The sequence below is a fragment of the Streptomyces sp. NPDC001219 genome (genome assembly GCF_053597915.1).
Genome location: NZ_JBSFJF010000059.1, coordinates 1 through 43,330, shown reverse-complemented (window position 1 = coordinate 43,330; position 43,330 = coordinate 1). Strand labels below are relative to the sequence as shown.

Below are 43,330 nucleotides of genomic sequence, written 5' to 3'. Positions count from 1 at the left end.
CGCTACGAGAAGACCGCAACCATCTACCTGGCCGGACTCCACATCGCAGGCATCTTCCTCTGGTCAGCCAGATGATCCAAACGAAACTGCCTAGGTCTGGTCGGTTCCAAGGGCGTTGCGCAGGAAGGCCGTTGCCTGGTCGATGGCTCCGCGGGCGGCTTTGGAGTGACTCAGTGAGTTGAGCATCATGAAGTCGTGGACCGTGCCGTCGTAGCGCACCGTGGTCACCGGAACGCCGGCTGCTCGGAGCTTGGCGGCGTACGCCTCGCCCTCATCGCGCAGCACGTCGGCCTCGTCGACGATCAGCAGGGCGGGCGGCAGGCCGGAGAGCTGCTCGATGGTGGCCTGGTTGGGAGATGCGGTGATCTCCGCGCGCTGGTTCGGGTCGGTCGTGTAGGCGTCCCAGAACCACTCCATCAGCTGGCGGCTCAGGTAGTAGCCGGTGGCGAACTGGTCGTAGGAACCGGTGTCCATGGCCGCGTCCGTGACCGGGTAGTACATCGACTGCTGTACGAACGTGACGTCACCGCGCTCCTTGGCCATGAGGGCGAGTGCGGCGGTCATGTTCCCGCCGACCGATTCCCCGGCCACTGCCATGCGCTGTGCATCCAGCCCCTTGGACGCCCCCTCGTGGGCGATCCACTGCGCGGTGGCGTAGCCCTGCTCGATGGCCACAGGGTAGTGCGCCTCGGGCGACGGGGTGTACTCCACGAAGGCCACTGCCGCACGGGTGCCGACCGCCAACTCGCGCACCAGGCGGTCGTGGGTGCCGGCATTGCCCAGCACCCAGCCACCGCCGTGCATGTACAACACGACGGGCAGCGTCCCGGTGGCGCCCTGCGGCTTGACGATGCGTACCCCTACATCGCCCACCGCTGCCGGAACCGAAACCCACTCCTCGTCGACCGGCAGCTTGTCGACCGGCGCGGCCTGGAGGCCGTCGAGCACCTTGCGCGCTGCGGTCGGCTCCAGCTCGTACAGGAACGGATGTTGTGAGGTTGCGTCGGCGAGTTTCTGTGCCTCGGGCTCAAGAACTATCGCGGCGGTGTGACCAGCCATGGGAATGCTCCCTGGGAATTCCGAGAAACGCATCATAAAGAGCGCGGGGCGCTGGAGAGCGCCGCGCTGCGCTTGGGCTGCGGGGCGGCCGGCAGAGCCTCCGCCCTTGTTCAAGCCCCTGATGGGGATATTTGTCCATTGTAATTGCCCGTCCTCCGCAGACGCATTCCAAGGAGCCGCCTTATCCGTTCACCGGGTGCCCGGCTCGGTGATGGCACGGCCTCCTCGGTGACGGGCTCGCTGAGGAGCGGTCCGACATGGCAGTCAGCCTTGCGAAAGTGGGTTGGCCTACGGGCTGACCTACGGCTTTGCCGGACGGCGTGCTCCCGTGGGGTGTGGCAGTGGCGGCAGGGAGGGCTCTTGCAGCCAGGCGTTGAAGAGTCCGTCGAGGGGGGTGGCCGTGTGCTGCTGGGCGTGCGTGGTGAAGTCGGTGGTGGTCACGGCGCCGTGGCGGTGGTTTGTGGCCCAGTCCTTGAGCATGCGGAAGAACGGGGCCTCGCCGAGGGCGCAGCGCAGTGCGTGGACCGTGAGGCCGCCTCGTTGGTAGAGGCGGTCGTCGAACATCAGGAGTGCCCCCGGGTCGGCCAGTCGCAGGTTCTGTGGTGCGAGGGACAGCAGGCGGTGTGCGGCGGCGGCGTGGTCGGCCGCCGTTCGGCCCCCGGCGTGTTCCGACCACAGCCACTCGGCGTACTTGGCGAAGCCCTCGTTGAGCCAGATGTGCTGCCAGTCGGCGACCGAGACGCTGTTGCCGAACCACTGGTGGGCCAGTTCATGGGCGACCAGGCGTTCCGAGGTGCGGGCGCCGTCGAGGTGGTTGGTGCCGAAAGTGGCGACGCCCTGGGCCTCCACCGGGACGTCCAGCTCCTCGTCGGCGACCACGATCGCGTACTCGCCGAAGGGGTAGGCCCCGAAGACGTCCTGGAAGTACCGCATCATCCGGGTCTGCCGGGCGAAGTCCTCGGTGAACTGCGGGCGCAGATGTGCGGGCAGGTAGGCGGTCTGGGGCACCGGTGGGTGGCGTTCGTCCGCCGGGGCCGGGGTGGTGAGCGGCACGGCGGTGTACCTGCCGAGGGAGACGGTCATCAGGTAGCTGGAGGTGGGGGCCGGCTGCTCGTAGACCCAGGTGGTGCTGCTCGCCCGGGTGGTGCGGGAGAGGAGCCGGCCGCCGACGACCGCGGTGAACGGGGACGGGGCGGTGATCGCCACCCGGTAGGAGGCCTTGTCGGCCGGCCGGTCGTTGCAGGGGTACCAGGACGGTGCGCCGATCGGCTGGCCGGCCACCAGGGCGCCGTCGGTCAGTTCCTCCCAGCCCAGGCCGCCCCATGGGCTGCGGATCGGCTGGGGGTTGCCGGTGTAGCGCACCTCGATGGTGCAGGCCGTGCCGGGGGCGAGTGTTCTCCCCGGGCGGATGCGCAGTTTGCCCGCGCGGTGCACGTAGCGCGCGGTCCGGCCGTCCAGGAGCAGCCGGTGAACCCGCAAGGCAGCCAGGTCGAGGACGATCTCGTTCAGCGGCGCGGGGCCGGTCTGCGTGTGGAGCCGGGCCGAGCCGCTGAGCCGGTTGGACACCGGGCGGTAGTCCAGGTCGAGTTCGTAGCGTTCGACGTGGTAGCGGGCGTCCCCGTGGTCGGGGAAGTACGGGTCCGCGCCGGGGGCCTGGGCCTGCTGGGGGTTCACGGTCGTACTCTCCCTGGCATCGGTGGGCTGATGCTGCGTCGTGGGGCGGTGCCTCATTCTCGGGGGCGCCAGGCCTCGATCGGGTTGCCCAGCCACCGGGTGTCGGCCGGGACGGTTTCCGCGCCCATCGCCAATGACGCCGGTCCGAGCGTGCTGCGCGCCCCGAGGGTGCTGCCGGGCAGGACGATGCCGCCGGGCCCGAGCGTGGCCCCTGTACGGAGCACCACGGTGTCGGTGCGGAGGATGCGGTCGTGGAAGAGGTGGGTCTGCAGCACACAGCCCCGGTTGACGCTCACCCCGTCCTCCAGGGTGACCAGGTCGGCCTCCGGCAGCCAGTACGTTTCGCACCACACGCCGCGGCCGACGGTGGCGCCCAGTCCGCGCAGCCAGAGGTTCAGCAGCGGTGTGCCCGGCACCGCGCCGATCAGCCAGGGCACGGCCAGCACCTCGACGAAGGTGTCGGCGAGCTCCGTACGCCACACGAAGCGGCTCCACAGCGGGTGTTGTGCCCGTCGGAACCGGCCCGCCAGCAGCCACTTCGCCGCGATGGCCACCGCGCAGGCGACGACGCCGGCGGCCAGCAGCACCAGGCCGGACAGCAGCGCAGCCACCGCCGGTGAGCCGTGTACGGCCAGCTGGGCCAGGGCGGCCAGGGTCAGCAGGCCAAGGCCGGTGGAGACCAGTACCGGCACCAGCCGGCAGGCTTCGACCAGTCCCCGGGCGCGGAGCAGCCGGGCCGGCGGGTCGTAGGTGAGGTGGTGGTCCGTGGTGTCGGCGGAGCGCGGCAGGCGCATCGGGGGCATGCCCAGATACGAGCGGCCCTGCTTCGCCTTCTTCGGGGTGGCGGAGAGCACTCCCACCAGGCAGCGGTCGGGGAGGACGCGTCCCGGCGCGGTCATGCCGGAGTTGCCGAGAAAGGCCCGCTCGCCGATCTCGGCCGTGCCGATCCGCAGCCATCCGCCGCCCAGCTCGTACGGTGCGATCAGGGTGTCATCGGCCAGGAAGGCCCGGTCACGCACGGTGGTGAGGCTGGGCAGCGCCAGCACCGTGGAGACCTCGACGCGGCGGCCGATCGTCATCCCCAGGGCGCGCAGCCAGCCGGGGGTGATCAGGCCGGCGTAGAGCGGGAAGAGCGTCTCGCGGGCCCGGTCCATGAGCTGGCTGACGGTCCAGGCCTGCCAGCCGGTCCGGCCGTGCAGCGGATACCAGCCGGGCCGGAGGCCGCGGCTCAGGAGTCGGACGACGACGATCAGCAGGGCGCCGTAGGCCAGCCCGAAGGCGAGGGTGGCGGGCACCAGCGCGAGGAGCGCTCCGCGGAGGGCGTCGCCGGGACCGTCCCCGGTGTGGACGAAGCAGCCCGCCACCGCCAGCGCCGGTATCCCGGCCACGATGTGCAGCAGTCCGATGGCCGGGCCGCTCAGCCCGTAGAGCACCACCCATCCGGCCCGGCGCGGGGGACGCTGCTTGGGCCACCGTCGTTCGGCCTTGCCCAGTTTGACGGCGGGCGCCCCGCCCCAGCTCTGGCCGGTCGGCACCCGGGCGGTGACGGCGGAACCGGGAGCGACCTGCGCGCGCTTGCCCACCCGGGCGCCGGGGAAGAGCGTGCTGCGGACACCGACCACCGCGCCGGAGCCGACCTTCACCGGGCCGACCTCCAGCCGGTCCCCGTCCAGCCAGTGGCCGGACAGATCCACCTCCGCCTCGACGGCACACCCCCGGCCCAGTTTGAGCAGCCCGGTGACCGGCGGCGGCGAGTGCAGATCGACCTCCGGCCCGATCCGCGCGCCGAGTGCGCGGCCGTAGCGGACCAGCCACGCCCCGGACAGATGGACGGCCCCGCTCAGCTCGGCGAGGCGTTCCGCGGTCCACAGCCGCAGATGCACGCTTCCGCCACGGGGGTAGCTGCCCGGCCGCAGTCCCCGCAGCAGCAGCCGCGCCCCACCGGCCGCGATGGCCAGCCTGCCCGGCGGGCTGAAGAGCAGCAGGCCACCGGCCACCACCCACCACCACGAGGCCGTCGGCGCCCACGGATAGCTGCCGCACCACGCCAGGACGTTGCCCAGGGCCAGCAGCCCCACCGTCCAGCGCAGCCCGACCAGGGTGAAGAGCGGCAGCATCAGTAGCAGTTGGACGATCTTGGCCCGGACGGGGACGGGCGTCACCCGGCGCGCTTCGCACCTGCCGGGCACGGAACGTTCCAGCAGCCGGGCCAGCTTGCGCAGGGTGGGCTGCTGGTAGATGTCGCTGACGGCCGTGGCCGGGTAGCGGTCGCGGAGCAGGGTGGCGAGCTGGGCGGCGGCCAGGCTGCCGCCGCCGATCACGAAGAAGTCGTCCCGGGCCTCGACGACCGGCACCCCGAGGATCTCGCGCCATCGCTCGGCCAGCCAGGCCTCGGTGTCGTTGAGCTGAACGGCCTCCATCGGGGCGCCGTGATCAGGTCCTGCCGTACGGGGCAACGGCCAGGGCAGCGCGGCCCGGTCCACCTTGCCGGAGGTACGGATCGGCAGGGCGTCGACGGTGGCGAGCAGCGGCACGAGGGCCGCGGGCAGCCGGGCGCGCAGCCGCTCGACGGCCGCGGTCCGGTCCCAGCCGTCCTCGGTCACCACATAGCCGATCAGCAGCGGGTTGCCGCCGTGCGCGGTCCGGACGGCGGCCGCGGCACCGGTGACGCCGGGCAGCGCCCGGAGGGCCGCGTCCACCTCACCGAGTTCGATCCGCCGGCCGCCGAGTTTGATCTGTTCGTCGTCGCGTCCCAGGAAGACCAGTCCGTCGGGGTCGGCCCGTACGAGGTCGCCGCTGCGGTAGGCGCGCTGCCAGCCGAGTGACTCCAGCGGGCCGTATTTCTCCGCGTCCTTGGCGCGGTCCAGGTAGCGCGCCAGTCCGGCCCCGCCGATGACCAGGTGGCCGCTGCGTCCCATAGTGACCGGCACACCGGCGTCGTCCACCACGGCCAGGTCCCAGCCGTCCAACGGCAGGCCGATCCGGACCGGCCCCTCGCGGGACAGCAGCGCGGCACAGGTGACCACGGTCGCCTCGGTCGGACCGTAGGTGTTCCAGACCTCTCGCCCCTCGGTGACCAGCCGCCGCACCAGCTCGGGCGGACACGGTTCGCCGCCGAAGACGAGCAGCCGCACTTCGTTGAGCGCCTCGGCCGGCCACAGCGCGGCGAGCGTGGGCACCGTGGACACCACGGTGATCTCCTGCTCGGTGAGCCACGGTCCGAGGCCGGCTCCGTCACGCACCCGGGAACGGGGCACGGGTACCAGACAGGCGCCGTACCGCCAGGCGAGCCACATCTCCTCGCACGAGGCGTCGAAGGCGACCGACAGGCCCGCCATCACCCGGTCCCCGGGGCCGATCGGCTCCTCCTGGAGGAAGAGCCCCGCCTCGGCGTCGACAAAAGACGCCGCGTTGCGATGGGTGACGGCGACGCCCTTGGGCCGCCCGGTGGAACCGGAGGTGAAGATGATCCAGGCGTCATCCGCGGGACCCGGGCGCCGCTGAGAGCCGGTGGCGGGGCTGCCCGTCGTGGTGAGCTGCCGCCCGGCTTCCAGGACGGCACTCACCGCCGCCTCACCGAAGACCAGCTTCGCCCGCTCGTCCGGGTCCTCGGCGTCCACCGGCACATAGGCCGCACCCGCGGTGAGGACAGCCAGAATGCAGACGTAGAGGTCGTTGGTGCCGGACGGCAGCCGTATCCCGACGCGGTCGCCCACGCCGATCCCGGCCGACGCCAGCCGGCGCCGTAGTACATCGACCTCAGCGGCGAGCTCCTGGTAGCTCAGCGAGGTCCGTCCGTCGTCCAGAGCCGGCTCGTCGGGATGGATCAGGACGGTGACATCCAGGATGTCCACGAGCGTCCGCGCGGCGGGCCCCGTACGTCCTCCGAACACGGCGGGAGAACCGGCGGCGCGCTCACCGACGGGGTCCTGCTCCCGCACCATGCGCCCCGACACCAGCTCAACCATGCGCTCCTCGCCCTTCGTTCCCCCTTCCACCGCCAGGGGCGGGGCGGCGGGGGACCAGGTGACATGCACGTCGTGCAGCGCGCCTCCGCCCCGGCAGGCACGGACCACGCGCATTGCTCACAGGGGCCACTCGCCTATCCATGTGAATATCCGGCATCCCGCGATACCCGGCGAGGATTATGGGCAAAAGGGTTGTTTTCCGAGGCGGACCGCTGGCCGCCTTCCTCGCGGACCTTGCCACCGCCGCCCCGCTCTGGGACGCGCCACGGCACACATCATTGGCCTCCCCATGGACTCCGCCGCACTCGCCTTGTGTACGTCTCCTGAGGGCCTCGCCAGGTCCTTGGTGCAACTCAGTGTGATCGGGAGGAGGTGACGTTCCGCCGCGCAGCCCGCTTCCAGCAGGGTTCGTCCGTTGCGGCTGAGGCCGGGCGATCTGGTCGGGGGATGCCTCGGGCGCCGCAGCTCCTGGTGAGGGCGCAGGGTTGTCGGCAGGGGGGATCCGCACGGTGCAGCTGCTGCGCCACCCCTCGTACCCGCGCGCTTCGCGCAGGCCGGGGCGGAACAGCCCGGTGCGCAGGCCGGGGATGAAGGAGTCGAGGACGACGTGGAAGGCTCAAGACGAGCAGCGCCTTGAACAGGGAGGGGCCACCACGTCGCCCTCCCGCGCCGGACCGCCACCGCCCTCGCCGTACGCGGCCACGAGCGTTACCGGCGGCGGCGACGAGTCGTTCGGCGGCGTTGTTGACGCGGGCGTGGGCGGTTGCGGAGCGAGGCGGTCGGCGCTGTTGCTCATCGCGTGGGTGGCGTGCGAGGTGGCGCGGGCTTCGCGTCAGTCCCCCCCCGGCCAGCCGCGCCTCCTCAGGCAGCCACATGGCGGCGCAAGCACAACTTCGGGATTGACTCCGACCCGTCGCGCCGGCGTCCGGTGAACCGGTCCCCGAGACGGCGGTCAGCTCAGCGTTTGATGCGGCCACGGACGGCGAGTGCCGCCAGGGCGAGCAGAGTCGGTTCGAGGAGGCGAGAGGTCATTTCGACGTAGGTGCCGGCAGTGGTGAGGTTCTGGCCGGAGGAACGGAAGATGACGGAGTTCACGACGACAAGGGTGGCTCTTTCGGCGGGCGTTCGGCTGGATCTCGATGCGTCCGTAAGTGCCCTGGGCGAGCTGGTAGACGCCCCGGTAGTCACTTTCGCGCTCGGTGAAGACCACATCGAGGTGGCCGGTGATGAGGCGGCCAGTTCACTCGCGGTGTGAGTGCTGGTGCCGTAGGTGTCGTAGTCGGACATGGTGGCTGACCTTATGCCGCGGTCAGCGACGCCTTCTGCGACCTCGCTGATGCGGTCATCACCGCCCGTAGCCTGCTCCGCCGGGCATGGGCGACCCACCGCTGGGGACAACCATCCGCACCGCCGCCCATGAGCACACGCCCAACTGCGGGAGACCGCGCGGGCTTCAAAGCACGCGTATGGCCTGGTTGCTGTCACGTTCGCGCCGGGCCAGTGCATGGAGCACCGCCTGATCGCCGTGCCGGTCGCGGGCCGCTGCGAGAAGGACGTCGACGGCGAGGGCGAGCGTGGCTGGGGGAGTCCGACACTCCTCGCCCACACTCAGCGCCAGGTCCTCGAGGTGCACCGCCAGCTCGACACACCGGGTCTGGAGGTAGCCGTCGAGCAGCATCTCCTCTCCCGGCCGGTGGAGGATGGCGACGCGTCGATCGGCCGGCTCCTTGCCCAGCCGCTGGACCAGCCGCTGCCACGCCGTCCGTGCCTGCTCGGCCACTAAGGTGGGGCCGACCGCGGCCGTCTCCTCGCTCCGCTCACGCACGCCCACATTGAGCGCGGAGTCCGGCACGGTGGTGCCGACGAGGCGCGCGTAGTAGTGCACCGGCGACACCGGCTGCGCGCCGTTCACCTCACCGTCAAGGAACCATTCGACCTGCAGGATGCTGCGCGCCAGGTGACCGGCCAGTCCGCCGACCGACATCCCCGACAACACCGAATCCTCACCCCAACAACGCGCCACCCGTTCCGTGGTCAACAGTTCCACGGCTCGCTCGGCAGCCAGCAGGTACGCCTTGCGTATCTCATCAGTCATGCGAGGCATCTTGCCCGCACCTGGATCACCGCAACCGAGGTATCCACATGGTGGAGTAGCTGCCGAATTTTGGGATGCTGTCACGTGAACGCGCCAGCCAGGTAAGGGAGTTCGGGTGCAGGGCGGGTCGCTGTGCGGTGGTGACCACGGACGGGGCCGCGTTGTCCGAGTTGACCGCGTGGTTCGCGGTGTAGCCCGGGGAGATCTGGGCCATGCGGTCGAGTGGGAACGGGAACCGCAGGAGCGGCAGCAGCTTGTCGAAGGTGATCCGGTCGCTGATGGGGGCGGTGGCAGCAGCCCAGCGGATGGGCCGGATCGACCGGGGACGCTCGGGCAGTAGCGCTGCGAATTGGCCCGGAGTGAGTCGGTCAGCCATGACGGCAGGACGGGCACTGGTCTCCCCGGTGGTCACAGAGCTGCCGCACTGCCTTTGGCGCCCTGGACAGACTCATGCCCCTGCCTTCTGGGGCGAGTGGGACGGCCATATTCGACTGAACGCAGCGCTCGAGCGCGGCACCGGCGCTAGCTTCGGCGCCCCCTGCGCAGGTGTCTCGGAGACTGCGCACGACTTGGTTCGAGTGCCTGGGCTGTGGTCGCATGGTGGGGATGCTCTCCAACGAACCTTCCGCAGACTCCAAGGCGCGGGTACCGGCGAGCCGTGCCGCCCAGGACAGCCCGGCCTCGGACAACCAGGGCTCGTACGAGCCGTCGGCCCAGGGCGGTGAAGAGCCGGACGCCGCCTCGAACCAGGGCAACACCGCTGGCCCCAACTCCGGCACAGACACCGGGAACGCCACTGTCGCTGCTACCGCCGTCACCGACAACGGCACGGACTCGGGCGCCGGCGACGAGAAGGAGCACCCGTGGGCCGGGCGCAAGCCGCGTCGGATCGTGCGGAAGACCGCGAAGGTGGTCGTCGCGCTGGCCGGCGTTCTTGCGGTTCTTGCGCTCGGTGACCGGTGGGCCGTGCTCTACGCGGAGAACCTGGCGGCGCAGCAGGTGCAGAAGGCGCTGAAGCTGCGCGCCGAGCCCGAGGTGCACATCGACAGCTTCCCGTTCGTCGGGCAGGTGCTCGCGGGCAACGTCGACCATGTCGAGGTCAACGTCCCCGATGTCGACGCCGGGCCGGTCTCCGTCGCTCAGGTGAAGGGGACGGTGGACGGCATCCGGATCGTCGGCAGCCTGCCGTCCTCGGTGAAGGGTGCGGTGCTGAGCCGGGTGCGCGGCGACATCCTGCTGGACTTCAAGGATCTGAACCGCGAAGTCGGCGCGTCGCAGATCCACTTGATGCCCGGCCCGGGGAAGAACACGGTGCTGGCCGGCGGCGACCTGCCGGTGGGCGGCAAGCAGGCCCAGGTCCGGGGGCGCGCGCAGTTGCAGCGCACCGGGGACCGCGGCCTGCGGATGACCGTGGAGGACACGCGTGTGGTGGTGCCCGGCCTGCTCACGTACGTGCCAGGCAAGGGCGGTGGCTTGCAGCTGACTGCACCCGTCGCCGACAAGTTGGACGAGGACGAGCTGCAACAGGCCACCGGGAAGCACCTCCTTCCGCAGCAGATGATGAAGGGCCCCGTGCTGGACACGCTCGTGGACCATCCCTCGCTGCTCGAGCCCACCGGCATCGACCCCTCGCTCATCCAGGGCCTGCAGAAGCTCCGGGAGCCGAAGGTCGCGCAGCAGATGGAGTTCTCTGGGCAGTTGCCGGACAACGTGCCGGGCGGCATTCGGCTGCGCGACATCTCCGTGACGAAGAACGGCATTCGGGCGGAGCTGACCGGCAAGGACGTACCGGTGGGCTAGCGGGATCGCGCATGGTTGGCGGTGAGGTGTTGAACTCCTGATTGGCCAGTCACAGAAGTTGCACCAGAACCCGAGATGTGACACCACTTCGGGCTTTGTGATGGGAGGGGCGGTGTGCTTCTCGTGGTGAGGGGGTGCCGATGCCGCCCAAGTCCGAGGATGAGCTGTACGTGGCGATCCGCCGTGATGCCCGGGCCGGCTTGTCGAACCGGGCCTTGCAGCACAAGTACGGAGACGGCTTCCGCGCGGTGAAGACCGCGACCACGTCGGTGTGGCCGGAGTCGCGCAAGAAGGCCGGGAATTGACGTGCCCGCCATTGCGCACGCCCGCTCAGCCTCGCCCGGCACCGACCTCCGGTGACCAGGTCGATCGCGCTGCCTGGCCGAACGTACGGTGGCGAGCCGTTCGAGGCGATGGCTTCTCAGGTGTGCCGAGACCAGATGGCGACGAACGCGATGTAGGTGATGGCGGCGGTGGCCACGAATCAGAAGTAGGGATCGCCGCTTCTTCCGGATGGCCAGGTCGCCGATGAAGGCGCTGAGATTCCCCACGGTGAGCACCACGGCCGTGCCGGCCCAGGCTCGCCTGCGATCCGGGCGAAGCGCTCGTCGGGTTCTTTCTCGGTGAGGCCCTGATAGGTCTCGCTCCTGCGTCCCAGCAGCACTAAGACAAGACTGCAGACCGCCAGGATTCCGAACGTCACCAGGCCGAGAGCGAGGCGGCCGCCGAATGTCGCGGCCACGAGGCAGGCCCCTCCGAGGGCGAGGAAGAAGCCGGGGACGGACCGCCTGGCCGTGTTACTGGCTATCTGCTGGGCTCTCATCGACATGAAACATCTCCTCAACGCTGACCGCGAAGAACTTGGCCATGGACAAGGCGAGCGGCAGAGAAGGTGTGCGGCCCACCTGCACGGAGGTACGGCGCCCGGCCCATCGGTGATCGCGCCACCGTGCAGGAGCGCGGGGCGGTGGCCGCCGATGGGGTGGGCGGTGGCGCCACCCCAGGTGACGGGGGTGAGACGGGTTCGTCCGGGGGCGGGACGGATGCCTCTGCTCAGGGGGATTCGGGGCAGGGCAGGCAGCAGGCGTCCGGTCAGGTCTGTGAGGGGTGGGGCCGGCAGGGTGTGTGCGGCAGTCAGGGCGCGTACGGGTTGTCGGGTAGGCCCAGGGGGCAGCGCTCGTATCCGGGACGGCGGGCGACCGCGTCCACCACTCAGTGTGCACGCCACTCGGCCAGGCCGTTTCGTTGGGATCGTCGGGCTGACCAGATGAAGATGCCTGCGAGGTGGAGCCCTGAGAGGAGCCCTGAGAGGAGCCCTGAGAGGTGGAGGGCGGCCGTCCTGTCGTAGCGGGTGACGGACCAGGCGGTGCGGGAATGGGCCGGACCGGCCCTTGCCGCTCTGGTACGTTCGGCATATGTATCTCCTGTGTGCGTAGGCCGCGGACTCGCGTCGCCTCGACCCAGTTGACCGGTCGCCTCTGACAGGCGGGGCCGACGGGCGGGCGCGCCTCGGTCCGTCCCTGTTCCGGCCTTCGCAGAGGAAGCATCCCCATGTCCACGCCCGACGTGGCGGCGTCGTCGTACGCCGCCGTCCTCCGTCTGCCTCACGCCCGACGCACCTTCGCCGCCGCCATGTTCGGACGGCTCGGGTACGGGGTGGTGTCCCTTTCCCTCGTCCTGTCCCTGACCGCCAGCACCGGTTCGCTCGCGACCGCCGGCCTGCTCGGCACCGAGTTCGCGGCCCTCTCGGTGGTGCTGGCGCCGGCCAGGGCCGGCCTGGTCGACCGGTGGGGCGCGCGCCGTGCACTGCCCGCTCTCGCGCTACCGTTCGCGACGGGGCTGTTCGCGCTGGCCGGCTGCACTCAGGCGGCCGGCACCCCCCGGTGGCTGTTCGCCGTTCTGGTGGCGGCGATTGGCTCGTCGTGCCCGCCGATCGGGCCCACCATGCGGGCCCTGTGGTCGGTGATGACGCCCGACGAGGCCATGCTGCAGCGGGCGTTCAGCCTGGACGGCGTCGCCGAGGAGCTGATCTTCCTCGGCGGGCCGCTGCTGGTCGTGGCCGTTCATCCGGTGCCCGGGCTGGTGCTGTCCGGGATGGTGATCGCCCTCGGTACTCTCGCGATGGTCGCCTCCCCGGCCGCCGCGCTGATCGCCCCGGCGGCGAAGGCCGAGCCGGCGCCGTCGCTGCGGCTGCTGTCGGCCGAGGGCGCGGGCGTCCGCCGGGCGGCCGTCGCCGCGTTCGGCGTCGGCATGTGCCTGGCCGCGGTGGAGCTCTTCGTGATCGCGGCCGCCGGCCGGGCGCACGCCCCGTCGGCGACCGGCTGGATCTTGGCCGGCCAGTCCGCGGGCAGCGCGGTCGGCGGACTGCTGTACGGCCGGATGCGCTGGCGGCTCGATGCGGCGGCCCGGCTGCCGTACCTCCTCCTGGCGCTGGCCGCGCTGGTGGCGGTGACGGCCGCGGCGCCGTCGCTGCCCCTGCTCGGACTGTGCGTGGGCGTGGCCGGCTGCCTCACCGCCCCCGCCCTGTCGACCGTTTACCTGGCGGCCAACGCGCAGGCCCCGAAGGGCACCGCGACCCGTGCCGCCACGTGGGCCAACTCCGCGATCAACGCCGGTTCTTCGGCGGGCGGCGGGCTCGCGGCGCTGCTCGTGGACCGGGCCGCGACGCCGCTGTGCTTCTTGCTGGCGGCAGCGGCCCCGGCACTCGCCGCGCTCGCCGCCCGCGGCCGACCGGGTCCCGGCAGCGGCTTCCGGAGAGCCGTCCGGCGGTCGTGGTAAGCGAGCCCACGGTGGGCGTCGCGCAGACGGGGTGGACGCGGTGAGCGAGGTGGACGCGGCCCTCGCGTTCGGTGCGGGCGGCGTGTCTCCAGCTTGCGGCGTGGAACCGGCCGCGCCGCTCGGCCGCTGCGGAACGAAACGGCCTGAACTGTCTGTTTCGGATCACCTTGCTGACCAGATGCAGATAGCGGCGATGTGGAGTCCGGCGAGGTAGATGGCGGCGGTCTTGTCGTAGCGGGTGGCAAGGCCGCGCCATTGCTTGAGCCTGTTGATGCACCGCTCGACGGTGTTGCGCTGCTTGTGGGCGTTGCGGTCGACGGGTGGGGGCCTGCCGCCGCGGCTGCCGAGACGTTTGCAGTTGGCGGCCTGGTCAGCGGGCTGCGGGATCACCTTCCGGCTCCCGCGTCGTGGCCGGCCCGTCGGCCTGGGCACCCATAAGCGGTCCATGCTGTCCATGGCCGCAGTATCGAAGCCCGGCAGCGTCTGCGGAGCGTATGGGCGAGTTCGGGTGCCTGCGCCCACGGGCCCCGGCACGAGACGGGCACCGGATCTACGGCGAGTAGGGGCAAACCTTACGGTGCCGCCGTGGCTTCTCCCTCGACGGCACATCAGGTTGTCGGTGTGCTCCGATCAGCCAGCCAGCCAGCCAGCCAGCCAGCGGGTGGGTGGGCCGGATGGTGAGGTTGCTGTTCCTGCCGGTGACGGGAAGGGCCAGCAGGCGGCCTGCCGCGCGCAGGCTCTTCCACACCCTGCGCCACGATCTGCTGGCCGCCGGGCACTCCACGGGCGTCGGCGACGAGGGTGGCTTCGCGCCCGCGCTGCGTACGGCTGAGGAGGCGCTCGACTTCGTGATGACCGCTATCGAGCGCACCGGCTACCGCCCCGGCGCGGACATCGGCCTGGTCATGGACCCGGCGTCGTCGGAGTTCTTCCGCGACGGGGTGTACGACTACGCGGGCGAGGGGGTGCGCCGCACCCCCTCCGAGCACGCCGACTACCTGGCCAAGCTCATCGACGCCTATCCGGTCGTCTCCATCGAGGACCCGATGGCGGAGAACGACCTGGACGGCTGGCGCGAGCTGACCGCCCGCGTCGGCGACCGCTGTCAGCTCACCGGCGACGATGTGTTCTGCACCAACGAGACGCTGCTGCGCGAGGGCATCCGCACCGGCGTCGGCAACTCGGTCCTGGTCAAGGTCAACCAGATCGGGACCCTGACCGAGGCGCTGGCCGCGGTGGCCACGGCCCACCAGGCGGGCTGGACGGCTGTCATGTCGCACCGCTCGGGCGAGACGGAGGACACCACTATCGCGGATCTGGCGGTGGCGACGGGCTGCGGTCAGATCAAGACCGGTTCACTCTCCCGCTCCGACCGCACGGCGAAGTACAACCAACTGATCCGAATCGAGGAGGAGTTGGGCGACTCGGCGCGCTTCGCGGGCCACTCCGCACTGCGTCGGGCGTGAACAGCAGACAGAGGCAGAGATAGAGATAGAGACCATGCGGGCCCCGATCGCGATCGAGGGGCCCGCTCGCGTGCCGGGGAGGAACTGGAGATCACTCCAGGGCAAGCACCCCGGTGAGCGCTGCAGGCACGAGCGGGTCTCCAGGAGGTCAGGCCCTCGTCGTAGCCCCGCCGGAATCCGGAATTCTGCGGCGGGGCTACTGGGGCGGCGGACTGCGGCGGCGTGCAGTGTCCGACTTGGGTACCTCTCACGGTCGGACGTTACCTCCCAGCCTTTATCCCTCAGGTGCTGGTGCGGTCGGCGGAGGGTCTCCTTGGGTACACGGGACGGTACGCCGGCGGGGGTGCGTGGCGGATGCGCACGGCTACCCGATAAGGAGTGAGTAGGCGCAGGCAATTGATCTGCGCTCGTTGTCTGAAGGCCGGCGACTTCCGAAACAGGGCCAGTTCAACGGGTAGCTTGGCCCACTCATGACGCTTGGCGCGCTCGGAGGGGTAGGTCCATCGCAGCCCGCCGGGAGCTCCACTCTTTGTGCCCAGGTGGTACGGCCCGCAAATCGATGCGCATACGCGAGCGGGAAATGGCCTGAAGCAAGCTGTGGGCTCCCTGCGTCTCAGGGTCTGTCAGACGCCCCAGGTAGAGTCGCCTGAACGAGATCATTAAGGGTCATGGGGGATGAACGCATGGAAACGGCGGCAGAGTTAAGGTCGGCCTTCTGGCGACGTGCGGCGCGGCGGAAGAGGCGGGGTCTGCTGGCTCTGGTGGTGGCTGCGGGACTATGGGGCTGGCTCGTCTATCTGCTGGCAGTGCCGTATTCAGTTGACGGCACCCAGGAATGCGCGGCGCTGCTCTTCCGCGATCTGTCTCCGTCCGTGCAATGTCTGGAACCCCGTATGTGGTGGCAGATGCTCGGCCTTCTGGGGGCGGCGCTGCCCACGTCCGTCGTGGGGGTTGGTCTGTACGTCGCTGGAACAGTCAGCCAGTCACTCTGTTATCACCTGCAGGAAGTGCAGTACTTGGAGGCCCGGGAGTCGAGCGTGGATTCCACCTGAAGGCGATTGAGGCACCGCTTCTTTGGGGCTTGAGACCTAGGACGATGGTCCGGCGCACTGCCCGATGTGCTTCGTCAGGCGTGCTGGTCAGATGACAGAGTGAATGATCTCGCGAACACGCTGGAGCCGGCCATCCGTATGCGCTTGGCCAAGGAAAAGAACGTCTGGTTGTGCACTGTGCGTCCGGATGGCTCGGCCCATGTCACGCCGGTCTGGTTTGTCCACCAGGGCGACAGGTGGTGGATCGGTGTGGATGGCAGTTCGGTCAAGGTGAGGAATGTTGAGAAGGAGTCGCGTGTCTCCCTGGCATTGGAGGACGGCCGGTTTCCGGTCGTCGCCGAGGGGGACGCATCGCTGATCCGTGACGGGTTTCCTCGCGAGGTCGTGACGGCATTCGAGCGGAAGTACGGGTGGGATGTATCCGCTCCTACTCGTCCGGGAGTTAGGCGTGTGCTCGTGGAAGTGCAGGTGCGTCGTTGGTTGCTGCGCGGCGCGGCTCAGTGACGCCCGCAAGGGCAGCCTCAGGTCATGAGGCGATGGGGTGGCAGTTGAGGGCCGCGGCAGCGATGGTGCTGGCCCCCTCCAGCCTTGTCTGCAATAGCTGCGCCTCTCACGCCGTTCGCTATCGTTCCTGGCTTCCCAGAGGCATTGGCGCTTTGAGCAGCCTGAGCGCGCCGCAGCAGATGAGAAAAACGGTCAGGCAGCACGACAGCCCGAGGTTTTCCATGCGGATGAGGCTGCTGGTGCCGTCGGTGAAGATGCAGTCGACGGCCGGTGGCAGGAAGCTGCGCTCGGTATTCATGATTTCGCCGGAGGGGGCGGAGTGGAGATGGGCCACCTGCCAGCGGAAGCACTCGTTGTCGAGATCGATGGTCGACAGGCTCATGAGTGGGGCGACTCGAGTGGCCCAGATGGTGGCGGCGGCCGCGGGGGCCAGGATCGTGCCCGCTCTGGCCCAACGTGGTGTACGTGAGTTCAGAGACATCGCCCAGGTAACCGTGCCTGCCACCAGGAGGGCCGCGCCGCACCACAGCAGCCAGGTGCCGGCGGCCGTGGGGTGGCTGGGGCCGTATGTCGACGAATCCGTCCAGTAGCACGCGAGGCGTGGGGGGAACGCGTCGACGCGGGCGTGGGTCAGCGGATAGTCGTTGTCCAGCGTCCGCTGTCCGCATATCTCGGTCGGTCGCGTCAGTGCGAAACCGTAGGCGAGTGTGTGGGCATACCCCAGGGCGCCGGTACTCATCCCCACCACCCACCAGCGCCGGTGCCGTGCGGGATGGCGTCGGCGCTTCCAGGTCACGTAGGTGAATGCCCCGGCGGTTAACCAGATGCCCAACACCAGCCACAGCAACAGCCACGCAAACACCTTCGCCCCCTTCGTCTCACAACCAGACGGAAGGAGGACGGAGGGAGGCTGCTGGCGGTTCCGGCGGGGCTCCGGCCCTATCCCGGTGTGCCCGCCGGAATGGGGGGCGCCGAGCAGTCGGACCGGTCGTCGGTGCCGGCCGCTGGGTGCGTGCCGGCACCCTCGGCGTCCGCAGCCATTTCTACGTCTCGGCGCCACCGGCTGCCCCGGCAAGGCCACCGTCAGCTGCTTCGTCGGTCGTCGCGGCGCGCCAGGAGACGGTAGGCGTTGGAGAAGCCGGGCCGCCGTCGGGGCGTGGGCTTGAGCAGGCGGTCCAGCAGGGCGCCCAGCAGGAGGAGGGGTATGCCCGCGGCGAGCACGGTGGCGCGCAGGGCGCGGCGTGTTCTGCCGGGTGCCTCGGCGAACCAGGGTTCGTCCTTGCGGGGGGCCAGGCTGCTCAGGGCCAGCCAGGCCGCGGCGGCCAGGTCGACGGGGTCGTGCGGTGCGGCGTGCTCCTCCGCGACCACGGTGAAGCCCAGCTGGGTCAGTCTCTCGCGCAGGTTTCCCACCGGGATGAAGTGCAGGTGCTGCGGCTGGAGCCAGGGCAGCCACCAGCGGCCGAGCAGTCGGCCGAAGCGGCACTGCGGGTCCGGAACCTCGATCAGCAGATGCCCGCCGGGGCGCAGCGCCCGGTGGGCCGCGAACAGCTCGGCCTCGGGATCGGTGCTGTGCTCCAGGTAGTGGAACATGCTGACCACGTCGTACCGCGCGGCCAGGTCCGCGGCCAGCTCGACGAAGGCGCCCCGGTAGCCCCGCTGCACCCAGCCGCGTTGCCGGGCCGACTCGACGCCCGCGCTGATGTCCAGCCCGTCGAAGACGGTACGGGGCAGGACGGTGCGCGCCGCCTTGCAGAAGTGCCCCTGTCCCGTACCCACGTCGAGCCAGGTCTCCGGCTCGGCGTGCGGCAGTACGGCCTGCGCCCTGAGCGGGTAGCGGGTTTCGTGGCCCCGGAAGAGCTCGGCGAGGTTCTCCTCGCCGAGCCCGTCGTAGAAGTCGCGGTAGTAGAACTCCAGCCCCTCGGCGTTGAGTTGGGGGTTCTGGAAGACGTGGTGGCAGTCCTGGCACTGTTCCAGGACGAACCTGCCGGGCTTGCCCTGCAACAGGTCGCGGGTCCGGAGTCGTACCTTCAGCCGGGCCGCGCCGCACCACGGGCAGTCGGTGCGGCGCGGAGCGAAGAACCGCTCCCAGCCGTGCGCCAGGTCGTCCTGGTAACGGGGGCGCAGCGCGGTGACCCGGTCGGTCCTGCTCGTCATCGAAGCCTTCCGGTGGCTGGGGGAGCGGCGAGGGTTTCGAGGTGTGCCGCCGCGGCGGGCGCGCCCCCGGCGGAGCGGAAGGACCGGCCGACCCGTTCCGCGGCCGCTCGGTAGCCCGGCTCGCCGAGTACCGAGTCCAGGGCCGTGCCGAGCTGGTCGGCGGTCGCCCGGCCGAACCGGACGCGGACGCCGGCGCCGGCGTCGACCACCTGGGCGGCGATGGTGGGCTGGTCGTCGCGGATGGGGGCGACCACGAGCGGCAGCCCGTGCCACAGTGCCTCGCAGACGGTGTTGTGCCCGCCGTGGCAGACCACGGCGGCGCACCGCTCCAGGAGCGCCAGCTGGGGCACGCTCCGGCGCACGAGCAGTCCGTCTCCGCTCTCCTGCACGGTTCCCGACGGGTCGACGACCACCGCTTGCAGCCGGTCCGACCGGGACCGTACCGCCTCTGCGCAGACGGCCAGGAAACGCTCCCCGACCTCGGCGTTGGCCGTGCCCAGGGTGATCAGGACCGTGGCGCGAGCGGGGTCCAGCCGGTCCCACGGAAAGCCGGCGGTGGACGGCCGGGGGGCGAGGGACGGGCCGACGAACCGTACCTGGTCGCCGAAGGAATCCGCCGGGCCGACCAGTTCCCCGGTGCTGAAGGTCAGCACGAGTCGGTCGGACAGCCGCGGGTCCACCGTGCCGTCCGGGTCGCCGATCCGCTGCCGCAGGGCGTGCAGCACATCGATGATCCACTCCTCCACCTTGGGCATGCCGGCCAGGGCGGTGAACCCCGCCGAGGTGGTCGCCGACGTGGCCCAGGGGATACCCAGCCGCTCGGCCAGCAGCCCGCCGGCGACGGCCTGCTGGTCGGCGATCAGGACGTCCGGACGGAATTCCGCCACCGCGGTCCGCACACCCGGGGCCATCTCCTCCGCCAGGGGGATGAGGAACCGCTCCCAGAGGAACTTCAGTGCCGCCGGTCCCCGGAGCGAGAGCGGCCGCAGCAGGGCAGGGTCGTCGAGCGGCGGCGTGGCACACGGGAACACCGCCGCCCGCTCACCCGCCAACGGCCGCAGCACATCCGGCAGTCCGGCCCAGGCCACCTCGTGCCCCCGCCGGACCAGCTCCGCCGCGACGCCGAGCGTGGGGTTGATGTGGCCGACCAGTGGCGGCACCACGAACAGGAATCTGCTCACCGGCCGCCGCCGGCCTCTGCCGCGCCGGCCGCGTGGTGCTCGCGGACCCACCCGGTGACCAGGTCGCTCACCAGGTCCGTGGCCCCCATCAGGACCCAGTGCTCCTGCTCGGGCACCACGACGGTCCGGCAGTCTTGGAGCAGCGACTTCAGCCACGGCTCCTGGGCGGCGAGATCCGACTCGCTGCCGTAGACGGCCAGCACCGGGCAGCGTAGTGCCCGGATCTCGTCCTCTTCCAGCAGCCGGCTGGCAGGAATGTCCCGGGCCATGGTGCTGGACGTCAGGAGCCGCGACGCCGACTTCACCCGGCGCGTCGCATGCGCGCCGTGCTCCCGGGTCAGCTGCTCATGGAGGTCGGTACGGGCGAACTCGTCGGCTGCCCGCCGGAGGTTGACGGCCATCTTGCGCGACCAGGCCTCGGTGGCCGGCTCTGACTCGATCACCGCGATGCTGGCGACCCGCTCGGGCCGGCGGGCCGCGTAGCTGAACGCGATGGTGCCGCCGTAGGAGTTGCCGACCAGATGGACCGGTCCGGCCACCTCCAGCCGGTCGAGCAGCGCGTCGAGGTCGCCGACGAAGTCCTCCAGCAGGTAGCCGCTCGGCACCCGCTCACTGTGACCATGACCGCGCAGGTCGTACATGATCACGTCCATCCCCTCGGCGGCGAGGACCGGCGCCAGGGTGAAGTAGTAGCTGACGAGGCTGTCCACGAGCATGCCGTGGATGAACACCACCGTGGGCGGCGCCGCGGTGTCCGCGGGGTTCCGGGCGGGCATCCGCTCCACGTGCAGTGCGATGCCGTTGGCGTTGATCACCGCCACCGTTCAGCCCTCTCCCGTCCGGCGCAGGGAGCCGGCCACGTAGTCCACGAGCCGGCCGATCGTGAGGTAGATGATCTCTTCGAGTTCGAGGCCGGCCAGGAACTCGGCGAAGTTCACCCGCTCCCCGTACCGCGCCGCCAACTGGCCGCCGAGGGTGACCAGATCGATGCTCTCCAGGTCCAGGTCGTCGTGGAACCGGGTGTCCCGGGTCATCTCGACCTCGTCCAGCCCCTGATCGTCGAGCACGGTCCGCAGCATTGCGGTGATCTCCTCGAACACCACTGTCTCGTCCGCGCACACCGGTGGCTGTGTCTGACCGCTGTTCACCGCGTCGTCTCCCGTTCGTCCGTCGTTTCCGTCGATTCCGTCGTCCATGCGACGACGTACTCCCTGTCCGTCAGGTCTGCCGGATTGCCGATCCGGCGGCACCACACCCGGTACCGTCGGCCCGCCGCCTCCACCAGCAGTTCCTCCGGCTGCGCGGCGACCACGGCGAAGTCCTTCGGCCGCCCTTGCAGTCCGGTGCCGCGCGCCTTGGCCACCGCTTCCTTGGCCGCCCAGAACCTGGTGAACCACAGGCCTCCGGGCTCACCCGTCGCGGTCTGCTGCACCCCGAGGAGCGCGCGCTCGGCCGGGCCGAGCGCCATCACCTGGGCCTGCACCGGGCGTTCGGCGATCTCCTCCACGTCGATGCCGATCCCGCCGGGTCCGGTTCCGGTACGGGGGCGCACCATGGCCACGCCGGTCTCCGCGCAGTGCGCCAGCGTGACGTCCAGCTCGGGCAGGGTCCGGCCGTGGAGCCCGGCGACCCGGGGCCGGCCGGCCCCGTCGTTGCTCACCCGGATCTCCGCGGGGAAGACGGGCCCCTCGCCGTGATCCCACAGCCACTGGCGGACGGCGTCCTTGACCGCGATCCTGCCCAGCAGCCACTGTGCACGGCCGCGGGGCGGGCGCTGCTCGTACTCCTCGCGTTCCGCGCTGCTGAGGTGGTTGCGCATGACGAGATCGCGCGAGGCGAGGTCCGGCCAGCGGTCGTGGACGAGCGACCAGCCGCCCCGCTGGACGCGGGAGAGGGTGTTCCGCTCGGGGAACCGTTCCTGGACCCTGGTCTCCTCGCGGTTGTCGAAGCGGCGGTCCTGCCAGCCGTGGATCTCCGCCCACACCCGGCCGTCGGCGACCAGCTGGATGTCCGCCTCCACCGCGGTGTCGGTGACGGAGGTGACGGTGACGAGACAGTCCAGCGTGGTGCCGGTCGCGGGGTGCGGGCCGTGGAAGCGCATCCGTCGCATACGGACCGGGAACACCACGGTCCGCTCGGTCAGGGTGCTGATGATCCAGTAGCCGAGCAGCTGACCGACGTTGTCCAGCAGGGCGCCGGGGGCGGGCGGGGTGGTGAGCTTCCCGCGTACGTGGCGGGGGCCGACCGCGGTCAGCTCGGTGACGCCCTGGAACAGCGGGCCGTGGAACATCCAGCGGTCCGTGTAGAGCTGCTCGGCGGTGATCTCCGGGGGCCGTTCGGTGGCGGTATCCCAGGTCCACGGGCGGGGCGGCGCCTCCGGGGGGCCTGCCGCGAGTTCGACCTCGGCACGGGCGAACCGGCCGAAGGTCACCCCGACCCGACCGGGTTCCTGCGGTGCCACGGTGACCGGCACATCAGCGGCCGGGCTGACGGTCACCCACCGGTTGAGCTGCACCCCGTGCACCGCCACGGCGGACGAGCCGGGCACCGCCCGCTCGGCGCACTCCATCATGTGGTGGATCACCGTGGTGGCCGGGACCACCGGCCAGCGGTCGGCCTCGTCGGGCCAGCCGGGACGCTGCGCGAAGAAGCAGTGGTCCAGCAGGTACGGCATGGTGTCGGTGGAGACCCGCAGGACGGTACGGAACTCCTGCCCGCCGGGCGTCGGGGAGCTCGGCACGGCGGTCGGCGCGGGAGGCGCCGCCGGTGCTGGGGGCGCCGCCGGGGAGCCCGTTCGAGCTGTCCGGGCGGCGGTGAGCACCGCCGACGCCGTTTCCGCGGTGTCCCTGAGCAGCGCGCTCAGTTCGCCGGCTACCGGGAGCCGGTCGGCCGCCGCCTCCAGCGCGGACAGTTCGCCGCCCGTGCTTGCCGCGGGCCGGGCCGCCAGTGCCGAGCGGAGGCTGCCGAGGGTGCCCTCGTCGAAGGAGACCAGACCCCCGCCGAGGTCCAGCCGGACCGGCGGGCGCTTCGACGCCGCTCCGCGGCCGGCGCGCAGCGGCCGGAAATCCGGGTCGCCGCCTTCCGTCCACAGTGCGGTGGCGACCCGGTGCAGCTGGGCCAGTCCGCTGCGGTGCGGAGAGTTGGCGGCCACCGCCAGGTGCGGCCGGCCGTGCAGGGTGTTGTCGATCAGCGCGCCGACCTGGCCCGTTCCCGCCTGTACGAAGACCCGGACGCCGGCCGCGTACATCGCCTCGGTCAGCGGGCGGAAGCGCACGGGTTCCAGCAGATGCCTGAGGAACAGCGCGCGGACCTCGGCCTCGGTGGGCGGGTAGACCGACGCCGTGGTCGCCGACCACACCGGAACGGCCGGCGGATACAGCGTGAACCGGCTCGCGGCACGGCGGATCGGTTCGAGGTAGGGAGCCAGCATCGGGGTGTGGAAGCCGGACTGGAACGGCAGGACCTGGCCGACGACGTTCCGCGCGCGAAACCAGCGCACGAGCTCGTCCACCGGGCCGGGCGGGCCGCACACCATGGCCTGGTCCGGCGCGTTGTCGTGGGACAGCACGATCTCGGGGCGGTCCTCCAGGGCGGCCGCGACCCGGTCGGCCGGAGCGCCCAGCACGGCGAAGGCCAGGCCCGGCACCCGCAGCTCGTCCGGGTCGAAGTCCGCCATGAACTCGTCCACCGCACGGCCGGCGAACAACCCACCCGTGACCATGGCGGTCCACTCGCCCACACTGTGGCCGGCGACCGCGTCCGGCACGATGGCCATCCGCCGCAGGGCGGCGTCCAGTACCCGGCCCACCGCGACCACCTCGCCCCCGTGCCGGCCGACATCCGCCACCTCGGTCGGCTGCCCGGCGCGGACGGCGGGGAGCAGGGCGTCCAGCCCGAAGTGCTGTGCGACGTCGGAGACATGGGGCCGGAACTCGGCCTCAAGTCCCGGAAAGACGAAGGCCACCTGCCCGCCGTCGTCCCCGCCGAGCAGCGGCTCGGCGGTGAACCACACATCGCCGCGGCCCCGACACGGGCGGCCCTTGGCCACCGCCCTGCGCGCCAGGGCGAGGCTCTTGGCCGTCGGGTCGACGATGCCGAGCCGGCTGCGTCCCTCGCCGGGAGCCCGGTCGTCGAGACCGGCCGCGCGCACCGCCGCGTCGTCGGCGTCCAGCAGGCCGGCGAGCTGCCCGGGGCTGTCGGCGGTGAGCCGCAGCACGCGGGTGTGTTCCCGCACCGACACCGCGGGCCGGTTACGCCGGCCGGCCGCGCCCTCGGGCGGGGCTTCGAGCACCACATGCGCGTTGATGCCGCCGAAGCCGAAGGCGTTCACGGCGGCCCGCCGGACCCCTGACCCGCCCTCGGTCTCCCACGCCTGCGCCACCGGGATCGGTCGGAAACGGGTCCGCTCCAGCGCCGGGTGCGGGTCGTCGCAGTGCAGCGTGGGCGGCAGCACCGCGTGGTGGACGGCGAGCGCCGCCTTGGCCAGGCCGGCCACGCCCGCGGCCGGCATGGTGTGGCCGATCATCGACTTCACCGACCCGATGACCGCCCGCTCCTCGCCGTCCGCGCTGCCGAACACCTCCTGCACGGTGGCCAGTTCGGTGGCGTCACCGGCCGGAGCCGCGGTGCCGTGGGCCTCCAGCAACCCGATCGAACCCGGGCGGGCGGGGTCGAGACCGGCCGCGCGCCACGCCTGCCGCACCGCCTTCACCTGCCCCCCGGAGTCCGGGTTGACGAGGCTGCCGCTGCGCCCGTCGCTCGCCACGCCGGTGCCGCGGATCACGGCATAGATCCGGTCGCCGTCGCGCTGCGCGTCGCTGAGCCGCTTGAGGACCACCACACCGGAGCCCTCACCGATGAGCAGGCCGTCCGCGGCCCGGTCGAAGGGGCGTATCCGCTGGCTGGGAGAGAGCGCCCGCAGCTGCGCGAACACGCTCCACAGGGTGATGTCGTGGCAGTGGTGGACACCACCCGCGAGCATCAGATCGCAGCGCCCGCCGGCCAGTTCGCCCACCGCCTGGTCGACCGCGACCAGCGAGGACGCACAGGCGGCGTCCACGGTGTACGCGGGGCCGCGCAGGTCGAGCCGGTTGGCGACCCGGGAGGCGGTGAGGTTGGGCACCAGGCCGATCGCCTGCTCGGGGTCGTCCGGCCCGAGCTGCTGGACGAACGCCTGCCGGACCCGCTCGATGTGGTCGGCTCCGAGGTCGGGCAGCAACTCTCCCAGCGTGCGCACGAGCTGGTTGGCGGTGCGCACCCGCTGGGACCCGCGGGACAGCCCGGGGGTCAGGTAGCCGCCGCGCCCCAGGATCACCCCGATCCGGTCGCGGTCGGGCAACCGGTCCTGGCCGCCCGCGTCGGCGATCGCGTCCGCGACCACCTTCAGCGCGATGAGCTGGTCCGGTTCGGTCCCCGCCACCGAGTGGGGCATGATCCCGAACTGGGTCACCTCGACCTCGGCCAGCTCGTCGACGAAACCGCCCCGCCGGCAGTAGACGCGGTCCGAGCGCCCCACCGCCTGCGGATCGTAGAAGCTGGCATCCCAGCGGCCGGCCGGCACATCGGTGATCGCGTCCACCCCGGTGACCAGGTTGCGCCAGTACGCGTCGAGGTCTGCCGCGCCCGGCAGCAGGACCGCCATGCCGACGATGGCGATCTGTGCGCCCGCGCCGTCTTCCCCCCTGGTCATCTCACCACCCCGACGCGGTGTAGACGACGGACTGGGCCGACTGCTCGCCCCAGGCGAGTTCGCGCAGCAGGCAGAGGGTGCCTTCCTCGGGGTCGATCAGCCGGATGCCCCGGCGGGCGTACTCCCGTGCCAGCTCGGGGGTCACCATGCCCGTGTGCTGACCGGTGGGCGCCCACGGTCCCCAGTGGACCGTGAGGAGCCGGGAGCCGGTGCGGGCGGCCCAGCGGCTGCCCATGCTCTGCAAGGCGTCGTTCGCCGCGGCGTAGTCCACCTGGCCGCGGCTGCCCAGAACGGCCGAGATGCTGCCGAAGAACACCGTGAAGCCAGGGGGGCCGGGCAGGTCCTCCACCGCCTCCAGCAGTGTCCGGGCGCCGTCGACCTTGGTGTCGAACACCCGCCGGAAGGACTCGGTGTCCTTCTCCGCCAGCATCCGGTCCTCGATCACCCCGGCGGCGTACACCACACCGTCCAGCCGGCCGTGCTCGGCGTGGATGTCCTTCACCACCCGGTGCAGCGCTTCGGCGTCCCGGGTGTCCGCCGAGTGGTAGCGCACCGCACTGCCCAGAGAGCGCAGTTCGTCGACCGTGGCGCTGATCTCGCGCTGCGCGAGGATCTGCCCGGCGGTCCGCTCGATCTCGGCCGGGGTGCGGTTGCCGAGCGCCGCCAGGGTGGCCCGGAGTGTCTCGCGGTCGGGCGCCGACCGGGTGGCCGGGTCTTCCGGGCCACTCGGCGCGGCGGTCCGGCCGACCAGCTCGATCCGGCAGCCGGCGGCCGCCGCCAGGGTCGCGGCGAAGCGTGCCGTGATGCCCCGGGCTCCGCCCACCAACAGCACCACGGCGTCCCGGTCCAGGCCGATCGCGGTGGCCTCGGCCGCACCGTCGCCGGCCGGCCCGGCTCCCGTGGTGCCCAGCCGGCCGAGGCCGGTCTCGGCCAGTTCGAGGCCGTACCGGCCGCCGGAGGAGCGCAGGACGACCGGGGCGCGGTCGGTGGCGAGCAACTCGCCGACCAGCGTGGCCGCCAGGTCCTCCGCCGACTCGTCCGGAGCGACCTCGACCACCCTGGCGACCGTGTCCGGATACTCCTGGGCGATCGTCCGGAACATCCCCCGCAGCCCGTCCGGCCGCCCGTCGTCCGCCGCCGCACCGCCGGGGACAGCGGTGATCAGCCACCGCGGCCCGCGCCGCAGCGCGGCCTGCACCACCGGGAACGACTCCGGCAGCAACGGCTCCTCGGTGCCGGTCAGCGCCTCCAGGTGGAGCACACCGTCCAGCGGGCCGTCCTGGTCCGTCAGCAGATGCTGACCGTCACGTACGACGAACTCCGCGCCCCGTGCGGTGAGTTGAGTTGCCAAACGCTCGCCCACCGGGCTGTCCCCGCCCAGCAGCGCGAAGCGCTTTCCGGACAACGCCCCGGGGCCAGCGGCCGGCTCGGGAAGGGCCACCTGCCGCAGCAGCAGCCGGGCGGGCGCCTCGGCGACCACCTCCACCGCGTCCGGACGGCCGGCCGTCTCCGACGGGCTCCGGTCCTCGGGGGGCTGCTCCTCGCCGCCGCGCAGCCGTGCCATCAGCAGGCCGGCGATGCCGGAGGCGGTGCGGGCCGCGGACAGCGCGTCCAGCTCCGCGTCGTCGAGCTGGGAGACGCCCGCCCCCTCCCCACTGCCGGACCGGACCCGGGCGGCCAGTTCACCGGCGATCTCGATCCGTTTGATCGAGTCGACGCTCAGGTCGGCCTCCAGATCGAGATCGGGCTCGATCATGTCCACCGGATAGCCGGTGCGTTCGCTGATGAGGCCCAGGATGGTCTGCAGCACGTCCTCCTCGGTGAGCGGCGCGGCAGTGGCGGCGGCCGCCTGCACCGGCGCGGAGGCCGCCTCCGGGGCGGGCGCGAGGGGGCCGGGGTCGCCGGGGGCCGGCATCGACGTGACCGGCTCGACCAGGGCGGTCGTGACCGGTTGGACCGGGACGGGTGCCTGGTGGACGGGCATCGGCGGGACCGGCGGTGCGAGGGCCGGGGTGCCCGCCGCGGCACCGAAGTACGTGAGCAGCACATCGCGTTGCGCTGCGACGATCTCCCGGCTGGTGCGCAGGAACTCGGAGACCATCCGGTCCGGGCTGACGGCAGCTTCGTGGGGGTCGGGCGTCGTCACCAACATCTCCTGGATACGTCGGGCCGGCCTGAGAGAGCCGGGCAGCGGGCTGCCGTCACGGGTACGCACCAGGTGCCCGTTGACGGTCCAGCCGGGTCGTTCGGGGGGAGTCGTGTGCCGCAGGTCGGTGGCGTGGCGGCCGTGGAACAGCCAGCGGGTGCGCACCCGCACGCCGGCCACGGCCAGCTGGGCGAGCGCGCCGAGGAAACCGCGCACCCCCCGGCCGCCCGCCGTCTCGCAGCCGACCGTCGTGTGCGGACGGTCCCGGAGGATCGCGGACACGAGGGAGGGGAGCGTCGAGCCGGGCCCGACCCCGACGAAGACACGGGCCCCGGCCTGGTACATCCGCTCGATCTGCTCGGTGAACCGGACGGGCGCGCCGATCTGTGCGGCCAGTTCGGTGCGTACGTCCTCGGGTCGCGGCGCGTAGACGGACGCCGTGCGGTTGGCCCACACCGGCGTCTGCGGTGCGCGCACCGGCGCCCCGGCGAGTGCCTCGGCGAACCGCTCGGCGGCGCCGGCGACGACCGGGCTGTGGAAGGCGCAGGCCACCGGGAGGGTCTTGGCGCCGAAACCGTGCGCGCGAAGCCGCTCCACCGCGGCCGCGACGGCGTCGGCGGGCCCGGAGAGGACGACCTGTTCGGGCGCGTTGTGGTTCGCGATGACGACGCGGTCCGCCAGGCCCGCCGCGTCGAGCTGACCGGAGACGTCCTCGACGCCGGCCGACACCGCGGCCATCGCACCGGGCTCCGGCCCGGCCGCGGACACGATCGCCTCGGCCCGCCGCGCACTCAGCTCCAGGAGGGTCGCCGGGTCCAGCGCCCCGGCGGCGCACAGCGCCACCAGTTCGCCGTAGCTGTGCCCGGCCACCATGTCCGGGACCACACCGGCGCGGCTGAAGAGGTCGTACGCGGCCAGGCCGACCATGCCCAGGACGGGCTGGGCCACCGTGGTGTCGGTGACCCTGGCCCGCTGCCCGGCCGCGACGGCCGGGTCGAAGGCGTCCGGCGGGAAGAGGTCCGCCGCCCACTCGCGGCCGAGCTGAAGGTAGCGCTGGACCTCCGGGAAGGCGACGAACAGGTCGGCGAGCATGTCCGGCCGCTGACTGCCCTGGCCGGGAAAGAGGAACGCCACCTTCGTGTCCGCCGCACCGTCCAGAGACCCGTCGTCCGCCCCGGCGGCGAAGACCCCCGCGGCCGGATCGTGTTCGCCCGCCCGCGCCCGCCCGAGCAGCACGGCCAGCTCGTCCAGGTCCCCCGCCACGACCGCCGACCGCACCGGATGCCGGGAGGCGTCGCAGCGGCGGGAGGCGGTCACCGCGAAGTCACGCAACCGCCACGGGCGACCGTCCCGCTCGTTCCGCTCCACCAGGTCCAGCAGCTCCTGGATCGCCCGGTCGGCGTCCGCACGGTCCGCGCCACGGAAGACGAACAGCTCGGCCGGCCAGGCGTCGAGCCCCTGCACCGGCGGCGGCCCCTCGTCGTGGGCCCGCAGCACGACATGGAAGTTGGTGCCGCCGAAACCGAAGGCGCTGACCCCGGCGACCCGCTCGGCCGGCCGCGCCGCCCACGGCCGCGCCGAGGTGTGGAAGGCGAACGGGCTGCTCTCCTGGTCCCAGGCCGGGTTGGGCTGCTCCAGCTGCCGCGTCGGCGGCTTGACGCCGTTGCGCAGCGCCATCGCGGTCTTGATCAGACCCGCCAGACCGGCGGCGCACTTGGTGTGCCCGATCTGCGACTTCACCGACCCCAGCGCACAGCTCCCGGGCGCCGCTCCGGCCTGCGTGAACAGCTCGGTGAGGGCGCCCAGTTCGGTACGGTCGCCGACCATGGTCCCGGTGCCGTGCGCCTCGATCAGCCCGACCTCCGTCGGAGAGATGCCCGCGTGGCGGTAGGCGCGCTCCAGCGCGGCACGCTGCCCCTCGGCACGGGGTGCGGTCAGGCCGAGGGACTTGCCGTCGCTGGCACTGCCGACACCCTTGATCACGGCATAGACGCGGTCCCCGTCGCGCTCCGCGTCGGAAAGCCGCTTGAGCACCAGGCAGGCGACGCCCTCGCCCAGCGCTATCCCGTCCGCCGCGCTGTCGAAGGGGCGGGAGCGGCCGGTCGGGGACAGCGCCCGGACCGAGGAGAAGAGCAGGTAGTCGTTGATGCCGTTGTGGAGGTCGGCGCCGCCGCACAGGACGAGGTCGCTGGTGCCGGCGGCCAGTTCCTTGCACGCCACGTCCACCGCGGCCAGCGAGGAGGCGCAGGCCGCGTCCACCGTGTAGTTCATCCCCCGCAGGTCGAGCCGGTTGGCGATCCGGCCGGAGATGACGTTGGCCAGCATCCCGGGGAACGAGTCCTCGGTGAGCCGGGGCAGCTGTGCGTCCAGCTCGGGCGGCAGCTGCCCCACGTAGGCCGGCAGCAACGAGCGCAGCGCGGCGGTGTGGGACAGGTCGCTGCCCGCCTCGGCCCCGAAGACCACGGCGGCCCGGGACCGGTCGAAGTCCCGCTCCCCGTACCCGGCGTCCTCCAGTGCCAGGCGCGCCGCCTCCAGTGACAGCAGCTGCACCGGCTCGATGCTGCCCAGCGAGGACGGCGGAATGCCGTACCGCAGCGGATCGAACGGTATGTCCGGCAGGAAACCGCCCCACTTGGAATCGGTGTGGCCGCCGTCCGCCTGGGGTGCGTAGTAGACCGCCGGGTCCCACCGCTCGGTGGGCACCTCCGTGACGGCGTCGGCTCCTCCGACCACGTTCGCCCAGTAGGCGGCGAGGTCCGGCGCGTCCGGGAACATGCAGGACATGCCGACCACGGCGATGTCCAGGGGGGCCGGTGCGGGGAGTTCCTCGCCCGACTGCGGGGCGACACCGAGCCGTTCGCGCGCCCGCGCCGAGCGCTCGGTGTAGAAGTCGGCGGCGGCGCCGCTGACGGACGCGTGCAGCTCGCCGATCGTGGTGGCCCGGTTCCGGAGCACGGCGACCTCGCCGGCCATGAACATGCCCTCGACGAGCTGCCGGGCCTCGTCCACCTCGGTCAGCTCCTCGCCGACCCGTTCCACGCCCTTGCTGGCGATCCGCAGCCGGCCGACATTGAGCCGTTCCAGCTGTTCCCACGCCTGCCGCTCCGGGACGCCCTGCGACCGCAAATCCTCCTTGATTCCGCGGTAGTTGTCGGTGAAGGGGCTGGTCACACACCGCGTCGTGTGGCCGGGCGCCGTTTCGAGCAGCTCGGTCCGCCGCGCCGCGAGCACCTGCCGCTGGAAGAGCGGCTGCACCGCGCCATGGCTCACCGCCTCCTCGGTGAACAGATAGGCGGTACCCATGAGCATGCCCACGGCCACGCCACGGGCGGTCAGCGGAGCGGCGAGCGCGGCGACCATCGCCGCCGAACGTGCGTCGTGAATCCCGCCGGCGAACAGCACCCGCAGCGTGTCGCCCTCGGCGTCCTCGGCCGCGTCGAGGAACTCGGTGAGGACGCCGATCTGGGCCTCCCACAGCGCGAAACTGCTCCGCGGCCCGATGTGGCCGCCGCACTCGGACCCCTCGAAGGCGAACTTGCGGACGCCGACGTCCAGGAACTGCCGCAGCACGCCGGGCGAGGGCACATGCAGGAACGTGTCGATACCGGCCTCTTCCAGTGCGGCCGCCTGCGAGGGCCGGCCGCCCGCGATGATCGCGCAGGACGGCTGGAACTCCCGGATGATCTCCAGCTGTGCGGCCCTGGTGCGCTGGGGAGCGAAGCCGAGCACCCCCACCCCCCAGGGCCGGCCGTCCAGCGCGGAACGCGTCTGCTCCAGCAGCGTGCGCGTCTGCTCCGGACCGGCGAGCGCCAGCGCCAGGAACGGCAGCGCGCCGTCCTCCGCGACCGCCGCGGCGAACCCCGGCTGATCACTGACCCGGGTCATCGGCCCCTGGGCGAGGGGGAGTTGCGTACCCAGCGCGCGGCTCATCGCGGAACCGTCGCGCAGCGCGTCGAGCGGCGCGTCCTCCCGCACCGCCTCGCACATGGCGGCGGTGACCGCACGGACCGCCCCACCGGCATCGCGCCACTGCGCGGCGAACCGGGAGGCCAGGAAGCCGTCCTGCCCGACGGGGAGCAGCTGCGTCCGCAGATCCCCGGCACCGAGCAGGCCGGCCACCTTCACCGGGTCGTCCGGCACCGCCGGCGCGTCCGGCCCCCGGCGCCACAGCACCCGGTGCCCGGCCACCACGGCCGTCTCCGAACCGTCCAGGTTCCGCACGGCCGCCGCGACGTCGTCCGGAAGGCCGGACTCCGCCAGAAGGGCGAGCTGCGTATCCAGCACGACTCCGGCCGCCCCGCCGACCACCGCGGCCGCGGCGGTGTGCGGCCCGATCCCGCCGCAGGCCCAGACGGGCAAGTCCAGAGCCGGATCGGCCATCAGCTGCTGGAGGAGCACAAAGGTGCTCAACTCCCCGATCCGCCCACCGCTTTCACTGCCGCGGGCGATCAGTCCGTGCGCACCGCTCCGGGCCGCCTCCAGCGCCTCCGCATGGCTCGTGACCTCGACGAGCACGCGATGATCGGCGACGAGGTCGTCGACCCGCAACGCCGCCTGCACACCGAGCACCACCGTGTGCACACCCCCGCCGCTCACCAGCTCGGCCGCGGTGACGGCACACCCGGCGGCCACCCGCACCCCGAACGGCCGCGACACCCACTGCCGGACCGACTCCAGCGCCTCCCTGGCCCGCCTGTCACCCCTGCCGAGATCGAGCACACCGAGCCCGCCGGCCCGGCAGACGGCGGCGACGATTCTCGGATCGGGTTCCCCGAATGGGCTGATCCCCAGGACAGCATCCGTCAGGCGTGCGGTCGTCACAGAAACTCCGAAAAATGTGGGCACAGGAGATACACGCAGCTGCCGGGACACGATCCCGAGTGCCTGCGGTGCGGTGGTCGACAACAGCCTCAGCAGGCGGCCGCTCACGCGTCAACGAACACTGTGCAAGTACGTGCCGGGAGCGCCGGATACTGTGGTCATCCCTAGACTCTGCAGATCGCACACCGGTGGCCGCATGCCGCCGATCCGGAGCCTGCCCCACAACACCGCTGACCAGCAGTCAGTTCCCCTAAGCGCCTTGGAATGGCCGCTCTGGGTGGACTTGCTGACCGGCAGTGCGAATGCCGGTGAACCTGCTCGCGGCAACCGAAGGCCACGGCCCTGTCTGCCTTTCCTGGGCTTCCTGGGCTCCGTTGTCAGTGGTGGGCTCTACCGTGGTGGCACGGCGCTTGGCAGGTCAGAAGACGCTGAGGGGGAGGCGGCATGCCCGAGTGGGCTCTCGCGATACTCATTCCGGTCGGTCTGCTGGCTGTGGGCCTGGGGACGTTCTTGGTCTGGGCCCGGCTGGGGACGAAGGAACCCTTGAATCACGACAACCAGATGCCGGAGACCCATTTTCGACAAGGTGGTGGTGCCGGCGGCGGCTGACCGGCGGCTGACCGGCGGCGTCCGGCTCGGCATGGCCGGCCCGCGCCGTGGCTGAGCCGGCCTTCGCCGACGAGCATCAGACCAGCGCAGCACCGCAAGTACATCGCCGACAACCGCGAACACGCCGAATTCGTCCTCAGCTGAGCACCCGTTCGTCGTGTGGGCTCCGGATAATCGCTGCTCCGGAACCGTGTATCGATGAGCCCAGCAACCAGCAGGAAGGTCGGAGCGGTCTCTTGTGGGTGTGAATCTTCCGGTCCCGGCCAGCCCGGCCTGCCCCTGTGACACGTCTGGATCGTCCTCAAGGTGGCGGGGACTGGGGCGAGCGCCGGGTCGGGCGGGCGGGGGCACCGTCAGTCTGCTACGAGGCCACCGGTGAGGTTGAGTTCGGTGGCAGTCATCGTGCGGGCCCAGTTGGATGCGGCGAAGACCGCGGCGTTGGCGACGTCGTCGTAGGCGGGAAGCTCGGCCAAGAGTGCCGCCTTGTCGGCCCGGTTCTCCTCACCGGGTGCGGGCGAGCCGGGTGAAAGAAGCCAGGCGACGCGGACACCCTGCGGACCGAGTTCCGCTGCGAGTTGTCGGCAGACGCCTGCGAGGGCGGACCAGGCGATGTGTGATCCGCCCAGGTCGGGGATGGTCTCGCGTCCGCCGGCCATGACAAGGAGGACGCCGCTGCCACGGCCGACCATGTGCCGGGCTGCTGCAGTGGCTGTGGTGAGGGTGGTCGTCACCGCCTTCGTGACCGGGCGGAGCACGTCGGCGAGGGCCATCTCAAGGAGCGGGCTCCCCTGGACGTCATCGTTGGACGTGGCGTTGAAGCAGATGTCGATGCCGTTGCCCGCGGCCGCCACGGCATCGGCGTGGCGGTCGACGGCGTCGCGGTCCGTCGCATCCAGCTGGGCGACGTGGGCGACCCCGCCCTCGTCTCGGATGCGCCGCGCGACGTCTTCGAGGGATGGCACAGTTCGTCCGGTGAGGTGGACCGTGGCGCCTTCGCGCGCGAAGGCGCGAGCAACAGCCGCTCCCACCGCTCCGGAACCGCCATGGACGATCGCTGTCTTGCTGGCCAGTAGCACGGTGATCTCCTCGGCACGGGTGCTGACGGAAGTGCAGACCTGACGCAAAGAGCAGACTCATCGCTCACCGACCACTCTCCGCCTGAAGATACTGACTACCAGGTCCGGCGCATCCCGGCTGGCATCGCCACATGACCCTTGGGCGCGACTGTCCACGCCTGCCTGCCTGTCCTGCGCACTGGCGCACTCGATACAGAGAAAGCAGAAACGGATCGATCCACCTGAGCTGACCCATCCCAGCTTCGCCGAGATCCGGCGCCTGATCACCTTTCTCACTGCCCGTTGCCCAGGATCAGTCGCCGGTGCGAAGCCGCCATCGGGTCGGCGGGTCGCCCCGCAGGCTTGGAAGGAGGTGCCAAACACCTCTCACCACAAGGTCCGGGCCCGTGTCGAGCACGTCTTCGCACGGATGAAGGCTTACAAGATCCTTCGCGACTGCCATCTGAAAGGCGACGGCGTTCGCACCGCCATACTCGGCATCGCCCGGTTGAAAAATCTCGCCCTCACACGGTAGCTCCCGCCCCATACGGAACCGGAGAGGCCAAAGGGAGGCGGCGCCCCACCCCGCCGGCTCGGAGAACCCTCAGTCGATACAGAACTCGTTGCCCTCGATGTCCAGCATGGGGATGCACGAATCATCGCCGTCATACAGCGTTTGTACGTGTACCGCGCCGAGCGGGACCAGCCGTGCGCATTCGGCCTCAAGTGCGGCGAGGCGCTCTTTCCCCACGAGGCCGGTGCCGACCCGCACATCAAGATGCACCCGGTTCTTGGCGGTCTTCCCTTCGGGGACGCGCTGGAAGTAAAGTCCCGGGCCCACACCTGACGGATCAGTGCAAGCGAACGATGAATCCCGCTGCTCAGGTGGCTGCGAGGACTTGAAATCGTCCCACGTGGCAAACCCCTCCGGTGGCGGCGGTACGACGTACCCCAACACCTCGCACCAGAAACGAGCGAGGCGCTCAGGTTCTGCGCAGTCAAAGGTGACTTGTACCTTCCTGATCACTGACATCGGCGCAACATACCAGAGGGGCTCTGCCTCCCGCCGGTGGTCCACAGGAGCATCCAGTCTTGACCAACTACCCTGATTTCAAAGATCAGTTACGAGACACCCCGTACATGGGGTTCTGCTACGTCCACGAGGGCATCGACGTGCTCGCCGAGGCCGCCCCGACGTTGGACGAAGCGCTCGGCGGGACCCGGCGCAGGGCGTACAGAAGCGACACGGGGGTGAACATCCAGGTTCTCGCGGACCCGGTTGGCCGGCCGTGGCGGGCCATGCCCGCGCTGCTGCCCGGTGCTACGCCTCGCCCCCGAAACTGGCCGCCACCGGCACCTGTCGACCACACAGCAGCAGGCCAACGCCGCCCACACACGCCGACGCGGACCGGGAGCACGAGCGAACGCGATCATTGCTTGACGTCGTCGGTTCACGGAGTGGGCTTGACCCTCACGTTGCGTGAGGGGGGACGGTGAACGGCATGAGCGATTTCTTCAACGCATTCGAGATGGGCCCCGTATCCGAGCGTGGGCCGAAGGCGGTTGCGCCAGAGGTGTTCCGCGGCATCTACGCGATGCCGGTGTTCGTGACGGTTCCGACGTCGGACTTGGCGGCGTCGACGGATTTCTGGGTGCGAGGGTTCGGCTTCATCGAACTGTTCAGCGTCCCGGGGCAGGTGGTCCACCTGCGCCGGTGGGCGTTCCAGGATGTGCTGCTCGTTCCTGCGGCGACCGGTGCCGAGGCGCCCGAAGTGCCGGCGATGAGCGTGAGTTTCCTGTGTGTGATGAGCGAGATCGATCCCCTCGTCGAGGCGTGTTCGGATCTCGTGCCGGGCAGCGTGACCGGGCCGCGGGATACGCCGTGGCGTACTCGGGACGTCGAAGTGATCACGCCCGAAGGTGCGCGGGTCGTGTTCACCGCGGCGCAGGAGCTCGATCCTGACAGCCAAGAAGCGCGTGATCTCGCCTCGGTCGGAATCGTCGCCCCGGGCTCGACGGAGGAGGGTCACAATGGCGTCCATGGTTGAACGCGAGCACGACATCCGCGACGGTGTCACGGTGGGCGCGGCCGCTGAGCTGGCGGGGGTGACCGTCCGCACGCTGCATCACTGGGACGAGATCGGCTTGGCGTCGCCGTCCGAGCGCACCACCGCCGGCTATCGCCAGTACACCGAAGCGGACCTGCAACGGCTGCATCGAATCGTCGCCTACCGGGAGGCCGGTCTCGGGCTGGAAGCGGTGCGTGAGGTTCTCGATGACGCGACAGCGGAGATCGGCGCCACCTTGCGCCAGCAGCGTGCCCAGCTCGCCGAGCGCATCCAGGACCTGCAGCAGCTCGACGAGCGCCTGGAAAGGATGACCGAGGCTCACGAGCGGGGCATCCTCCTCAACGATGAAACGCAGTCGGAGATCTTCGGGGCGGACTGGGACGCCCATCGATCCCGGCAGGCCCGCACTGTGTGGGGGGATTCCGCGCAATGGGCGCAGTTCGCCGAGCGGTCCGCTTCTCGCACGCGGCAGCAGTGGCAGGCGCTCTCCACGGCGATGTCCACGTTGCAGGACGATCTGGGCAACGCCCTCGACCAGGGTGTCATTCCGGGGGCCCCAGAGGCGAACGCGCTGGTCGAACGCCACCGCGAAGTATTCTCCAACTTCTTCCCCCTCACGCGAGAGATGCAGGTGTGTCTGGGCAGAATGTTCGAGTCCGATCCCGGCTTCTCCTCCCACTACGACGGAATCCGGGTCGGGCTGGCCTCCTGGTTTCGGCAAAGCATCGACGAGTGCGCTCGCACTCACGGGATCGACCCGGAGACAGCCACCTGGCGGTGACCCCGTACCGCGGAAATGCTCGTAACCCGATGATGGCGTGCTCGTCGTAGCGCGTGGCGTCTCCTCGCCATTCCTGGCCGGCCTGCAGGAGATTGGTGGGGTCCGTTTGCGACCAGTCGGCGGCCCGTCCGTCATCACCAGGGAGTTCTGCAGGTCTGCAGGTGACCGTTGTCAATCCTCAGCCCACGGCTGTCGGTTCGCTGAGCCTGCGACGTTTGACCCGCACCGAGGACGGCGAGCGGCTGCACGCCCTGCTGTGGCAGGCAGGGCCGGGACGGCGGATGATCAGCAACGCCGTGCTGGTGGGAGGCCTCGGCGAGCGGTCCTGGGTCCTCGACGCGCAGGTCGTCCATGGGTACCGCCGCACAGACCCGGAGCGCCATCTTGCGGACCTGGCCGACGACATCGGCGTGCACGGTCCGGGAGTTGGGCTGATGACTGCGGCGGATGTTTCGGCCCACGCGCGTGCAGACGACAGTGGCGCCGTGGCCGTCGCCACCTCGGGCGTGACCGTACGGGGGTGGGCTGCCTCGCCGGCGGAGGGCAGCGTCGCTCCGGTGGTGCCGGGCACGATCAACATCGTCGCCATGGTGCCGGTGGCCTTGTCCGATGCCGCATTGGTGAACGCGGTGGCCACGGCGACCGAAGCCAAGGTTCAGGCGCTGCTGGAGCTGGGATACGACTGTTCCGGCACTCCTACCGACGCTGTGTGCGTCGCCGGTCGCATCCCCTCTCCCGGCGAAGAGGTCCACGCTTTCGCCGGCCCCCGATCGTTGTGGGGCGCTCGGCTAGCACGCGTGGTTCTGTGGTGAGCCTTCCACGGCGCCTTCGGTGACCCGGGGCAGACCACACAGCCTGGGATTGGCAAGTTCACCCCTCTCGTCGCCGTCGCCCGCGCACGCGCTGTGGTCAATGGCGACGAGGCATCCCTTGCTGTGCTGCAAGGTCGTGTGGGTGCCCGCGACCTGACGCCCCCAGACCTCGCTGCGGTACGGCACGTACTCGTCTTCACCGGTGCCAGAAGTGTGGTCGAGGTGAAGATCGTTCGGTCCGTCAGGCAGAGCATGAATCACCTGGCCTCAGCCATTCTGGAACCCAGCGCCCGTCGCAGACTTCACGGCCTGGTGTACGCAACGGCCGGCACACCCGTCCCCACCGGATCATTCGCCTCGCGGCCGACGGGTGAGGAGGGTTCGTCGTTCACTACTGTCAGGCGCTATCGCCGAAGCCGACTGCTGATCAATTGGTTGGCGAAGTCATGGAGACGCTCGCGTGATCTTTTTGGACACAAGCACGGACGTCGCAAAAGTAGCGGCAGCAGCGAGTGTACTCATTGGCGACAGAGGTACTTCGCGTCGCAATTCAACGGCGCCGGTCGCGCTTCAACCGCTTGCTGATCAAAGGGCTACCTTTCCCTGATTCTGAGTTTCCTTCGTCACAGGCGTCGTAGTGGGGTGGGGTGAAAGCCATGAGCGGGGCGATCCGTGCCTGGGGCTGCTGTCGTTACCGCTGTCGCCCTTCCCTTTCGTGCCGTCGCGCGGCTTGTCGGTGGACCGCGGATAGTGCAGGTGGCGGTCACTGGCTCCAGGCGGCCGCGGGCTTCAGGCTGGTGAATCGCCCCGGACGTGTCGGCTGGGGCAAGACGGGGCGCACGCGCCGAACGCAGCCCAGAGCCGGATGTGGATTCCGTTGGGCCATATGGCATGGGCATAACATGGCGGGACCTTATGCTGTCAGCTCGAACTGTTTGAATGCATTGTGTGCGATTATTGCTTCTAGTAGCTGGGGGTGCGACGAAAGAGGCGAATCGTGAGCGCGAGCGAAAAGGCGAAGGCGAAGGCCGAGCAGGTCAAAGGCACGGTGAAGAAAGAAGCCGGTCGATCTGTCGGCAACGAGGGTATGACCGTCAAAGGCCAAGCGCAGCAGAGTAAGGGTGCCGCCCGTGAGGCCAAGGAGAAGGTGAAGGATACTTTCAAGAACAGAGGCTAATTGCATGGAACGGTAGGTCACATTCTGAAACTCTGTGTTGCCGCTAACCGATCGCGCATTTCGGCATCACCCCACATCGTGGAGTGTGAGCGTCGGCCACCCCCTGGTTCGGGTGACGTAGACGTGGGACCGGCCGAGCGGCGGGCGTGCGTCACCGTCTCGTCCGACGGCTGTCGGACGACGGTCCCCGGGGCGGTGTGCGGGCCGAGCGCCAGCACGGCCCGCACCAACCGTTCGCTTCGGCGGCCGGTCAGCAGCACACCGGCCCCGTCAGCGCCGTGCAGCGCCTCCCAGGCTCGTACGGATGCAAGCGGCAGGCTGCGCCCGGTAGTTGCGGTGCGTGCAGTCAGGCGGTGGCCGGCATCGCTTCCGCAGGTGTACGCAGATGTGGGTGGTGAGGGGGAGAGGTGCATCTGGGAGAGGTTGAGTTCCTCGCCGATCTCGCTCTGGGGCATCTCGGCGTCGAAGCGGAGTGCGAGGAGGGTGCGGTCGTGGTCGTCGACCTCGGCCAGTCGCGGAAGGAACCGCTTGAACTCACCCTGGAGGTAAGGGATGGCCTGCGTGGTGAACGCCACGCCACGCTGGGCGTCGTAGCGGTTGATGGTCTCGATCGGACCGATCGTGCCGACCTGCGGCATGACCTCGGTGGACTCCCGGCGGCCGGAGGAATGGCGGGCGACGTAGTGCACCAAGGTCAGGTTCATCTCGATAAGGATGTTGTGCCATAGGCAGTTGTCTCGGGGTTTCGTGGCGCCGGACTGGGGGACATGCGCCACGCCTGTACCTGGTGCGGCAGGGGTGGCTGTTTGTTCGGCCCGTCGGGTCGGCGCTAGGTGAAAGCCGCCGTCCGGCCGGCGAAACCGCATTTCCCGGAGTTCGAAGCCGTCAACCGGGCGTCCGTACCTGGGGCAGACGGCAGGCAGGAGCAGCAAAGCATCGGCGATCGCGATGCGAAATCCTCGTGAACGCCTGGAGTTCTACGAGCACCTCGGACAAACCCGGATTGTGTCGTAGGTGCGCTTCGCCATCGAGGGCGATGCCTGGGGAGATGCGTGCCTGGGGATGTGGGGTGAGAGTGGGAAGAGGAAGCCTCTGCCTCCCAAGAGGCGCTGCGGGGCATCTGGCAGTCCCGCGCGGCGGGGTGCATGGTGCCTGAGCGGCGCGATCCCACGAACGTGACATGAGGCCATTCATGGAAACCGATGCAAAAGTCACTCTGGCTGCCGCGCTCGCGGCTGGATATGTACTGGGCCGGACCAAGAAGGGCAAGCTCGCCATCGGGGTCGCCTCGATGGTTGCTGGTCAGGCGCTGAGTCCGCGAGAGTTGATCGGCCAAGCGCTGCGCAAGCTAGCTGCCACTCCCCAGGCAGCGCAGCTCATCGACCAGGTTCGTGGTGAGCTCCTGGAGTCCGGTCGCACCGCGCTGTCTGCGACCGCCGACCGCAGTTTCGGGGCACTCGCCGACGCCCTGCAGAAGCGCACCAGCGCCCTTCAGGAATCCCTGGACGATGAGGAGCCGGCCGAGGACGAGGAACCGGCCGAGGACGAAGAGGAAGAGCCGGCCGAAGACGAGGAAGAGCCGGACGAGGGTGAAGAGGACGACGACGAAGAGGAAGAGCCGGCCGAGGACGAAGAGGCCGAGGACGAAGCGGAAAAGCCCGCACGGCGGCGAGCGGGGAAGTCTTCGGCGAGCCGTGCTCGCACAACGAAGTCGTCGGCGAAGAAGGCACCGGGGAAGAAGACACCCGGGAAGAAGGCTCCAGGGAAGAAGGCCGCGTCCGGTAAGCCGGCGGCGAAGAAGACAGCCGGGAAGAAGACAGCCGCGAAGAAGACAGCCGCCAAGAAGACATCCAGCCGCACCAGCCGCAGGAGGTAAGCCATGGCCAAGGAGGGCGACACCACTCCGGACAAGGCTTCCGGCCTTGACATGCTCAAGGAGCAGCTGGCCGGGTTTGCCGAAGCGCAGGGCCAGAGGCTGGCGGACAAGGCCGGAGAGAAGATCAGCGACCTTGCGCAGGGGCTGGGTGACGTGGGCGACGGCAACAGCACCCTGCTCAACGTCGGGAAGCGGGTGCTCGGCGGAGGAGAGTCGCCTGTAAAGGCCTTCCTCGGCGAGAAGGCCGGTGACCTCAAGGACAAGGCAGTCGACACCGTGAAAGGGTTCTTCGGCGGTGGCGGCAAGGCAGGGGACAAGAAGGTCACCAACATCGTCGAGGTGATCGACATCGGTATGCCCCTGCGTACCGTGTATGACCGGTGGACCCAGCTCGAGGAGTTCAGCAGCTTCACCAAGGGCGTCAAGAGTGTCTCGCAGTCGGACGAGATCGAGAGCGACTGGAAGCTGAAGGTGGCGTTCTCCAACCGCAGTTGGAAAGCGACCGTACAAGAGCAGATTCCCGATGAGCGGATCGTGTGGAACTCCGAAGGGGGCAAGGGCACCACACGCGGCGCCATCAGCTTCCATGAACTGACCCCGGAACTCACCCGCATTGTCGCTGTGGTCGAGTACTACCCCTCCGGCTTCTTCGAGAAGACCGGCAACATCTGGCGCGCTCAGGGACGGCGTCTGCGTCTGGACCTCAAGCACTTCCAGCGGTACGTCACGCTCACCGACAACGAGGACCTCGAAGGCTGGCGCGGCGAGATCCGCGATGGCGAAGTGGTCCGAACGCACGAAGAAGGACTCGAAGACGACGAGGATCAAGACAACGAAGATCAAGACGCCGAAGACCAAGAAGACCAAGAAGCCGAAGACGAAGAGGACTCCGAAGACCTGGAGGACGAGGACGAACTCGAAGAGGCCGAAGAGGACGAACCCGAAGAGGGCGACGAAGACGTTGAATACGAAGAGGAAGGCGAGGAGGACGAGGAGGAAGAATAGAATGCGCCGGAGGCAAACGCGTGCCGGTGCAGCTGCGGATGGAAGCTTATGGCGCGGGAAACGCGCCTGACGGTCTCGGCGATTTCGCTCTTCCACGGCGTGAACTATCCTGGCGGTGACGCCACGCTCGCTGGCTCGCGGGGCGGCGTACACGAGAGGCGGATTCGCTCATGACCAAGCATGAAAAAACACCCCAGCCTTCCCGCGGCGAAGGGCCGAGCCGTCACAAGGAAACCAAACAGCACGGATGGTCTCCTGATATCGATGAGACCAAGCAACAAGACAACCCGAGCGCGCACCGGTCGTTCCATCCTGACCAGTACGCCCCCGAGTCCGGACCTCGTAAGGAAACTTCCCAGGAAGAAATGGATGGCGTCACGGGCGACACCGTCAAGAGTTTCTCCCGTCGCGGAGAGAAGCAGGGCGGCAGGTCCAAGGAGAAGGGAATGCACGACGAAGGCCGCCGAGGTCGTTCGCAGCGTCCCAGCGGCAGCAGGGATGCCGAGGCATCCTCTGGTGTCGACCCGCAGGAACCGCGCTCCGAGTCGGACTGAGGTGTCCGGCTGACGCGTCACGACCGCACGGCGGTCTGCAGCACCCCGCCCGCCGCGGTCGAGGAAGTCCTTGGAGGACCGTCATGCTCACGGCTATCGCAGACATACTCAGGTCCATCGGCGGGGCCATCGCCACCGTCGTCACCCTCCCCTTCCGTGCCGTCGCCCGGCTCTTCGGTGGAGCTGCCGACAGCGCCCACGGTCACCACTGACACCCCTCACCCGACACCGGACCGTGAACGCGACGTGGTGTCATTCGACGCGGTGCGGGCTGTGGCGGGCAACGCTCAGGCTGACACGCGTGGGGAGGTTGTCCCAGCCGGCGGATCGTCGTGCCCGTTCGACGGCGTCGTGCAAGCCCTCCAGGATCTGCTCCGGACTGGTGCCCGGGCCAAGGGTGAGGCCGATGCGGGCCTGTGGGTGCGTGTGGTCGCCGTAGAAGAGTGCGTGGCCGCCCCGGACGCCCTGGAGCATGGTGAGGTCGGTGGTGAGCGCGTCACTCAGCGCGTGATTGCTGACCGTTACGGTCTCCTCGGATGAGTCTGCGACGGTCAGTTGGCGGGGGTGGCGCCGACGTTGGGACAGCAGCCATGCCAGGGCGAGCAGCAGGAGCAGCGCCAGTGCCGCGATGGTGGCCGGCCACCACCAGCTCAGGCCCGTCCACCGGGTCTGATCGGCGGACGGGACCAGGACGTCGCGCGCAGTGGTGAGCGGCCAGCCGGCCGGGGGTACGAGGAGCCGGCGCCGGTAGATCTCGGCGCCGCCGGCGAGCACCAGGAGCCCGCCGCCCAGCAGCACGAGTCCGAGCAGGGCGAGCAGAGTTCGGTTGGTCTTGGCGTGTTCCCTCATCGTGTTCTCCAGGGAGTCTCTGCGCACCCGGTCCCGCGCTCGTCATGTCGCGCTGCGGCGTACGCGGACCTTCAGCCGAGGAGGACGCGCCAAGGCGAGTTGGTCGCGTGCCTCGCGGCGAAGGGTGTCGGCGAGGTCGTCCTTCACATCGGCGGT

General features: G+C 70.4%; 30 protein-coding genes and 4 pseudogenes. 16 read left to right on the top strand and 18 right to left on the bottom strand.

The window, feature by feature from the left end; genetic code table 11:
* Window positions 1-90: 90 nt before the first annotated feature.
* The 4 genes from ACWC9R_RS29060 to ACWC9R_RS29045 form a co-directional block, all read right to left on the bottom strand.
* Window positions 91-1,059, bottom strand: a complete 969-nt coding sequence (locus ACWC9R_RS29060; RefSeq protein ID WP_450735929.1) for an alpha/beta hydrolase — start codon at window positions 1,057-1,059, stop codon at window positions 91-93.
* 300 nt (window positions 1,060-1,359) lie between these two features.
* Entirely contained in the window at window positions 1,360-2,733 is a 1,374-nt protein-coding gene (locus ACWC9R_RS29055) for a M1 family metallopeptidase (RefSeq protein WP_450735927.1), read from the bottom strand.
* Between the two features lie 53 nt (window positions 2,734-2,786).
* Window positions 2,787-6,677 (bottom strand): Pls/PosA family non-ribosomal peptide synthetase, encoded by a 3,891-nt coding sequence (locus tag ACWC9R_RS29050; RefSeq protein WP_450735933.1) that lies wholly within the window; start codon window positions 6,675-6,677, stop codon window positions 2,787-2,789.
* Between the two features lie 981 nt (window positions 6,678-7,658).
* Window positions 7,659-7,796, bottom strand: a complete 138-nt coding sequence (locus tag ACWC9R_RS29045) for a hypothetical protein (RefSeq protein WP_450735936.1) — start codon at window positions 7,794-7,796, stop codon at window positions 7,659-7,661.
* Here ACWC9R_RS29045 and ACWC9R_RS29040 point away from each other — a divergent pair.
* A complete protein-coding gene (locus tag ACWC9R_RS29040) occupies window positions 7,783-7,956 on the top strand; it encodes a hypothetical protein (RefSeq protein WP_450735934.1) in 174 nt (57 codons plus the stop codon). The genes ACWC9R_RS29045 and ACWC9R_RS29040 overlap by 14 nt on opposite strands.
* Window positions 7,957-8,154: 198 nt before the next feature.
* Here ACWC9R_RS29040 and ACWC9R_RS29035 read toward each other — a convergent pair whose 3' ends face one another.
* Window positions 8,155-8,796, bottom strand: coding sequence for a maleylpyruvate isomerase N-terminal domain-containing protein (locus ACWC9R_RS29035; RefSeq protein WP_450735925.1), 642 nt, complete (start codon window positions 8,794-8,796; stop codon window positions 8,155-8,157).
* 208 nt (window positions 8,797-9,004) lie between these two features.
* Window positions 9,005-9,189 (bottom strand): annotated as a pseudogene (locus tag ACWC9R_RS29030) (IS5/IS1182 family transposase); the annotation flags it as partial.
* Between the two features lie 213 nt (window positions 9,190-9,402).
* Between ACWC9R_RS29030 and ACWC9R_RS29025 the strand changes: the two are divergent.
* The 3 genes from ACWC9R_RS29025 (at window position 9,403) to ACWC9R_RS29015 (ending at window position 13,374) form a co-directional block, all read left to right on the top strand.
* Complete coding sequence (locus tag ACWC9R_RS29025) at window positions 9,403-10,596, top strand: LmeA family phospholipid-binding protein (RefSeq protein ID WP_450735924.1); 1,194 nt, start codon at window positions 9,403-9,405, stop codon at window positions 10,594-10,596.
* Between the two features lie 140 nt (window positions 10,597-10,736).
* Entirely contained in the window at window positions 10,737-10,901 is a 165-nt protein-coding gene (locus ACWC9R_RS29020; protein WP_450735923.1) for a hypothetical protein, read from the top strand.
* Window positions 10,902-12,147: 1,246 nt separating this feature from the next.
* Window positions 12,148-13,374 carry an MFS transporter gene (locus ACWC9R_RS29015; protein WP_450735922.1) on the top strand — a complete coding sequence of 409 codons (1,227 nt, stop codon included), beginning with the start codon at window positions 12,148-12,150 and terminating at the stop codon, window positions 13,372-13,374.
* Between the two features lie 162 nt (window positions 13,375-13,536).
* Here the strand turns inward: ACWC9R_RS29015 and ACWC9R_RS29010 are convergent.
* Window positions 13,537-13,782 (bottom strand): annotated as a pseudogene (locus ACWC9R_RS29010) (IS5/IS1182 family transposase); the annotation flags it as partial.
* 329 nt (window positions 13,783-14,111) lie between these two features.
* Between ACWC9R_RS29010 and eno the strand changes: the two are divergent.
* The 3 genes and pseudogenes from eno to ACWC9R_RS28995 form a co-directional block, all read left to right on the top strand.
* A pseudogene (gene eno / locus ACWC9R_RS29005) lies at window positions 14,112-14,840 on the top strand (phosphopyruvate hydratase); the annotation flags it as partial.
* A 668-nt stretch (window positions 14,841-15,508) separates the two neighbouring features.
* Window positions 15,509-15,892 carry a hypothetical protein gene (locus tag ACWC9R_RS29000; protein ID WP_450735920.1) on the top strand — a complete coding sequence of 128 codons (384 nt, stop codon included), beginning with the start codon at window positions 15,509-15,511 and terminating at the stop codon, window positions 15,890-15,892.
* 99 nt (window positions 15,893-15,991) lie between these two features.
* Window positions 15,992-16,396 carry a pyridoxamine 5'-phosphate oxidase family protein gene (locus ACWC9R_RS28995; protein ID WP_450735919.1) on the top strand — a complete coding sequence of 135 codons (405 nt, stop codon included), beginning with the start codon at window positions 15,992-15,994 and terminating at the stop codon, window positions 16,394-16,396.
* 118 nt (window positions 16,397-16,514) lie between these two features.
* Here the strand turns inward: ACWC9R_RS28995 and ACWC9R_RS28990 are convergent, their stop codons facing one another.
* The 8 genes from ACWC9R_RS28990 to ACWC9R_RS28955 all read right to left on the bottom strand — a co-directional run bounded on the left by ACWC9R_RS28990 (window position 16,515) and on the right by ACWC9R_RS28955 (window position 34,072).
* The gene (locus ACWC9R_RS28990; RefSeq protein WP_450735917.1) at window positions 16,515-17,258 is read right to left on the bottom strand and encodes a hypothetical protein; all 744 of its coding nucleotides are present in this window, start codon (window positions 17,256-17,258) and stop codon (window positions 16,515-16,517) included.
* Between the two features lie 221 nt (window positions 17,259-17,479).
* Window positions 17,480-18,550: a class I SAM-dependent methyltransferase gene (locus ACWC9R_RS28985; protein ID WP_450735915.1), complete on the bottom strand. Its 1,071-nt coding sequence runs from the start codon at window positions 18,548-18,550 to the stop codon at window positions 17,480-17,482.
* Window positions 18,547-19,731: a glycosyltransferase gene (locus ACWC9R_RS28980; RefSeq protein ID WP_450735913.1), complete on the bottom strand. Its 1,185-nt coding sequence runs from the start codon at window positions 19,729-19,731 to the stop codon at window positions 18,547-18,549. The genes ACWC9R_RS28985 and ACWC9R_RS28980 overlap by 4 nt, the downstream gene beginning before the upstream one ends.
* Window positions 19,728-20,552: an alpha/beta fold hydrolase gene (locus ACWC9R_RS28975; protein WP_450735911.1), complete on the bottom strand. Its 825-nt coding sequence runs from the start codon at window positions 20,550-20,552 to the stop codon at window positions 19,728-19,730. The genes ACWC9R_RS28980 and ACWC9R_RS28975 overlap by 4 nt, the downstream gene beginning before the upstream one ends.
* 3 nt (window positions 20,553-20,555) lie before the next feature.
* On the bottom strand, window positions 20,556-20,810 hold the full coding sequence (locus tag ACWC9R_RS28970; protein ID WP_450735931.1) for an acyl carrier protein: 255 nt from the start codon (window positions 20,808-20,810) through the stop codon (window positions 20,556-20,558).
* A gap of 65 nt (window positions 20,811-20,875) precedes the next feature.
* A complete protein-coding gene (locus tag ACWC9R_RS28965) occupies window positions 20,876-25,420 on the bottom strand; it encodes a beta-ketoacyl synthase N-terminal-like domain-containing protein (RefSeq protein WP_450735909.1) in 4,545 nt (1,514 codons plus the stop codon).
* Window position 25,421: 1 nt separating this feature from the next.
* Window positions 25,422-32,387 (bottom strand): SDR family NAD(P)-dependent oxidoreductase, encoded by a 6,966-nt coding sequence (locus tag ACWC9R_RS28960; RefSeq protein WP_450735907.1) that lies wholly within the window; start codon window positions 32,385-32,387, stop codon window positions 25,422-25,424.
* A 962-nt stretch (window positions 32,388-33,349) separates the two neighbouring features.
* Window positions 33,350-34,072 carry an SDR family NAD(P)-dependent oxidoreductase gene (locus ACWC9R_RS28955; protein WP_450735906.1) on the bottom strand — a complete coding sequence of 241 codons (723 nt, stop codon included), beginning with the start codon at window positions 34,070-34,072 and terminating at the stop codon, window positions 33,350-33,352.
* Window positions 34,073-34,415: 343 nt separating this feature from the next.
* Between ACWC9R_RS28955 and ACWC9R_RS28950 the strand changes: the two are divergent.
* A pseudogene (locus ACWC9R_RS28950) lies at window positions 34,416-34,586 on the top strand (transposase); the annotation flags it as partial.
* A 69-nt stretch (window positions 34,587-34,655) separates the two neighbouring features.
* Here ACWC9R_RS28950 and ACWC9R_RS28945 read toward each other — a convergent pair.
* The gene (locus ACWC9R_RS28945; protein ID WP_450735904.1) at window positions 34,656-35,084 is read right to left on the bottom strand and encodes a VOC family protein; all 429 of its coding nucleotides are present in this window, start codon (window positions 35,082-35,084) and stop codon (window positions 34,656-34,658) included.
* A gap of 469 nt (window positions 35,085-35,553) precedes the next feature.
* Between ACWC9R_RS28945 and ACWC9R_RS28940 the strand changes: the two genes are divergently transcribed.
* From ACWC9R_RS28940 to ACWC9R_RS28925, 4 genes are all read left to right on the top strand, one after another.
* The gene (locus ACWC9R_RS28940) at window positions 35,554-36,099 is read left to right on the top strand and encodes a VOC family protein (protein ID WP_450735903.1); all 546 of its coding nucleotides are present in this window, start codon (window positions 35,554-35,556) and stop codon (window positions 36,097-36,099) included.
* Complete coding sequence (locus ACWC9R_RS28935; protein ID WP_450735901.1) at window positions 36,092-36,901, top strand: MerR family transcriptional regulator; 810 nt, start codon at window positions 36,092-36,094, stop codon at window positions 36,899-36,901. Before ACWC9R_RS28940 ends, ACWC9R_RS28935 begins: the two co-directional genes overlap by 8 nt.
* A 161-nt stretch (window positions 36,902-37,062) precedes the next feature.
* Window positions 37,063-37,713, top strand: a complete 651-nt coding sequence (locus ACWC9R_RS28930; protein WP_450735899.1) for an adenosylcobinamide amidohydrolase — start codon at window positions 37,063-37,065, stop codon at window positions 37,711-37,713.
* 997 nt (window positions 37,714-38,710) lie between these two features.
* Complete coding sequence (locus ACWC9R_RS28925; RefSeq protein WP_450735898.1) at window positions 38,711-38,890, top strand: CsbD family protein; 180 nt, start codon at window positions 38,711-38,713, stop codon at window positions 38,888-38,890.
* A gap of 17 nt (window positions 38,891-38,907) precedes the next feature.
* On the opposite strand, the gene ACWC9R_RS28920 is transcribed toward ACWC9R_RS28925, so the two are convergent.
* On the bottom strand, window positions 38,908-39,594 hold the full coding sequence (locus tag ACWC9R_RS28920) for a sigma factor-like helix-turn-helix DNA-binding protein (RefSeq protein WP_450735896.1): 687 nt from the start codon (window positions 39,592-39,594) through the stop codon (window positions 38,908-38,910).
* A 488-nt stretch (window positions 39,595-40,082) separates the two neighbouring features.
* Between ACWC9R_RS28920 and ACWC9R_RS28915 the strand changes: the two genes are divergently transcribed.
* The 4 genes from ACWC9R_RS28915 (at window position 40,083) to ACWC9R_RS28900 (ending at window position 42,537) form a co-directional block, all read left to right on the top strand.
* The gene (locus ACWC9R_RS28915) at window positions 40,083-40,766 is read left to right on the top strand and encodes a hypothetical protein (protein WP_450735894.1); all 684 of its coding nucleotides are present in this window, start codon (window positions 40,083-40,085) and stop codon (window positions 40,764-40,766) included.
* Window positions 40,767-40,769: 3 nt separating this feature from the next.
* Complete coding sequence (locus ACWC9R_RS28910) at window positions 40,770-41,771, top strand: SRPBCC family protein (RefSeq protein ID WP_450735893.1); 1,002 nt, start codon at window positions 40,770-40,772, stop codon at window positions 41,769-41,771.
* A gap of 170 nt (window positions 41,772-41,941) precedes the next feature.
* Window positions 41,942-42,325 (top strand): hypothetical protein, encoded by a 384-nt coding sequence (locus tag ACWC9R_RS28905; protein WP_450735892.1) that lies wholly within the window; start codon window positions 41,942-41,944, stop codon window positions 42,323-42,325.
* 83 nt (window positions 42,326-42,408) lie between these two features.
* Entirely contained in the window at window positions 42,409-42,537 is a 129-nt protein-coding gene (locus ACWC9R_RS28900) for an LPFR motif small protein (protein WP_405560844.1), read from the top strand.
* A 40-nt stretch (window positions 42,538-42,577) separates the two neighbouring features.
* On the opposite strand, the gene ACWC9R_RS28895 is transcribed toward ACWC9R_RS28900, so the two are convergent.
* Window positions 42,578-43,174: an alkaline shock response membrane anchor protein AmaP gene (locus ACWC9R_RS28895; protein ID WP_450735891.1), complete on the bottom strand. Its 597-nt coding sequence runs from the start codon at window positions 43,172-43,174 to the stop codon at window positions 42,578-42,580.
* Window positions 43,175-43,330: the final 156 nt, after the last annotated feature.

Excerpts from the sequence above, each read along its gene's own strand:
- ACWC9R_RS29060 (WP_450735929.1), bottom strand. The coding sequence starts at position 1,059 with ATGGCTGGTCACACCGCCGCGATAGTTCTTGAGCCCGAGGCACAGAAA.
- ACWC9R_RS29050 (WP_450735933.1), bottom strand. The coding sequence starts at position 6,677 with ATGGTGCGGGAGCAGGACCCCGTCGGTGAGCGCGCCGCCGGTTCTCCC.
- ACWC9R_RS29040 (WP_450735934.1), top strand. The coding sequence starts at position 7,783 with ATGACGGAGTTCACGACGACAAGGGTGGCTCTTTCGGCGGGCGTTCGG.
- ACWC9R_RS29035 (WP_450735925.1), bottom strand. The coding sequence starts at position 8,796 with ATGACTGATGAGATACGCAAGGCGTACCTGCTGGCTGCCGAGCGAGCC.
- ACWC9R_RS29025 (WP_450735924.1), top strand. The coding sequence starts at position 9,403 with ATGCTCTCCAACGAACCTTCCGCAGACTCCAAGGCGCGGGTACCGGCG.
- ACWC9R_RS29020 (WP_450735923.1), top strand. The coding sequence starts at position 10,737 with ATGCCGCCCAAGTCCGAGGATGAGCTGTACGTGGCGATCCGCCGTGAT.
- ACWC9R_RS29015 (WP_450735922.1), top strand. The coding sequence starts at position 12,148 with ATGTCCACGCCCGACGTGGCGGCGTCGTCGTACGCCGCCGTCCTCCGT.
- ACWC9R_RS29000 (WP_450735920.1), top strand. The coding sequence starts at position 15,509 with ATGGGGGATGAACGCATGGAAACGGCGGCAGAGTTAAGGTCGGCCTTC.
- ACWC9R_RS28985 (WP_450735915.1), bottom strand. The coding sequence starts at position 18,550 with ATGACGAGCAGGACCGACCGGGTCACCGCGCTGCGCCCCCGTTACCAG.
- ACWC9R_RS28970 (WP_450735931.1), bottom strand. The coding sequence starts at position 20,810 with ATGCTGCGGACCGTGCTCGACGATCAGGGGCTGGACGAGGTCGAGATG.
- ACWC9R_RS28965 (WP_450735909.1), bottom strand. The coding sequence starts at position 25,420 with ATGACCAGGGGGGAAGACGGCGCGGGCGCACAGATCGCCATCGTCGGC.
- ACWC9R_RS28945 (WP_450735904.1), bottom strand. The coding sequence starts at position 35,084 with ATGTCAGTGATCAGGAAGGTACAAGTCACCTTTGACTGCGCAGAACCT.
- ACWC9R_RS28940 (WP_450735903.1), top strand. The coding sequence starts at position 35,554 with ATGAGCGATTTCTTCAACGCATTCGAGATGGGCCCCGTATCCGAGCGT.
- ACWC9R_RS28935 (WP_450735901.1), top strand. The coding sequence starts at position 36,092 with ATGGTTGAACGCGAGCACGACATCCGCGACGGTGTCACGGTGGGCGCG.
- ACWC9R_RS28920 (WP_450735896.1), bottom strand. The coding sequence starts at position 39,594 with ATGAACCTGACCTTGGTGCACTACGTCGCCCGCCATTCCTCCGGCCGC.
- ACWC9R_RS28915 (WP_450735894.1), top strand. The coding sequence starts at position 40,083 with ATGGAAACCGATGCAAAAGTCACTCTGGCTGCCGCGCTCGCGGCTGGA.
- ACWC9R_RS28910 (WP_450735893.1), top strand. The coding sequence starts at position 40,770 with ATGGCCAAGGAGGGCGACACCACTCCGGACAAGGCTTCCGGCCTTGAC.
- ACWC9R_RS28905 (WP_450735892.1), top strand. The coding sequence starts at position 41,942 with ATGACCAAGCATGAAAAAACACCCCAGCCTTCCCGCGGCGAAGGGCCG.
- ACWC9R_RS28900 (WP_405560844.1), top strand. The coding sequence starts at position 42,409 with ATGCTCACGGCTATCGCAGACATACTCAGGTCCATCGGCGGGGCCATC.
- ACWC9R_RS28895 (WP_450735891.1), bottom strand. The coding sequence starts at position 43,174 with ATGAGGGAACACGCCAAGACCAACCGAACTCTGCTCGCCCTGCTCGGA.